The 55,535-nt window shown below is 67.3% G+C and carries 57 protein-coding genes (1 of these 57 running past the window's edge); 26 read left to right on the top strand and 31 right to left on the bottom strand.

Annotated features, from left to right (window positions below):
- Nucleotides 1-66: the end of an MFS transporter gene (locus ACYU7L_RS18865; RefSeq protein ID WP_460799978.1), read on the top strand. 1,362 nt of this gene lie to the left of the window's left edge; 66 of the gene's 1,428 nt are visible here — the last part of the coding sequence; the start codon falls outside the window, past its left edge; the stop codon is at nucleotides 64-66.
- 99 nt (nucleotides 67-165) lie between these two features.
- On the opposite strand, the gene ACYU7L_RS18860 is transcribed toward ACYU7L_RS18865, so the two are convergent.
- Nucleotides 166-1,401 carry an acyl-CoA dehydrogenase family protein gene (locus ACYU7L_RS18860; protein ID WP_460799976.1) on the bottom strand — a complete coding sequence of 412 codons (1,236 nt, stop codon included), beginning with the start codon at nucleotides 1,399-1,401 and terminating at the stop codon, nucleotides 166-168.
- Nucleotides 1,401-2,075, bottom strand: coding sequence for an NADPH-dependent F420 reductase (gene npdG / locus ACYU7L_RS18855; RefSeq protein WP_460799973.1), 675 nt, complete (start codon nucleotides 2,073-2,075; stop codon nucleotides 1,401-1,403). Before npdG ends, ACYU7L_RS18860 begins: the two co-directional genes overlap by 1 nt.
- Before the next feature lie 137 nt (nucleotides 2,076-2,212).
- Between npdG and ACYU7L_RS18850 the strand changes: the two genes are divergently transcribed.
- Complete coding sequence (locus tag ACYU7L_RS18850; protein ID WP_460799971.1) at nucleotides 2,213-2,869, top strand: TetR/AcrR family transcriptional regulator; 657 nt, start codon at nucleotides 2,213-2,215, stop codon at nucleotides 2,867-2,869.
- A 128-nt stretch (nucleotides 2,870-2,997) separates the two neighbouring features.
- Here ACYU7L_RS18850 and ACYU7L_RS18845 read toward each other — a convergent pair whose 3' ends face one another.
- The 4 genes from ACYU7L_RS18845 to ACYU7L_RS18830 all read right to left on the bottom strand — a co-directional run bounded on the left by ACYU7L_RS18845 (nucleotide 2,998) and on the right by ACYU7L_RS18830 (nucleotide 7,506).
- Nucleotides 2,998-3,924, bottom strand: coding sequence for an alpha/beta hydrolase (locus tag ACYU7L_RS18845; RefSeq protein ID WP_460799969.1), 927 nt, complete (start codon nucleotides 3,922-3,924; stop codon nucleotides 2,998-3,000).
- Between the two features lie 19 nt (nucleotides 3,925-3,943).
- A complete protein-coding gene (locus ACYU7L_RS18840) occupies nucleotides 3,944-4,693 on the bottom strand; it encodes a hypothetical protein (protein WP_460799966.1) in 750 nt (249 codons plus the stop codon).
- Entirely contained in the window at nucleotides 4,690-5,340 is a 651-nt protein-coding gene (locus ACYU7L_RS18835; RefSeq protein WP_460799964.1) for a SatD family protein, read from the bottom strand. The genes ACYU7L_RS18840 and ACYU7L_RS18835 overlap by 4 nt, the downstream gene beginning before the upstream one ends.
- A gap of 66 nt (nucleotides 5,341-5,406) precedes the next feature.
- Entirely contained in the window at nucleotides 5,407-7,506 is a 2,100-nt protein-coding gene (locus tag ACYU7L_RS18830; protein WP_460799962.1) for an acyltransferase family protein, read from the bottom strand.
- 67 nt (nucleotides 7,507-7,573) lie between these two features.
- Between ACYU7L_RS18830 and ACYU7L_RS18825 the strand changes: the two genes are divergently transcribed.
- Together ACYU7L_RS18825 and ACYU7L_RS18820 are read left to right on the top strand one after the other, a co-directional pair.
- Complete coding sequence (locus ACYU7L_RS18825; RefSeq protein ID WP_460799960.1) at nucleotides 7,574-9,370, top strand: thiamine pyrophosphate-requiring protein; 1,797 nt, start codon at nucleotides 7,574-7,576, stop codon at nucleotides 9,368-9,370.
- Nucleotides 9,363-9,983 carry a flavodoxin family protein gene (locus ACYU7L_RS18820; protein WP_460799958.1) on the top strand — a complete coding sequence of 207 codons (621 nt, stop codon included), beginning with the start codon at nucleotides 9,363-9,365 and terminating at the stop codon, nucleotides 9,981-9,983. The genes ACYU7L_RS18825 and ACYU7L_RS18820 overlap by 8 nt, the downstream gene beginning before the upstream one ends.
- A 216-nt stretch (nucleotides 9,984-10,199) precedes the next feature.
- On the opposite strand, the gene ACYU7L_RS18815 is transcribed toward ACYU7L_RS18820, so the two are convergent.
- On the bottom strand, nucleotides 10,200-11,009 hold the full coding sequence (locus ACYU7L_RS18815) for an N-acetylmuramoyl-L-alanine amidase (protein ID WP_460799956.1): 810 nt from the start codon (nucleotides 11,007-11,009) through the stop codon (nucleotides 10,200-10,202).
- A gap of 287 nt (nucleotides 11,010-11,296) precedes the next feature.
- Between ACYU7L_RS18815 and galE the strand changes: the two genes are divergently transcribed.
- Together galE and ACYU7L_RS18805 are read left to right on the top strand one after the other, a co-directional pair.
- Nucleotides 11,297-12,274, top strand: a complete 978-nt coding sequence (gene galE, locus ACYU7L_RS18810) for a UDP-glucose 4-epimerase GalE (RefSeq protein ID WP_460799954.1) — start codon at nucleotides 11,297-11,299, stop codon at nucleotides 12,272-12,274.
- A 74-nt stretch (nucleotides 12,275-12,348) separates the two neighbouring features.
- Nucleotides 12,349-12,567, top strand: a complete 219-nt coding sequence (locus tag ACYU7L_RS18805) for a hypothetical protein (RefSeq protein ID WP_460799951.1) — start codon at nucleotides 12,349-12,351, stop codon at nucleotides 12,565-12,567.
- A gap of 126 nt (nucleotides 12,568-12,693) precedes the next feature.
- On the opposite strand, the gene ACYU7L_RS18800 is transcribed toward ACYU7L_RS18805, so the two are convergent.
- Complete coding sequence (locus ACYU7L_RS18800; protein ID WP_460799949.1) at nucleotides 12,694-13,587, bottom strand: SDR family oxidoreductase; 894 nt, start codon at nucleotides 13,585-13,587, stop codon at nucleotides 12,694-12,696.
- Nucleotides 13,588-13,679: 92 nt separating this feature from the next.
- Here ACYU7L_RS18800 and gmd point away from each other — a divergent pair, with 92 nt between their 5' ends.
- The 3 genes from gmd to ACYU7L_RS18785 all read left to right on the top strand — a co-directional run bounded on the left by gmd (nucleotide 13,680) and on the right by ACYU7L_RS18785 (nucleotide 17,254).
- Nucleotides 13,680-14,666 carry a GDP-mannose 4,6-dehydratase gene (gene gmd, locus ACYU7L_RS18795; protein WP_460799948.1) on the top strand — a complete coding sequence of 329 codons (987 nt, stop codon included), beginning with the start codon at nucleotides 13,680-13,682 and terminating at the stop codon, nucleotides 14,664-14,666.
- Between the two features lies 1 nt (nucleotide 14,667).
- Nucleotides 14,668-15,657: a GDP-mannose 4,6-dehydratase gene (locus tag ACYU7L_RS18790; protein WP_460799946.1), complete on the top strand. Its 990-nt coding sequence runs from the start codon at nucleotides 14,668-14,670 to the stop codon at nucleotides 15,655-15,657.
- A 214-nt stretch (nucleotides 15,658-15,871) separates the two neighbouring features.
- Nucleotides 15,872-17,254, top strand: a complete 1,383-nt coding sequence (locus ACYU7L_RS18785; protein WP_460799944.1) for a sugar transferase — start codon at nucleotides 15,872-15,874, stop codon at nucleotides 17,252-17,254.
- Here the strand turns inward: ACYU7L_RS18785 and rfbA are convergent.
- Nucleotides 17,248-18,111, bottom strand: a complete 864-nt coding sequence (gene rfbA, locus ACYU7L_RS18780; protein WP_460799941.1) for a glucose-1-phosphate thymidylyltransferase RfbA — start codon at nucleotides 18,109-18,111, stop codon at nucleotides 17,248-17,250. The two genes, ACYU7L_RS18785 and rfbA, sit on opposite strands and share 7 nt — an antisense overlap.
- Before the next feature lie 68 nt (nucleotides 18,112-18,179).
- Between rfbA and rfbB the strand changes: the two genes are divergently transcribed.
- Together rfbB and ACYU7L_RS18770 are read left to right on the top strand one after the other, a co-directional pair.
- Complete coding sequence (gene rfbB, locus ACYU7L_RS18775; protein ID WP_460799939.1) at nucleotides 18,180-19,178, top strand: dTDP-glucose 4,6-dehydratase; 999 nt, start codon at nucleotides 18,180-18,182, stop codon at nucleotides 19,176-19,178.
- The gene (locus ACYU7L_RS18770) at nucleotides 19,178-20,548 is read left to right on the top strand and encodes a sugar nucleotide-binding protein (RefSeq protein ID WP_460799936.1); all 1,371 of its coding nucleotides are present in this window, start codon (nucleotides 19,178-19,180) and stop codon (nucleotides 20,546-20,548) included. The genes rfbB and ACYU7L_RS18770 overlap by 1 nt, the downstream gene beginning before the upstream one ends.
- On the opposite strand, the gene ACYU7L_RS18765 is transcribed toward ACYU7L_RS18770, so the two are convergent.
- The 5 genes from ACYU7L_RS18765 to ACYU7L_RS18745 form a co-directional block, all read right to left on the bottom strand.
- Nucleotides 20,545-20,937, bottom strand: coding sequence for a phosphomannose isomerase type II C-terminal cupin domain (locus ACYU7L_RS18765; protein WP_460799934.1), 393 nt, complete (start codon nucleotides 20,935-20,937; stop codon nucleotides 20,545-20,547). The two genes, ACYU7L_RS18770 and ACYU7L_RS18765, sit on opposite strands and share 4 nt — an antisense overlap.
- Before the next feature lie 88 nt (nucleotides 20,938-21,025).
- Nucleotides 21,026-21,310, bottom strand: a complete 285-nt coding sequence (locus ACYU7L_RS18760) for a DUF2516 family protein (RefSeq protein WP_460799932.1) — start codon at nucleotides 21,308-21,310, stop codon at nucleotides 21,026-21,028.
- A gap of 154 nt (nucleotides 21,311-21,464) precedes the next feature.
- A complete protein-coding gene (locus ACYU7L_RS18755; RefSeq protein ID WP_460799930.1) occupies nucleotides 21,465-22,106 on the bottom strand; it encodes a hypothetical protein in 642 nt (213 codons plus the stop codon).
- Nucleotides 22,107-22,148: 42 nt separating this feature from the next.
- Nucleotides 22,149-22,538, bottom strand: coding sequence for a helix-turn-helix domain-containing protein (locus ACYU7L_RS18750; RefSeq protein ID WP_460799928.1), 390 nt, complete (start codon nucleotides 22,536-22,538; stop codon nucleotides 22,149-22,151).
- A 104-nt stretch (nucleotides 22,539-22,642) separates the two neighbouring features.
- Nucleotides 22,643-23,653, bottom strand: a complete 1,011-nt coding sequence (locus ACYU7L_RS18745) for an asparaginase (protein ID WP_460799926.1) — start codon at nucleotides 23,651-23,653, stop codon at nucleotides 22,643-22,645.
- Nucleotides 23,654-23,694: 41 nt separating this feature from the next.
- Here ACYU7L_RS18745 and cysC point away from each other — a divergent pair, with 41 nt between their 5' ends.
- The 9 genes from cysC (at nucleotide 23,695) to ACYU7L_RS18700 (ending at nucleotide 32,852) form a co-directional block, all read left to right on the top strand.
- Nucleotides 23,695-24,972 carry an adenylyl-sulfate kinase gene (cysC, locus tag ACYU7L_RS18740; RefSeq protein ID WP_460799925.1) on the top strand — a complete coding sequence of 426 codons (1,278 nt, stop codon included), beginning with the start codon at nucleotides 23,695-23,697 and terminating at the stop codon, nucleotides 24,970-24,972.
- A complete protein-coding gene (locus tag ACYU7L_RS18735; protein ID WP_460799923.1) occupies nucleotides 24,969-25,502 on the top strand; it encodes an arsenate reductase/protein-tyrosine-phosphatase family protein in 534 nt (177 codons plus the stop codon). The genes cysC and ACYU7L_RS18735 overlap by 4 nt, the downstream gene beginning before the upstream one ends.
- Nucleotides 25,502-26,470, top strand: coding sequence for a sulfite exporter TauE/SafE family protein (locus tag ACYU7L_RS18730; protein ID WP_460799920.1), 969 nt, complete (start codon nucleotides 25,502-25,504; stop codon nucleotides 26,468-26,470). Before ACYU7L_RS18735 ends, ACYU7L_RS18730 begins: the two co-directional genes overlap by 1 nt.
- Nucleotides 26,471-26,563: 93 nt before the next feature.
- Nucleotides 26,564-27,478, top strand: coding sequence for a sulfate adenylyltransferase subunit CysD (cysD, locus tag ACYU7L_RS18725; RefSeq protein WP_460799918.1), 915 nt, complete (start codon nucleotides 26,564-26,566; stop codon nucleotides 27,476-27,478).
- 62 nt (nucleotides 27,479-27,540) lie between these two features.
- Nucleotides 27,541-28,791 (top strand): sulfate adenylyltransferase subunit 1, encoded by a 1,251-nt coding sequence (locus ACYU7L_RS18720; RefSeq protein WP_460801708.1) that lies wholly within the window; start codon nucleotides 27,541-27,543, stop codon nucleotides 28,789-28,791.
- A 201-nt stretch (nucleotides 28,792-28,992) separates the two neighbouring features.
- Entirely contained in the window at nucleotides 28,993-30,045 is a 1,053-nt protein-coding gene (locus ACYU7L_RS18715) for a glycosyltransferase family 4 protein (protein WP_460799916.1), read from the top strand.
- A gap of 1 nt (nucleotide 30,046) precedes the next feature.
- Nucleotides 30,047-30,910 carry a glycosyltransferase gene (locus tag ACYU7L_RS18710; protein WP_460799914.1) on the top strand — a complete coding sequence of 288 codons (864 nt, stop codon included), beginning with the start codon at nucleotides 30,047-30,049 and terminating at the stop codon, nucleotides 30,908-30,910.
- Complete coding sequence (locus ACYU7L_RS18705) at nucleotides 30,864-31,853, top strand: hypothetical protein (protein WP_460799911.1); 990 nt, start codon at nucleotides 30,864-30,866, stop codon at nucleotides 31,851-31,853. The genes ACYU7L_RS18710 and ACYU7L_RS18705 overlap by 47 nt, the downstream gene beginning before the upstream one ends.
- Before the next feature lie 42 nt (nucleotides 31,854-31,895).
- Entirely contained in the window at nucleotides 31,896-32,852 is a 957-nt protein-coding gene (locus tag ACYU7L_RS18700; RefSeq protein ID WP_460799908.1) for a glycosyltransferase, read from the top strand.
- 37 nt (nucleotides 32,853-32,889) lie between these two features.
- Here the strand turns inward: ACYU7L_RS18700 and ACYU7L_RS18695 are convergent, their stop codons facing one another.
- The 7 genes from ACYU7L_RS18695 to ACYU7L_RS18665 form a co-directional block, all read right to left on the bottom strand.
- Nucleotides 32,890-33,450, bottom strand: coding sequence for a hypothetical protein (locus tag ACYU7L_RS18695; protein ID WP_460799905.1), 561 nt, complete (start codon nucleotides 33,448-33,450; stop codon nucleotides 32,890-32,892).
- A 668-nt stretch (nucleotides 33,451-34,118) separates the two neighbouring features.
- Nucleotides 34,119-34,967, bottom strand: a complete 849-nt coding sequence (locus ACYU7L_RS18690; protein ID WP_460799903.1) for a glycosyltransferase family 2 protein — start codon at nucleotides 34,965-34,967, stop codon at nucleotides 34,119-34,121.
- Between the two features lie 236 nt (nucleotides 34,968-35,203).
- On the bottom strand, nucleotides 35,204-36,595 hold the full coding sequence (locus ACYU7L_RS18685; protein WP_460799900.1) for a tyrosine-protein kinase domain-containing protein: 1,392 nt from the start codon (nucleotides 36,593-36,595) through the stop codon (nucleotides 35,204-35,206).
- A 62-nt stretch (nucleotides 36,596-36,657) separates the two neighbouring features.
- Nucleotides 36,658-37,203 (bottom strand): heme-binding beta-barrel domain-containing protein, encoded by a 546-nt coding sequence (locus ACYU7L_RS18680; RefSeq protein ID WP_460799896.1) that lies wholly within the window; start codon nucleotides 37,201-37,203, stop codon nucleotides 36,658-36,660.
- A 389-nt stretch (nucleotides 37,204-37,592) separates the two neighbouring features.
- Nucleotides 37,593-39,326 carry a DUF4012 domain-containing protein gene (locus ACYU7L_RS18675; protein WP_460799894.1) on the bottom strand — a complete coding sequence of 578 codons (1,734 nt, stop codon included), beginning with the start codon at nucleotides 39,324-39,326 and terminating at the stop codon, nucleotides 37,593-37,595.
- A gap of 69 nt (nucleotides 39,327-39,395) precedes the next feature.
- Nucleotides 39,396-39,806: a hypothetical protein gene (locus ACYU7L_RS18670; RefSeq protein WP_460799891.1), complete on the bottom strand. Its 411-nt coding sequence runs from the start codon at nucleotides 39,804-39,806 to the stop codon at nucleotides 39,396-39,398.
- A gap of 138 nt (nucleotides 39,807-39,944) precedes the next feature.
- Nucleotides 39,945-40,901 carry a beta-keto acid cleavage family enzyme gene (locus tag ACYU7L_RS18665; RefSeq protein ID WP_460799888.1) on the bottom strand — a complete coding sequence of 319 codons (957 nt, stop codon included), beginning with the start codon at nucleotides 40,899-40,901 and terminating at the stop codon, nucleotides 39,945-39,947.
- Between ACYU7L_RS18665 and dtd the strand changes: the two genes are divergently transcribed.
- Nucleotides 40,861-41,298 (top strand): D-aminoacyl-tRNA deacylase, encoded by a 438-nt coding sequence (gene dtd, locus ACYU7L_RS18660; RefSeq protein WP_460799886.1) that lies wholly within the window; start codon nucleotides 40,861-40,863, stop codon nucleotides 41,296-41,298. The two genes, ACYU7L_RS18665 and dtd, sit on opposite strands and share 41 nt — an antisense overlap.
- Here dtd and ACYU7L_RS18655 read toward each other — a convergent pair.
- The 7 genes from ACYU7L_RS18655 to ACYU7L_RS18625 all read right to left on the bottom strand — a co-directional run bounded on the left by ACYU7L_RS18655 (nucleotide 41,288) and on the right by ACYU7L_RS18625 (nucleotide 46,445).
- The gene (locus ACYU7L_RS18655; RefSeq protein ID WP_460799884.1) at nucleotides 41,288-41,431 is read right to left on the bottom strand and encodes a hypothetical protein; all 144 of its coding nucleotides are present in this window, start codon (nucleotides 41,429-41,431) and stop codon (nucleotides 41,288-41,290) included. The two genes, dtd and ACYU7L_RS18655, sit on opposite strands and share 11 nt — an antisense overlap.
- A gap of 140 nt (nucleotides 41,432-41,571) precedes the next feature.
- Nucleotides 41,572-41,868 (bottom strand): DUF1416 domain-containing protein, encoded by a 297-nt coding sequence (locus ACYU7L_RS18650; protein ID WP_460799881.1) that lies wholly within the window; start codon nucleotides 41,866-41,868, stop codon nucleotides 41,572-41,574.
- Nucleotide 41,869: 1 nt separating this feature from the next.
- Complete coding sequence (locus ACYU7L_RS18645) at nucleotides 41,870-42,718, bottom strand: sulfurtransferase (protein WP_460799879.1); 849 nt, start codon at nucleotides 42,716-42,718, stop codon at nucleotides 41,870-41,872.
- A gap of 52 nt (nucleotides 42,719-42,770) precedes the next feature.
- Nucleotides 42,771-43,241: a DUF4395 domain-containing protein gene (locus ACYU7L_RS18640; protein WP_460799876.1), complete on the bottom strand. Its 471-nt coding sequence runs from the start codon at nucleotides 43,239-43,241 to the stop codon at nucleotides 42,771-42,773.
- 557 nt (nucleotides 43,242-43,798) lie between these two features.
- The gene (hutU, locus tag ACYU7L_RS18635) at nucleotides 43,799-45,454 is read right to left on the bottom strand and encodes a urocanate hydratase (RefSeq protein WP_460799874.1); all 1,656 of its coding nucleotides are present in this window, start codon (nucleotides 45,452-45,454) and stop codon (nucleotides 43,799-43,801) included.
- Nucleotides 45,455-45,542: 88 nt separating this feature from the next.
- Nucleotides 45,543-46,043 (bottom strand): TlpA family protein disulfide reductase, encoded by a 501-nt coding sequence (locus ACYU7L_RS18630; RefSeq protein WP_460799872.1) that lies wholly within the window; start codon nucleotides 46,041-46,043, stop codon nucleotides 45,543-45,545.
- A 99-nt stretch (nucleotides 46,044-46,142) separates the two neighbouring features.
- Nucleotides 46,143-46,445 (bottom strand): MoaD/ThiS family protein, encoded by a 303-nt coding sequence (locus ACYU7L_RS18625; RefSeq protein WP_460799870.1) that lies wholly within the window; start codon nucleotides 46,443-46,445, stop codon nucleotides 46,143-46,145.
- A gap of 75 nt (nucleotides 46,446-46,520) precedes the next feature.
- Between ACYU7L_RS18625 and ACYU7L_RS18620 the strand changes: the two genes are divergently transcribed.
- Nucleotides 46,521-47,309 carry a winged helix-turn-helix transcriptional regulator gene (locus ACYU7L_RS18620; RefSeq protein ID WP_460799867.1) on the top strand — a complete coding sequence of 263 codons (789 nt, stop codon included), beginning with the start codon at nucleotides 46,521-46,523 and terminating at the stop codon, nucleotides 47,307-47,309.
- A 47-nt stretch (nucleotides 47,310-47,356) separates the two neighbouring features.
- Entirely contained in the window at nucleotides 47,357-47,749 is a 393-nt protein-coding gene (locus tag ACYU7L_RS18615) for a VanZ family protein (RefSeq protein ID WP_460799865.1), read from the top strand.
- A 21-nt stretch (nucleotides 47,750-47,770) separates the two neighbouring features.
- On the opposite strand, the gene ACYU7L_RS18610 is transcribed toward ACYU7L_RS18615, so the two are convergent.
- Both ACYU7L_RS18610 and ygfZ read right to left on the bottom strand, forming a co-directional pair.
- Nucleotides 47,771-48,871, bottom strand: a complete 1,101-nt coding sequence (locus ACYU7L_RS18610) for a DUF1972 domain-containing protein (protein WP_460799863.1) — start codon at nucleotides 48,869-48,871, stop codon at nucleotides 47,771-47,773.
- Between the two features lie 120 nt (nucleotides 48,872-48,991).
- Nucleotides 48,992-49,975 (bottom strand): CAF17-like 4Fe-4S cluster assembly/insertion protein YgfZ, encoded by a 984-nt coding sequence (gene ygfZ / locus ACYU7L_RS18605; RefSeq protein ID WP_460799861.1) that lies wholly within the window; start codon nucleotides 49,973-49,975, stop codon nucleotides 48,992-48,994.
- Between the two features lie 49 nt (nucleotides 49,976-50,024).
- Between ygfZ and mshD the strand changes: the two genes are divergently transcribed.
- Together mshD and ACYU7L_RS18595 are read left to right on the top strand one after the other, a co-directional pair.
- Nucleotides 50,025-50,900, top strand: a complete 876-nt coding sequence (gene mshD, locus ACYU7L_RS18600) for a mycothiol synthase (protein ID WP_460799859.1) — start codon at nucleotides 50,025-50,027, stop codon at nucleotides 50,898-50,900.
- A gap of 1,131 nt (nucleotides 50,901-52,031) precedes the next feature.
- Nucleotides 52,032-53,264: a hypothetical protein gene (locus ACYU7L_RS18595; protein ID WP_460799857.1), complete on the top strand. Its 1,233-nt coding sequence runs from the start codon at nucleotides 52,032-52,034 to the stop codon at nucleotides 53,262-53,264.
- A gap of 72 nt (nucleotides 53,265-53,336) precedes the next feature.
- On the opposite strand, the gene ACYU7L_RS18590 is transcribed toward ACYU7L_RS18595, so the two are convergent.
- A complete protein-coding gene (locus ACYU7L_RS18590) occupies nucleotides 53,337-53,879 on the bottom strand; it encodes a hypothetical protein (RefSeq protein WP_460799855.1) in 543 nt (180 codons plus the stop codon).
- Between the two features lie 36 nt (nucleotides 53,880-53,915).
- On the opposite strand from ACYU7L_RS18590, the gene ACYU7L_RS18585 reads away from it, so the two are divergent.
- Entirely contained in the window at nucleotides 53,916-54,962 is a 1,047-nt protein-coding gene (locus ACYU7L_RS18585) for an acyltransferase family protein (RefSeq protein ID WP_460799853.1), read from the top strand.
- Nucleotides 54,963-55,535 lie beyond the last annotated feature (573 nt).

Genomic DNA, 55,535 nt, shown 5'->3' with positions numbered 1-55,535 from the left:
ATGGCCGCAGCCGCACTCACCGCCCTAGCGCTGACCCGTCAGAAGATCCCCGCGACCCGTCCCTAAATCCAGCCGACCCGGCGGAAGATATCCACAGGTGAGTATCTTCCGCCGGGTCAGCGAGATCTTCTGCCGGGTCAGCTGAAGTTTCTGACGGGTCGGCGGCTAGAGGTTGAAGAGGGGCTCGGCGCCCAGCTCGGCGCGGCCGAGCGTCACCAGGTGCACCTCGTCGGGGCCGTCGAAGATCCGCATCGCACGGATCCAGCCGTAGAGCCCCGCCAGCACGGTCTCGTCCGAGACGCCCGCGCCGCCGTGGACCTGGATCGCCCGATCGATCACCGACAGTACGGCGCGGGGCACGGCGACCTTGGCCGCCGAGATCAGGTGCCGGGCCGCCTTGTTGCCCTCGGAGTCGATGACGTACGCCGCCCGGTGGCAGATCGCGCGGGCCTGCTCGAGCTCGATGCGCGACTCCGCGATCCGCTCGCGCACCCCCGACTGGTCGGCCAGCGGCTTGCCGAACGCGACCCGCTCCTGGGTGCGCTTCACCATCAGCGCCAGCGCCCGCTCGCCGGCGCCGAGGGCGCGCATCACGTGGTGGATCCGGCCCGGGCCGAGCCGCATCTGCGCGGCCGCGAACCCGCCGCCCTCCTCGCCGAGGATGTTCGACACCGGCACCCGTACGTCGGTGAACTCCACGATGCAGTGCCCGTGCTGGTCCTGGTGGCCCATCACCGTCAGCGAGCGCTGGATGTCCACGCCGGGAGTGTCGACGGGGACGATCACCATCGACTGCTGGCGGTGCCGCGGGGCCTCGGGATCGGTCTTGCCCATCACGATCAGCACCTTGCAGCGCGGGTCGGCCGCACCGGAGGTCCACCACTTGCGCCCGTTGATGACGTACTCGTCGCCGTCGCGCTCGATCCGCGTCTCGATGTTGGTCGCATCCGACGACGCGACGCCGGGCTCGGTCATCGCGAACGCCGAGCGGATCTCGCCGTTCAGCAGCGGCGTGAGCCACTGCGCCTGCTGCTCGGGCGTGCCGATCAGGTGCAGCAGCTCCATGTTGCCGGTGTCGGGCGCCTGGCAGTTGATCGCCTCCGGCGCGATCTCGATCGACCAGCCGGACAGCTCCGCGATGGGGGCGTACTCCAGCTGCGTCAGCCCGGACTCCGAGGGCAGGAAGAGGTTCCACAGCCCCCGCTCGCGGGCCTTGGCCTTCAGCTCCTCCACCACCGGCGGGAGCGTGTGGTCGTCGTGGCCGACGTGGCGGCGATACTCGTCGTACGACGCCTCGGCGGGCAGCACCTCCTCGGCGACGAACCGGCGCATCTCCTCGAAGAGGCGTACGGCGTTGTCCGAGGGGGCGGGGTAGGCCGGGTACATCGCGGAGGTCAGCATCAGACGTCCGTGATGCGCACGCCGGCGTGCGACTTGTAGCGACGGTTGACCGAGATCAGGTTGCACGTCAGCGCCTCGACCTGGTGGGCGTTGCGCAGCCGGCCGCCGAAGATGCCGCGCATCCCGGGGATCACGTCGACCAGCGCCTGCACGGTGTCGGTGGCCTCGCGGTCGTCGCCGAGGACCAGCACGTCGGTGTCCATCGAGGTGACCTCGGGGTCCTCGAGCAGCACCGCGGACACGTGGTGGAAGGCCGCGGTCACGATCGAGTCGGGCAGCAGCGCGCGGGCCTGCATCGCAGCCGACCCCTCCTCGACGGGCAGCGCGAAGGCGCCCTGCTTGTCGAAGCCCATCGGGTTCACGCAGTCGACGACGATCTTGCCGGCCAGCGCCGACGCCAACTCCTTCAGCAGGTCGCCGTGGCCCTCCCACGGGACCGCGACGATCACGATGTCGCCCGCGGCGGCGGCTCCCGCGTTGTCCGCGCCGGTGACCGTGCCGCCGACGGCCTCGACCAGCGTCGCGGCCGTCTCGGAGGCGCGCTCGGCGCTGCGGCTGCCGATCACGACGGGCACGCCGGCGGCGGCGAAGCGGCGCGCGAGGCCGCGGCCCTGGGGTCCGGTGCCGCCGAGTACGGCGATCGTCTTGCCGGCCAGCTTGTCGTCGAGCGTCACGTGCGTACTCCTTGGATCGGGGCGGGAACGGCTCGACAGTACCCGCTTCCTAAGACATAGTCATTAGGAAGCCCGGCTGCCGGGAACCGCCGGCACCACGCCGACCACACACGCCGTACGACGAGAGGGGGCCGCCGATGACGCCCGGATCCCCCGCCCCCACCAAGCGCCGGCACGCGACCGGCGAGTCGACGCGGCTGCTGCTGATGGAGACCGCCGAGCGGCTCTTCGCGCTGCGCGGGATCGAGGGCGTGAGCGTGCGCGAGATCCAGCTCGAGGCGGGCCAGTCGAACTCGTCGGTGATCACCTATCACTTCGGCTCGAAGGACGGCCTGGTCCAGGCGCTGGTCCGGCACCGCCACGGCGGCCTCGACGAGCGCCGCGCGGCGGTCCTGGCGGAGATGCGCGCCGACGAGACCGCGGGCGACCTGCGCGCGATGGTCTGGCTGGTGGTGCGCCCGCTGATCGCGAGCATCCGGGCGGGCGAGATGTACGTGCCGTTCCTGGCCCGGCTGAGCGAGAACACGCGTGCCAACACGGCGTACTGGCCGGCCGACGTGCAGCCGTGGGGCGTCGCCGGGGTCGAGCAGGTGCTGGACGCCGCGCTCGCCGACCTGCCGCCGCGGATCCGTCGGGGGCGCACGTTCCAGCTTTACAACTCCGTGCTCAACCTGCTCGGCGAGGAGGCCCGCAGCGGCCGCGCGATCAGCGAGGCGCAGCTCAACAACTACGTCGACGGCTGGGTCGGCATGCTCACCGCCCCGGTCTCACAGCAAACCCGAGCCCTCCTCTAGCCGCCCGTCGGCAAATCCCCGCGACCCGGCGCCAACTTCGCGCAACCCGGCGCAACATATCCACAGCTGCGAGAGTTTCTGACGGGTCACCGAGATCTTCTGACGGGTCACGCGAAGTTTCTGACGGGTCAGCGGTGGAGCACCTTCTTGAACCGCCCGATGTAGTCCGCCACCGCATCGGCCGCGGCCGGGCTGAAGATCCCCATCTCGGCGAACCCGTGGATCATCCCGTCATAGCGGACCTGGTCGACGTGTACGCCGGCCTCGGCGAGCTTGGCGGCGTAGAGCTCGCCCTCGTCGCGCAGCGGGTCGAACTCGGCCGTGACCACGACGGCGGGCGGCAGACCGGCCAGCGACTTCGCGTGCAGCGGCGACAGGCGCGGGTCGAGCGGGTCGATGCCGGGGCTGGCGTACTGGATCCCGAACCACTGCATGGTCGCGGAGTCGAGGAAGTAGCCCTCGGCGTTCTCCACCCGGGAGGCGTGCTCGCCGAGCATGTCGGTGACGGGGTAGATCAGCAGCTGCGCGGTGACCCGATCGGGCAGCACCTGGGCGACGCCGGTCGCGAGGTTGCCGCCGGCGCTGTCGCCGGCGACGCCGAGGCGCTGGTCGCCGCCGAAGTCGGCGAGCCGGTCGGCCACCCAGGTGACCGCGGCGAGCGCGTCCTCGGGCGCGGCCGGGAACCTGTGCTCGGGAGCGAGCCGATAGTCGACGGCCACCACGACCGCGTCGGCGTCGCGCGCGATCCGGCGACAGCTGGGGTCGTGGCTCTCGAGGTCGCCGATGACGAACCCGCCGCCGTGCAGGTAGACGACCGTCGGGCGCGCCCCCTCGCCGGCGGGGCGATAGACGCGGGCCGGGATGTCGCCCGCAGGGCCGGGGATCGCGATGTCCTCGACGGAGGCCATCTCGATGACGCCCTCCTGCGCGGCGGTCATCGCCGACAGCGCACCGAACGCCGCACGCGCGTCCTCGGGGGTGCTCTCGTGCATCGCGGGGCGCTCAGCGGAGGCCATGAGTTCGAGGAGGGCACCAAGGCCCGGGTCCAGAGGCATGGCGACAACGTAACCGACCTCACAACGTCATGGAGCCCAAAGCCAAGCCGGCGAGCGCGATCAGCCAGCTGGCGAAGCTGCCGATGAGGAAGTACTCCGTCACGTCGCTGGGCCCCGGTGACTCCCGGCCCGCTCGCTCGGACTCCTTGAGCTCGGGGAAGCGCAACAACGCCTTCGCCGCGGCGACCAGGGCGGCGCCGGCGAGCTCGCCGGCGAGTCCGAGCCCGACGATCAGCAGCCGCTCCATCGGCCCGAGCACCCGTCCGCCGCGCAGCTTCTTCTCGTTGGGCCCGACGGGCACTCCGACCACGTCGAGGAGCAGGCGTACAGCGATGTTGGCCGTCGAGACTTGCACGAGCAATACGCCGCACACCAGCAGCAGCCGGTCGGGATCGACGCCGGCGAGCGCCGTCTGCTCGAGTGCGTCGCGCAGCCCGTCCGCGCTCCCGCCGCGCGACCCGGCGATGACGAGTCCGGCCAGTCCCGCCCCGAGCGAGAGGTACGACGCGGCGACCCAACCGCGGTGACCGGTCCCGCCACGCGTCGTCACCACTGAGGAGGCGACGATCCACCCGCACAGCGCCGCCGCCCCGACGAGCCAGCCGACCGCGCCACCCTGCTGCGGCCCCACGAGCACGGCTCCCCCACCCAACAACGCGAGCCCGATCAGGCACAGCAGCACCCGGCGCGAAGCGCTCGTCGCGTCGCCGGCGGCCCGCAGCAGGTCGCACAGCCCGACGACGACCAGCCACAGCGCGAGGGCGGTCACGTGACTCCTCCGAGCATCGTCTGCGCCTCCTTCACCGCCTGGATCCCGCGTGCGAACTGCTGGGAGACCGCGGACTTGCTGATCCCCTCCGCAGCCGCGATGTCGCGCTGCGTCGCACCCTCCAAGGAGAGCAGAAGCATCCGACATCCCCTCTCGCTGAGACGGTCGACGACCTGGTCGCGACACAGCAGGAACGCGTTGGCCAGCCCGGCGTCGGGCACCCCGGCCCCCTCGCCCTGCGGCGCCTGGCTCGCGTCATACCAGGTGCGGGCCGTACGTCGCCCGGGCCGGCCCAGCTCGTCGATCGCCTGCCGGGCGCTCCACCAGGCGGGCCCGTCCTGGAGCATCGGGCGCCGGTCGGCCTCGAGCACCTCGCGCTCGCCGACGCCCAGCCCGTAGCGCGAGTCGATGTGGGGCAGCAGGTGCAGCCGCAGCAGGAGCGCGGCCAGCGCCGCGTCGGCGAACGAGCCGAACGCCCCCTGGAACTCGTCGCCCACCGTGGGCTCGAGCCGGTCGAGCGGCGGGACCATCTCCGCGACCCGCGCGAGCGCCTCACCCACCGCGTCCTGGACCGACGCCCGCGAGGTAGCGGAGCGGGAGGCGACGAGGTCACCGATCAGAGTGAAGACGATGACTGAACTTGCCATGAGTTCAGATTATCGCTGAACATCTGGCAGGTAAAGGCTATAACTGAACCGAGCCGCTGGCGCTCGTCAATCACTGATGTTGTCGGCCGAAGCTTCGCCCGACAACGTCTGCGTTCCCCGGTCGACCGGGGAAACCACCACCCGCTCCAGCTCCCGCACCAGATAAGGCCCCAACGTCCGAGCGAACGTCCCCGTCAGATGCCCGACGGTGTCCTGATAGACGATCACGTTCCCGATCACGGCCGGGCAGAAGCCGTCGACGCACAGGAACTCCCGAAGGTCCACGACCCGCACTCCGTCCACCAAGGAAGCCGCCTGCACCGGCAGGTCCGGCCGCGCGAACCCAGCGGACTCGGCCGTCCCACACCCAGACTGCGACGCCCGGAACCCCACCCGCCGCACGCAGCTCAGCGACTCCGCGCTCGGCTCGGCGACGTCCGCGACGACGACCACCTGCGTCCCGCGCGCCACCACCGGCCGCCAGGCCTCCGCATAGTCCGACGGGGTCGCCGCGACCGACGAGCCCCGGTTGCTGGTCGTGATCACCAGGTCATACGGCTCACCCGTCTCCAAGGCCGAGCGGATCTCAGGAAGGGCGGTGCACTTCGGGGTCGCGATCGTCCACCACTGACACATCACCCCGGCGTAGGAGTCGACCCGCCAGTTCAGCTGCTCCAGGGACGGCGTCAGCGCGGGCATCAGCAGCGCCGCGTGGCTGTCCCCGACCACGGCGACCCGCAGCGCGTCCGCCCGCTCGCTCCCCTGCGAACACACCTCGAACGACCCCCGCGTCCCGATCCAGCACGCGAACGCGCCCCCGGAGTCGCGCTCCATCTCCGCCACCGGCGGCGAGAGCGAGTCCCCGTCGTTCAACGGACACCCGTTCGCGGCATCCATCGCCCCGGCGCCGACGCACCGATAAGGGTCGTCGCCAGCCTTGATCCGGTCCCCCGCCAGCGCCGCGGCCGGCACCAGCGGCACCTCGGTCTGCGTGCCGACGAGCCGCCCACCGACCACAGCCAGTACGACGAGCGCGGCCGCCACCGACGCCACGCGCACCCACCCGACCACCGGCCGCACCCGCCGTACCCCCGAGACACGGACCCACTCCGCCCGCCGCGCCGGCCCCTCCACCCACCGATACGACGCCCACGCCAACACCACGGTCAGCCCCAGCGCCACCACAAAGAACCCAACCCCCGTGGACACCATCACCGCCGGCAGCAGCACGATCACCGGGAAGTGCCACAGATACAGCGAATACGAGATCTCCCCCAGCCCCACGCTCACCCGGTTCGTCAGCACCCCGAGGTACGACGAGGCGCCGGCGCCGATGACGAGCGCGGTGGACAGCACCGGCAGCAGCGCCCACGGCGCGGGGAACCCGCCCTCGGCCGGCACCACGAGCACCGACAGCACGATCCCGCCGAGCCCGGCCCAGGCCAGCACCACCCGCACCCAGGCCGCATCGGGACCGGCCCCGCCGAGCCGGGCCAGCCACGGCGCCAGCACCGCGACGAGCGCCCCCACCCCGAGCTCCCACACCCGCGTCAGCGTGGAGAAGTAGGCCACCTCAGCCGCAGACGAGCTCTGCACCAACGCCCACCCCAGCGACGCGACGACGACCGCCCCGACCGCCACGCCGACCAGCGCACGCCCCGAGGACCGACCCCGGCGGCCGACCACCAGCACCCCGACGAGCAGCCACGGCCACACCAGGTAGAACTGCTCCTCCACCGCCAGCGACCAGTAGTGCTGCAGCGGCGACGGCGCCGCCCCCTCCTGGAAGTAGTCCGCTCCCTGCGCCGCGAAGCGCCAGTTCGCCACGAACCCCAGGCTCGCCAGCGCATCCCACCCGACGTCACGCCAACGAGACTCGAGCAGCGCGTACGACGCGGCGAGCGTCGCCGCGATCACCAACGTCGCGGCCGGCACGATCCGCTTGACCCGCCGCCGATAGAACCCCCCGAGCGAGAGAGCCCCGTGCGCCTCCCACTCGCGCAGCAGCAGCCCGGTGATCAGGAACCCGGAGATCACGAAGAACACGTCGACCCCGACGAAGCCACCCCGGGGCCAGCCCGTGAGGTGGTCCAGGATCACGGCGACGACCGCCACGGCCCGCAGGCCCTGGATGTCAAGCCGCTTGGCTCCCGTCTCCGACCCCACCCGCGGCAGTCTAGGGATGCCGCGACCGTGCAAGCGTGCACAGGCACCAGTCGGGTACCGACCCACCATGCCGACCCACCAGCCCCTCGTGGCCGACCTGATCGTCGAGCGCCTGCGCCGCTGGGGCGTGACCCGCCTCTTCGGCTATTCCGGCGACGGCATCAACTCGTTCATGGGCGCCCTGCGCCGCGCGAACGGCGACCCGCACCTGGTCCAGGCCCGCCACGAGGAGAACGCCGCGCTGATGGCGGTCGGCCACGCGAAGTACACCGGCGAGGTCGGCGTCGTCACCAGCACCCAGGGCCCGGGGGCGGTCCACCTGCTCAACGGCCTGTACGACGCGAAGCTCGACCACGTGCCGCTCGTCGCGATCGTCGGCCAGCAGCAGACGACGACGATGGGCTCGGAATACCAGCAGGAGATCGACCTGCAGTCGGTCTTCAAGGACGTCGCCGCGCAGTTCCTGCAAACGATCCTGTCCGCCGAGCAGGCGCCGATGGTCCTCGACCGCGCCTTCCGCACGGCGCTCGCGACCCGCTCCCCCTGCGTCGTGCTCGTGCCCCACGACGTGCAGAAGATGGAGGCCCCCGAGGAGCTCCCCCAGGAGCACGGCGTGATGGTCACCTCTCCCGGGTGGCGCCGCCCCCGCGTCACGCCGTACGACGACGCGCTGCGCGAGGCGGCCGACGTCCTCAACTCCGGCGAGCGCGTGGCGCTGCTGGTCGGACAGGGCGTGCGCGAGGCCGGGGAGCAGGTGCGCGCTGTCGCGGAGCGGCTGGGCGCGGGCGTGACGACGAGCCTGCTCGGCAAGCCGTGGTGGGACGAGTCGCTGCCCTACAGCTGCGGCGTCATGGGCCACCTCGGCACGACGGCGTCGGCGCGGCTGATGGAGGAGTGCGACACGCTCCTGATGATCGGCACCAACGACCCGTGGACGGAGTACTACCCGCCGCCCGGCCAGGCCCGCGCCGTCCAGATCGACCTCGACGGACGCCATCTGGGCAACCGCTACCCGATCGAGGTGGGCCTCACCGGCGACGCCGCGGACACCCTCGACCTGCTGCTGCCGATGCTCGAGGAGCGCACCGACACCGCGTGGCGCGAGCGCGTCGAGCGAGCGGTCACCGACTGGCACGCGCTGGCCGAGGAGCGCGCCGCGATGCCGGCCGAGCCGCTCAGCCCGGAGCCGGTGGTCCGCGCGCTCAGCGACCACCTCCCCTCCGACGCGCAGGTCAGCGTCGACGTCGGCTCGATCACCTATTGGTATGCCCGCCACCTTCGACTCCCGCCCGGAGTCCAGGCCCACCTGTCCTCGACGCTGGCCACCCTCGGCTCCGCGCTGCCGTACGGCGTGGCCGCCAAGCTCGCCGCCCCCGGCCGACCCGTGATCGCGATGCTCGGCGACGGCGCGATGCAGATGAACGGCGTCGCGGAGCTGATCACCGTCTCCCACCTGTGGCACGAGTGGCGCGACCCGCGCTTCGTCGTACTCGTCCTCAACAACCGCGAGCTCGCCGAGGTCACCTGGGAGCAGCGCGAGATGGAGGGCGACCCGCGCTTCGACGACAGCCAGTCGCTGCCGGACTTCCCCTATGCGGGCTATGCCGAGCTGCTCGGCCTGCGCGGGATCCGCATCGACTCCCCCGACCAGATCCACAGCGCCTGGCAGACCGCGCTGTCCGCCGACCGCCCGACGCTGATCGAGGCGATCGTCGACCCGGACGTGCCGCTGCTGCCCCCGTTCCCCGCCGGCGAGCAGAAGCTCGAGATGTTCCGCCGCGGTCTCGACCAGGAGGGCGCCGCCGGCGCCCATGCCCGTCAGATGCTCGATGTCCAGGCCGAACAGGAGAAAAACGATGGTTGAGCCTGTCGAAACCAAAGCCCTGATCCTCAACTGCACCCTCAAGCCCTCCCCCGCCCCCTCCAGCACCCAGCAGCTCGCCGAGGAGCTGATCGGCGAGCTCACCCATCAGGGCGTCACCTGCGAGATGGAGCGGGTCGTCGACCACGACGTCCGCTTCGGCGTCAGCCCCGACGAGGGCGACGGCGACGCCTGGCCGGCGCTGCGCGCCAAGATGCTGGCGGCCGACATCCTGATCATCGCGACCCCGATCTGGATGGGCCAGCCGTCGTCGGTGTGCAAGATGGCGCTCGAGCGCCTGGACGCCGAGCTGAGCGAGACCGACGACGAGGGCCGGATGTCGACCTACGGCAAGGTCGCGGGCGTCGCCGTGGTCGGCAACGAGGACGGCGCCCACCACGTGAGCGCCGAGGTCTACCAGGCGCTCAGCGACGTCGGCTTCACGATCCCCGCCAACGGCGTGACCTACTGGGTGGGCGAGGCGATGCAGGGCACGGACTACAACGAGGTCAGCCCCCGCCCGGAGAAGACCGCCTCCACCACCCGCACCCTCGCGGTCAACGCGGCCCACCTGGCGAAGCTCCTCAAGGAGAGCAACTACCCGGCCGCCAACTGAGCCAAAGTAAAATCGGTTTCAATCTCTCCCATTGCCGGGCGAGATGCCGTAACTTTGTCTTCGAAGTCGCCTGCGGACCCGAGACCGCGGGCGACTTCGCTATTTACGACAAGTTCGTTGGTCGAGCAGGTTGCGCAGCCGAGTTCGTTGGTCGAGCAGGTTGCGCAGCCGAGTTCGTTGGTCGAGCAGGTTGCGCTAGCAACCGACGTCGAGACCTCACCCGAGATAGGCCACAGCAGCCTTCCGCAGCGCCGAGGCGAACACCCCAGGCCGCCGCACCATCAACCGCGCATCCCGCGCGTTCCGCATGTTCCCCAGCTCCGCCATCACCACCGGCACGTCGGACAGGTTGAGCGTCCCCAGGTCCCCGCGGAAGTCCAGCCCGTCCCCGCCGGCGATGTACGTCGCACGCGGCAGCCCCGCCTCCCCCAGCGCCCGGCGTACGGCGAGCGCGAGCCGCCGCGACGGCCGGTAGATGTCGTTCGTCCAGCCCCGTCGCGACGTGGGCGCGATGACGTGGAAGCCGCGCCCGCCACTGGTGGAGCCGTCGCCGTGGATGCTGAGCTTGAGGTCGGCGCCGATCCGGTTGCCGGCCCGCCCGCGCTCGTCGACGCACGGCCCCCACCGGTCCGCCCGGTTCGAGGTCCGCGTCATCAACACCCGGGCCCCACGAGCGACGAGCTGACGCCGCAGCCGCTGTGCGACCCGCCAGGCGAACGTCGCCTCGGGGTAGCCCGCGTTGGTCGCCGTCCCCGTCGTGTTGCAGGCCTTGTGGAACCCGCCCGCCGGCACCTGCCGGTTGATCCGGCGCGGGTAGTTGCTGTTGCCGACCTGGTGACCGGGGTCGAGCACGATCGTCCGCCCGACCAGAGGCCCCTCCGCACGCGGTACGACGCGCCCGGGCGCCGCGGCCTCGGCAGCCACCCCGGCACCGCCCACCCGGGCACCGTCCACCGACCCAGCAGAAGCCGGCGCGCCCCCGACCCCCACGACGACAGCGAGCATCAGGGCGAGGAGAGTGCGCATGCGCACCAGTCAACTACGCCCGACACCCCACGTCACGATCCCAGCTGGTTCAGACCACTCGGCACGTTTCGACCGCTCCATCAAGACCCGACGAGTCCCGACCGAAAGACGCCCCATGCGAGAGTCGACCCGTGGGCTGATCTTCGGGCTGCTGTTCAGCGCCCCTTTCTGGGCCGCCGTGGGCGCGGCCGGCTTCGTGCTCGCTCGCTGACCAGCCCTCGCCGGCCCAGGCGCCCCCACGCGCTCGCCCTATCCTCGTCCTGACGGACGACAACGAGGAGCGCACGATGACGTGGTTGGTGACAGGCGGAGCGGGCTACATCGGCTCCCACGTGGTGCAGGCGCTGCTGGAGGCTGGCCTGGAGCCCGTGGTCATCGACGATCTCTCGACCGGCTTCGAATCGTTCGTGCCCGAGGGCGTGCCGCTGGTCCGGGCGACGCTGCTCGACGAGAAGGCGATCGCCGCCACGCTGGTCGAGCACGACGTCGAGGGCGTCATCCACGTGGCGGGCTACAAGTACGCCGGCGTCTCGGTGCAGCGGCCGCTGCACACCTATGAGCAGAACGTCACCGCCACCGTCCTGCTGCTGCGCGCGATGCAGGAGGCCGGGGTCGACAAGATCGTCTTCTCCTCGAGCGCGGCCACCTACGGCGCGACCGACACCGACCTGGTCACCGAGCAGACCCCGACGCGCCCCGCCTCTCCCTACGGCGAGACCAAGCTCATCGGAGAGTGGCTCCTCAAGGACGCGGAGACCGCCCACGGTCTGCGCCACACGTCGCTGCGTTACTTCAACGTGGTCGGCTCCGCCTCCGACGCGCTCTTCGACGCGAGCCCCCACAACCTCTTCCCGCTGGTCTTCGACGCGCTCTACCGCGGGGACACCCCGCGCATCAACGGCGACGACTACGACACCCCCGACGGCACCTGCGTGCGCGACTACATCCACGTCGCCGACCTCGCACTCTCCCACGTGGCCGCCGCCCGCCGGCTCTCGGCCGGCGAGCCGCTGGAGCCGGTCTACAACCTCGGCAGCGGCGACGGCAGCTCGGTGCGCCAGATCATGGACACCATCCGCGACGTCACCGGCATCGACTTCACCCCCGAGGTCCACCCGCGTCGTCCCGGAGACCCGGACCGGATCGTGGCCAGCGGCGAGCTCGCCGCCCGCGACCTGGACTGGGAGATGCGCCACGACCTGCGCGCGATGGTCGCCAGTGCCTGGTCGGCGCGTCAGGCCGCCGGGGACGCCTACCCGCGCTGACGCACTACCCCATCTTGGTGAAGTCCGCCCCAACGCCAGGTGTCGACCCAGGTTCGGTGGGGTAGGAACTCGCCATGACGTGGCAACCGCTTCCGCCCTCCATCGCCGAGTGGATGGGCATGGACGACGCACCCGACTCCCCGGCCACGACGGTCGCGAGCGACCACGTCACCCAGGCCCCTGCCGCGGCGCGCAACGTCCCCCAGCCCCGCCGCCCCCTCGTCGACCTGACGCCCCTCATCGAAGCTCTCGAGGCCCACCTGGCCGCCTACCGCGCCACCCACCCGCGCTGACCCGCCACCGGCCGACCCACCCGAGCCAGCGCCCGCGGCTTGACCGCCCCAGAGCCGGTGGGCGCCAGACCCCATGCTGGCGCCCACCGTCCACCCCCACCCGCCGGCCGTGACCACAGGCCTGGCTCAGACGTCGCGCCGCACGTTCCGCGCACTCGTCGATCGCCCCAGCGCAGCCACAGCAGCATCCATCCGCGGCAGCAGCTCCGGCACCAGCTGCAGCGTCCGTGCCTCACCGAGCCGCGAGGTGACGACGGGCTTGAGCCACCCGATGATCCGCACGAACCCGGGCACATAGACCCGCCGCGAGCGCCGCTCGATCGCCCGCACGAAGCCGGCGACGCACTCCTCGACGGGGATCGTCCGCTTCAGCGGCCCGGGCAGCCGCGAGATGAGCTCGGCGAAGGCACTCAGGTCGGCCTTGGCGTCCTGCACCAGCGGCGTGTCGACCCACGACATGTGCGCGATCCCGACCTCGACCCCCTGGTGGGCGACCTCGAGGCGCAGCGCGCACGCGAAGTGCTCGACCCCCGCCTTCGAGGCGTTGTACGCCGCGAGCCCCGGCGCCGGCGCGAACGCGGCCAGCGACGACACGACCAGGACATAGCCGCGCCGCGAGATCAGCGACGGCAGCGCCGCCCGCACGGTGTGGAAGACGCCGAGCACGTTGATGTCCATCAGTCGGCGGAACGTCGCCGGGTCGGTCGCCTGCACCGAGCCGTACGACGCGATCCCGGCGTTGGCGAGCACGACGTCGATGCCGCCGAACGCCTCCACTCCGACGGCGACGGCCGCCTCGACCGAGGGGAGGTCGACCACGTCGCACACCGCGAAGACCGCGGCGTCGCCGAGCTCGGCGGCCAGCGCCCGCAGCGGGGCCTCGTCGACGTCGGCCAGCACCACCCGGGCGCCGCGGCGCACCAGCTCCCGCGAGGTCGCCTCGCCGATCCCACGGGCGGCGCCGGTCACGAAGACCACCTGCCCGGCCAGCCCGTTCCCGCTGTTCGTGTCGCGTGCCATCTGGAGCCTCCGCTGTCGTGGTTCTGGGGTTGTCGCACTGTCTCACGCGCGCGCTCACCTCGCTGACGGGCGCGGACTGACACAATCCCCCTATGCCCAGCGCGCTCATCACCGGAATCACCGGCCAGGACGGCCTCTACCTCGCCGAGTTTCTGCTCGACAAGGGCTACGAGGTGCACGGGGTGATCCGCGGTCAGAACAACCCGAAGCGCCAGCTGGTCCGGGACCTGCTGCCCGACGTACAGCTCCACAACGGCGACCTCACCGACATGTCCAGCCTGATGCGGGCGCTGCGCGAGTCCCAGCCCGACGAGGTCTACAACCTGGGCGCGGTCTCGTTCGTCGCCTACTCGTGGGAGAACGCCGCCGTCACCACCGACGTCACCGCCAAGGGCGTGCTGACGATGCTCGAGGCGGTCCGGCTGCAGGCCGGGGACGACCCGGCGTCGATCCGCTTCTACCAGGCCTCGAGCTCGGAGATGTTCGGCAAGGTGCAGCAGGTGCCGCAGGACGAGTCGACGCTGCTGTGGCCGCGCTCGCCCTACGGCGTGAGCAAGGTCTACGGCCACTACATGACCATCAACTACCGCGAGTCCTACGGCATGCACGCCTCGTCGGGGATCCTCTTCAACCACGAGTCGCCGCGGCGCGGGCCGGAGTTCGTGACCCGCAAGGTCACCCGCGCGGTCGCCCGGATCAAGCTGGGGCTGCAGTCGGAGCTGGTGCTCGGCAACCTGGACGCCAAGCGCGACTGGGGCTTCGCGGGCGACTACGTCGAGGCGATGTGGCTGATGCTGCAGCAGCCGTACGGCGACGACTTCGTGATCGCCACCGGGGAGACCCACTCGATCCGCGAGCTCGTCGACGTCGCGTTCCGCCATGTCGGGCTCGACGACTGGGAGAGCTACGTCCGCCAGGACGACCGGTTCATGCGCCCCGCGGAGGTCGACATGCTGGTCGGCGACGCCAGCAAGGCCCGCGAGCTGCTGGGCTGGAAGCCGAAGGTCGGGTTCGAGGAGCTGGTGCAGATGATGGTCGACTCCGACCTGGCCGAGCAGCACCGGCTCGCCGGTCTCTGAGATGACGGGCTCGGGCACGCGGGACGCGGGCGTGCTGCGCGCGTTCGTCACCGGCGTCGGCGGCCAGGACGGCGGCTACCTCGCCGAGCGGCTGCTCGCCGACGGCGCCGAGGTGCACGCCCTCGCGCTGCACACCGACCAGGCCGACGTCCCGGAGGGCGTCACGCTGCACCGCGGCGACATCGGCGACATCGAGGCGACCCGGGCCCTGCTGCTCGAGCTCGCCCCCGACGAGGTCTACAACCTGGCCGCGATCAGCTCGGTGGCGCAGTCGTGGTCCGAGCCCGACCTGACCGCCCGCATCAACGGCCTCGCCGCCGTCGGACTGCTGGAGTCCGCCCGCCAGGTCCAGGAGCGAGAGGACCGCCCCGTCCGCTTCGTCCAGGCCTCCTCCGCCGAGATCTTCGGCCAGCCCGAGCACAGCCCGCAGGACGAGCGGACGCCGGTCCGCCCGGTCAACCCGTACGGCGCGGCGAAGGCCTACGCCCACCTCGCCGTCGACGTCTATCGCCAGCGGGGCCTGCACGCAGTGAGCGCGGTCCTCTACAACCACGAGTCGCCGCGCCGCCCGGAGCGCTTCGTGACCCGCAAGATCACCTCGACGGTGGCTGCCATCGCCCGCGGCGACGCCGAGACCCTCACCCTCGGCAACCTCGAGGCCCGCCGCGACTGGGGCTGGGCGCCCGACTACGTCGACGCGATGGTCCGCGCCGCGCGCGCCGACGAGCCCGCCGACTATGTCGTAGCGACGGGAAAGGCCCACTCCGTGCGGGACTTCGCCGCCACCGCCTTCGCCCACGCTGGCATCGACGACTGGCCCGAGCGCCTGCGCACCGACCCCGAGTTCACCCGTCCCGCCGATGCCACCGAGCTCGCCGGCGACTCCACCCGTGCGCGCCAGCGGCTCGGCTGGTCCCCCAGTGTCGACTTCACCGGTCTCGTGGCCCGGATGGTCGACGCCGATCTCAGCAACGAACGCCCTGTGAGGTGACCCTGTGTCAAGAGTCACCCAGGTAGCAGCGTCAAAAAAACCCCTTCGACTCGCGGATGTAACGAACTCCAGCGAAGATGGGCCTCCTGATTGGCGCGAGCGCTGAGCCGCCGCGCATGATGTAGCGAAACCGCCGGGGGGGCACATGACGTTGGTAGCGTCGTCGCAGCGACAGGAGGCCATCGTCCGTCACCGAAATTTGCGGCTCCTGCCATTGATCGCATTCGTCCTCGATCTCGCTGTGATTGTTACGGTCGTGATCATGGCGGGGCTGGGTCGCGAACGCCTGGATGGCTTCGCCCCCGGCGATATCACAAGTTCGCTGTCAGTCGCGGGGCCGCTGATGGTTGCTCTGTGGGTCCTCACCATTGCAGGCTTCGGGGGTTACGCCAACGCGGTCTTTGGCGAGGGCACGGACGAGTTCCGGCGAGTAGCCAACGCGTCACTGTCCACGGCCGCCGGGGTCGGCATCGGCTGCTACCTACTGAAGTTCGATCTGTCCCGGGGCTTCTATGTCCTCGCCTTCGTCCTCGGTCCACCAGCCCTCCTCCTGACCCGAAGGACGCTGCGCTACCTGCTACACCAGACTCGTAGGACCGGGGCGTTGCAGCGACGAGTCCTGATCGCGGGTACCCCCGGACACATCGATGAGGTCGCCCACGTCCTCAACCGCGAGAGTTGGCTTGGCTACCACGTCGTAGGGGCTCTGACTCCGCCCCACGATCTGAGCGAGGAGACGCCTGCTGGTGTGCCCGTCCTCGGCAACGCCGACGATGTCCATTCGATAGCCGTAGACACTGAGGCGGATGTCCTCTTCATCGCGGGCGGGGCTCTTAGCTCCGCTACCCAGATGCGCCGCGTGGTCTGGGATCTCGAGCCCCTCAACGTTCAGGTCGTGATGGCTCCCAGCGTCACCGACGTCTCTCGAGAGCGAATGAGTATGCGCCCCGCAGGGGGGCTGCCACTGATCCACATCGAAGGGCCGCGCGCTGTCAATGCATCAAGATGGGCCAAGAGGTCCTTCGACGTAATCAGTTCCGCTGCGCTCCTCATCCTCGTGGCGCCCCTCCTGACCGCCGCTGCCCTGTGGATCCGGATCAACGATCGAGGGCCGGTCCTCTTCCGTCAAACGCGTATCGGCAGGGAGGGACGGGAATTCGTCTGCCTCAAGTTCAGGACCATGGTCACCAACGCAGAAGAACTTCTCGAGTCCCTGCACGCGGAGCAAGGACATGAGGAGGGCCTCTTCAAAATGAAGGATGACCCCCGGATCACCAAGCCGGGCAAGTGGTTGCGCCGCTTCTCGATCGACGAGCTACCACAGCTATACAACGTCCTCCGTGGAGACATGAGCTTGGTCGGGCCGCGGCCCCCGCTTGCTCTGGAGGTGGCAAGCTACGACAGCGCGATGCACCGCCGTCTGCGCGTACGTCCCGGGCTGACTGGCCTCTGGCAGGTCTCCGGCCGCTCGGACCTGTCCTGGCAGGAAGCGATCCGTTTGGACTTGTACTACGTCGACAACTGGTCGATGGTCCAAGACCTGTCGATTCTTGCGCGCACCGTCGGTGCGGTCCTTCGCTCCCGCGGCGCCTACTGATCCAGCAGCCCCAGCAGGTACGCCCCATACCCGCTCTTCACCAGTCCCTGCGCGCGCTCAGCGAGCTCCCCGTCGCTTAGGAAGCCCATCCGCCAGGCGACCTCCTCCGGCGAGCCGATCTTGGTTCCTTGGCGCCCCTCGATCGTGCGCACGAAGTTGGAGGCGTCGTTCAGCGAGTCAAAGGTGCCAGTGTCCAGCCAGGCGGTGCCACGGGGAAGGACCTGCACCTGGAGCCGGCCGGCCTCGAGGTAGATCCGGTTGAGGTCAGTGATCTCGAGCTCCCCGCGCGCCGATGGCTGAAGGTCGCGGGCGTATCCGATGACGTCGTTGGCATAGAAATAGAGTCCCGGAACCGCATAGTTGCTGCGGGGTTCCGAGGGCTTCTCCTCCAGGGAGAGCGCGACACCTTCCTCGTCGAAGTCCACGACTCCATAGGACGTCGGGTCCGCGACCTGATAGCCAAAGATCGCCGCGCCCTCCACATGAGCGAAGCGCCGCAACTGATGCCCCAACCCGGGTCCATAGAAGATGTTGTCGCCGAGGACCAGCGCGACCTTGTCCGAGCCGATGTGCTCCTCACCGATCAGGAACGCCTGCGCGAGCCCGTCCGGGCTCGGCTGCACTGCGTAGCTGATCGAGATGCCGAATCGGGACCCGTCCCCGAGAAGCCGAACGAAGCCCTCGGCCTCGTGCGGGGTGGTGATGACGAGAACGTCTCGGATCCCCGCCAGCATCAGCGTCGAGAGCGGGTAGTAGATCATCGGCTTGTCATACACGGGGACCAGCTGCTTGCTGATGCCCTGGGTGATCGGGTGCAGTCGTGAGCCCGTGCCGCCGGCCAAGATTATTCCGCGCATGGCGTCACCTTAAGGGGCCTAACCGGGCGGTTGAGTGCTGCTGAGCCACACATCACTAGGATCGCCCCATGGATCACCTCCTTGTGACCGGCGGCGCCGGCTTCATCGGCTCCAACTTCGTCCACCACCTCATCGCGCACACCGACGCGCGGGTGACCGTGCTCGACAAGCTGACCTACGCCGCGAGCCGCGAGGCCCTGGCGGGCCTGCCCGAGGACCGCGTCGAGCTGGTCGTCGGCGACATCGCCGACGCGTCCGTGGTCGACCCGCTGGTCGCGAGCCACGACGCGGTGGTCCACTACGCAGCCGAGTCGCACAACGACAACTCGCTGCACGACCCGAGCCCGTTCGTGCAGACCAACCTGATCGGCACGTTCACGATCCTGGAGGCGGTCCGCAAGACCGGCACCCGGCTGCACCACATCTCCACCGACGAGGTGTACGGCGACCTCGAGCTCGACGACCCGGAGCGCTTTACCGAGGCGACTCCCTACAACCCCAGCAGCCCCTACTCCGCCACCAAGGCCGGCTCCGACCTGTTGGTGCGCGCCTGGGTGCGCAGCTTCGGCGTGCGGGCGACGATCTCCAACTGCTCCAACAACTACGGCCCCTGGCAGCACATCGAGAAGTTCATCCCCCGCCAGATCACCAACGTCATCGACGGCGGCCGCCCCAAGCTCTACGGCGCCGGGCTCAACGTGCGCGACTGGATCCACGCCGACGACCACTCCTCGGCCGTCTGGACGATCCTCAACGAGGGCCGGATCGGCGAGACCTACCTCATCGGCGCCGACGGCGAGGAGAACAACCTCGACGTCGTGAAGATGATCCTGCGCCACTTCGGTCGCGCGGAAGACGACTTCGACCACGTCACCGACCGCGCCGGCCACGACATGCGCTATGCCATCGACTCCACCAAGCTCCGCACCGAGCTCGGCTGGACCCCGCAGTTCGCCGACTTCGAGACCGGCCTCGCCCGCACCATCGAGTGGTATCAAGCCCACAAGGACTGGTGGCGCCCCCACAAGACCGCCGTCGAAGCCTCCTACGCCTCGAAGGGCCAGTGATGAAGCTCGAGCACACCCCCATCCCCGGCCTCCTCGTCCTCCACCTCCCCGTCCACGCCGACTCCCGCGGCTGGTTCAAGGAGAACTGGCAGCGCGAGAAGATGGTCGCCCTCGGCCTCCCCGACTTCGGCCCGGTCCAGAACAACATCTCCTTCAACTCCCACCGCGGCGCCACCCGCGGCATCCACACCGAGCCCTGGGACAAGTTTGTCTCGGTGGCCACCGGCCGCGTCTTCGCCGCCTGGGTCGACATGCGCGAGGGCGAATCCTTCGGCGCCACCTTCCACGTCGAGATCGATCCCAGCGTGGCGGTCTTCGTCCCGCGCGGTGTCGGCAACTCCTACCAGGCGCTCGAGGACGGCACGGCCTACACCTACCTCGTCAACGAGCACTGGCGTCCGGCCACGGCCTACCCCGCCCTCCACCTCGGCGACCCCACCGCGGCGATCCCCTGGCCCATCCCGCTCGAGGAGTCCGACCTCTCCGAGAAGGACCAGCACAACCCCACCCTGGACGCCGTCACTCCGATGGCCCCGAAGCGGACGCTCATCCTGGGCGCCTACGGCCAGCTCGGCCGCGCCCTCATCGAGGCCTTCCCCGACGCACACGCGGTCGACCGGGACGAGCTCGACATCGCCGACACCGCCGCGCTTCAAGCCTGGCCCTGGCACGAGTACGCCCTCGTGCTCAACGCCGCCGCCTACACCGCCGTCGACGCCGCCGAGACCCCGGAGGGCCGGCGTGATGCCTGGGCCACCAATGTGCAGGGCCCGGCCATGCTGGCCCGGCTCGCCCGCGAGCACCAGCTCACCGTGGTCCACTACTCCACCGATTACGTCTTCGACGGCACCGCCACCGAGCACACCGAGGACGAGCCGCTGAGCCCGCTCGGCGTCTACGGCCAGACCAAGGCCGCCGGCGACGTAGCCGTCACACAGGCGCCGCGTCACTACATCCTGCGCACATCCTGGGTGGTCGGCGACGGCGGCAACTTCGTGCGCACCATGCAGTCCCTGGCGGCCAAGGGCGTCTCGCCCTCGGTCGTCGACGACCAGATCGGCCGGCTGACCTTCACGACCGAACTGGTCCGCGCCACCCGTCACCTGCTCGACGCGAGAGTTGCCTACGGCGTCTACAACCTCAGCAACGCCGGCGAGCCCACGTCGTGGGCAGCTCTTGCCAAGGCCGTCTTCGAGCTGTCGGGGCGCAGCGCCGACGACGTCACCCCGATCAGCACCGAGGAGTACGCCGCAGGCAAGCTGCTCGCCCCGCGTCCCCAGCACAGCGCCCTGTCGTTGGAACGGATCCGTGCCACCGGCTTCGAGCCGGAGGACGCTCTGCAGGCGCTGGCGCGCTACTGCAGGTCTTAGGCAGGCTGCTCGATGCCGGTCGCGGGACCCTCAGCCCGAGCATCCTCGCGACCGTAGTCGTCGTTGAGCCGGCAGATGTCATCCTCGCCGGTGTAGCCACCGTGCTGGACCTCGATGATGATGAGTTCTTCGGAGTGCTCGTTGCAGATCCGGTGTGGCGCCCCGGTAGGGACGTCCACGGACTCGCCGGGCCCGGCCACGACCGTCTCCCCGTCGACGACGCACGTCGCGATCCCGAAGATCACGACCCAGTGCTCGGAACGGTGCTGGTGGGTCTGGTAGGAGAGCCGTTGCCCGGGCGTGACATGGATCCGCTTGACCTTGTATCCCTGGCCGTCGTCGATGACGTGCCACGAACCCCATGGGCGCTCGGCCGACTTCTCAACCATGTTGCGTCCTCTCCTAGACCCATAAAAAGCTACGCAGAAGGCTACCGCTGGCAGCCGGACCTTGGGACCCAAAGCACCAGAGGTTCACCTAACGCCGGCGCAGACCAGCCAGGGCGGGTCGGACATCGGCGAGGTAGACCAACGCCGCAATCGTGAACGCGATCCCGATCAACCCGATCGGCTGGAACATCAGCAGCTCGAAGGCCAGCCCGAGCCCAAGGATGATCAGCCACGCCGGCTTGGTCAACTTGCCCGCCGCGGCATACGCCTCCGCCGGAAACGTCATCGCATTGATGAAGGCAAACCCCTTCACCACGAGCAGCAATAGGAGCACCACGAGCATCACGGCGCTCTCAAAGGCAAAGATGTTCACCCCACCACCCTACGTGCCCCCTCGCCGGCGCCCCCCGTCGTTGGTCGAGCAGGTTGCGCAGCAACCGACGTCGAGACCAATCACCAAAGGCCCCCAGAGCAACGCTCCAGGGGCCTTCGGCAATTCAGAACAGCATCAGCTGTCCCTCAGACCTTCAGTCGCCAACCTTCTTGGCAGCCTCAGTCGTAGCCTCAGCAGCACTGCTCACCGTCTTCTTCGCAGCAGTAGCAGTCGCCTTGGCGCTAGCCGGCGCCGAGGACTTCTTAGCCGTCCGCTTAGCAGCAGTCGTCGACTTCTTGGCAGCCGTCTTCGACGTCTTCTTGGCCTGCGTCGTGGTCGTCTTGGCCTTGGCAGTCGTCGTCTTCGCCGACGAAGCAGTCGCCTTCGAAGCCTCCTGCTTCCGGATGCGCCCGACCAGCGTCTCGCCACGCTTCACAAGGCCGGAGTACGTGTCAGTGACCGCAGCAACGTTCTCGTCCACGATCGTCTGCACACGAGTCGGCAGGCTCTTCGCCTCGTCCTGCAGCTCAGCAACCCGCGCCTCGATAGCAGCCTGACGCGCCTTGGCCTCCTTGGAGACGGCCTCGATCCGAGCGTTGACGGCCGTAGCAGCCTGCTCGCGCAGCACCTTGGGCTCGAGGTCCAGGGTGGTCACGTTCTTCTGGACACCGGCAATGCGAGCCTGCGCCTCGGCCACGTAGCCGCGCACGAACTCGACGGCGATGTCGGTGACGCCCACGCCCGCATAGAACGGACGAGTCGCCTCGGTCTTGATGTCGAACTTGGCCTTGGCCATGTCGATCTCTCCTTCGGGTTGGTCCCGACCTAGGGTCAGGGCCTAGTGGTTGGTGGCGTCGTCCTCGGAGGTCGTTCCTGCGTTCATCGCAAGGAACGACGAGTAGACGTCGAGAAGTGACTGCTTCTGGCGCTCGGTCAGTCCGGGGTCCGCGAGGACCGCGAGCTCGACCGACCCGGCCACACCTTCGTCGGGACTGACGATCCCGGCGCGGATATAGAGCTGCTCCGCCGAGATCCTCAGCGCCTTGGCGATCTGCTGCAGCACATCGGCCGAGGGCTTGCGCAGACCGCGTTCGATCTGGCTCAGATAGGGGTTGGAGACGCCGGCGAGGTCAGCGAGCTGCCGCAGGGAGTACTCAGCGGACATCCGCTGCTCCTTGAGGTACTCGCCGAGCGACTCGGCGGTCTTCCCTACCTTGCTCTTGGCCACGACTCCCATAGTGCTTGCTCTTGCTAGCAAAATCAAGTCACACAGCAAGCACCCGGTCAGTCGCAACCGAGAATCGCCTTACTAGACAGGTGTTTGGCGACCGATCAAGGCGCTAGCAACCCACTCGGACGAATCTCACCCACCGCGCGTCCCCCACCTAGGAGCACGTGCTCACCGGTACGACGCACAGCGGCGCCGTCGACGCCCGGCTCCGTGTCGACACCGGCCCGCACAAGGGCCGCCGCCATCACCACCGGACGCGCCCGCGGGGCACCGTCATCGACCTTCAGCGCGAAGGCACGCCCGTCCGGCAGCGCCACGGCATAGCAGGACTCCGCTCCAGCCTTACCGATCGCGCCAGGGATGGCGTCCAGCAGCCGGCGCTCGTCGCGCTCCGTCCCGGACACCCACTCCGGATGCCGACGGATCGCGTCTCCGACTCCCCACCCTCGCTGGTCAGCCCCATTTCGTCGTTCAGCCCCATTTCGTTGGTCGAGCTTGTCGAGACTTATCGTCCGAAACGCTCGCGCCAGCCCCACCAACGAAGTCGACAGCAGTGGCGCCCCACACCCGTCCACCGCCACGGTGTCAATCGGCTCCCCAGTCAGTTCCGCGAACGTCGCAGTGACGTGCCGCTGCAGGGGATGCTCCGGATTCAAGTACGTCGCGGTGTCCCACCCGTTGACCACGCAGGTAGCCAGCATCGCCGCGTGCTTCCCCGAGCAGTTCATCAGGATCGACGAACGCCCTCCGCCCGCCCGCACCACCTGATCGCGCAACCGATCCTCCAGCGGGTAGTCCTCCGGCGTCTGCAGCGCAGCCTCATCCAGTCCGACCGACGAAAGGATCCGACGCACGCCCTCGACGTGGAAGTCCTCCCCGGAGTGCGAGGCCGATGCGAGCGCCAACAGCTCAGGCGGCAGATCAAGCCCCGCGCGCACCATTGCCACCGCCTGCAACGGCTTGTTGCACGAGCGCGGAAGCACCGGCACATCGACGGCCCCGACCGCCCAGTCCACCTCCCCGTCCCGGCCCAGCGCCACCACGGATCCGTAGTGCCGTCCTTCTACGAACCCAGAACGCACGATCTCAGCCACAACCACGGGAACAGACATGGTGCGCAGGTTAGTGGGACCTCTCTGGGAGGATGCTTTTCGTGTCGACTCCTCCCGTGCCCCAGCACTGCCCCACGCCGACCGAACTCGACGACCTCGAGCTCCTCGTCCACGGCGCCTTCGCGCCGCTGACAGCCTTCAATGAACCGGGTTCGCCGGTCACCCTGACGCTGCCAGACGACGTGGCCGCAGCCGCCCGCGAAGCAGGAGCCGTAGAGCTGGTCGACCCCGAGGGCCTCCCCCTGGCCCTGGTCGCCCCCACCTCAGGCCACATCACCCCCCTGACGCACGCCCAGTTCGGCCCCTACCGCCGCCTCTACCTCACCCCGGAGCAGAGTCGGACCGAGCACGCCGGCGCCACCTTCGTCCCCGTGGCCGACGCCCTGACCACTCACCAGATCGACGCCCTCCGCACCCTGAGCGGCCGCATCGTCCTCCTGGCCCTGGTCGGCACCAACACCCCAGATCTCTCCCCCACCGCCCTGATCCGCGCAACGCTCGCCGCCGCCGAGCATCTTGAAGACGCCCACGTCGTAGCAATCCCCCTGGCCTCCCACGGAGACCCAGAAACCGACCACGCCCTAGGCGTCCAGGTAGTAGGCAATTACGCCGGCAACAACAAGATCCAAGCCCCCATCGAACCCCCTTCGCTGGTCGAGCAGGTTGCGCAGCAACCGCGTCGCGACCAATACCCGGACGACATCGCAGCGATCATCGCCAAGGACAGCCCCGCCGCAGACAAACAAGGCCTAGTCCTCTTCTTCACAGGCCTCTCCGGCTCCGGCAAGTCCACCCTCGCCCGAGCCCTCATGGACCGCCTCCTAGAACAAGGCACCAGAACAGTCACCACGCTCGACGGCGACGTAGTCCGCCGAAACCTCTCAGCCGGCCTCACCTTCACCAAAGCAGACAGAGAAACGAACATCCGCCGCATCGGCTGGGTGGCCGCCGAGATCTCCCGCCACGGCGGAGTAGCCATCTGCAGCCCCATCGCCCCCTTCGACGAGACTCGCCAACAGGTCCGCGACATGGTCGAAGAAGCCGGCGGCGCCTTCTCCCTGATCCACGTAGCCACCCCTCTCGAGGAGTGCGAACGCCGCGACCGCAAGGGCCTCTACGCCAAGGCCCGCAGAGGCGAGATCCCCGAGTTCACCGGCATCTCCTCGCCCTACGAGGAGCCCGAGGACGCGGCCGTCCGGGTCGACACCACTGGCCGGAGCATCGAGGCCGCCCTCGACGACGTGCTGGTCGCGCTGCGCGAGGCCGGCTACCTGGACCTCGCAGCTTCGTCGGTCGAGCCTGTCGAGACCATCCGATGATCTCGATCCTCTTCGTCTGCACCGCGAACATCTGCCGCTCCCCCTTCATGGAGCTCTACGCCCGTCACGCCCTCGGCGCTGACAGCCAGGTCAAGGTCTCCAGCGCAGGCACCCACGGCTTCGTCGACCACCCCATGGACGACGTAATGGCGGCGGAGCTTTCGACCCGTCAGATCGCGTACGAGGCCTTCCGCAGCCGCCGCCTCACCGGCGCCCTGATCCGTGAGGCCGACCTGGTGCTGACTGCGGAGCAGAGCCACCGCACTTTCATCCTCGACGACCACGTCGCTGCCTTCCGCAAGGTCCTCACCCTCGGCCAGTTCGCCGAGACCATCGCCAAGCTGGACCCGGCCCTGAAGGGCCGCGCCCTCCTGGACGAGGCCGGCCGACACCGTGGACCTGCGGACGTCTCCCTCGACGTGCAGGACCCTTACCGCCGTGGCCAGGAGGCCGCCGCCGCGAGCGCCGTCCTCCTGACAGGTCTGCTGGAAACCGTCCTGCCACGCCTCACCGAGGCCACGGAGCGTTGATGGGCGAGCTCCTTACCACCGCTGCCCTGGCGGTGCTCGTGGTCAGTTTCGGGGTGGGGATCGTCGTTGGCCTGACCGGCATGGGCGGTGGCGCTCTGATGACGCCGGCCCTGATCTTCCTCGGGGTCTCGCCTACGGCCGCGGTTGCCAACGACCTCGTCTCAGCCTCGATCACAAAGTCGGTCGGCGCTGCCGTGCACTGGCGCGCCGGCTCACCGGACCTCAAGCTCGCCGGGCTCTTGATCACGGGCTCGGTCCCCTTCGCCTTCGCAGGCGCGTTCATCATCGACTTCTTCGGCGCCGGCGAGGAACAGGAAGCGTTCGTCCAGAACGCCATCGGCGTTGCGCTCCTCTTCACGGCGGCGACCTACACGCTTCGGATGTATCTCCAGCTTCGATTGGTCACCTCAGGCAACGAGGCGCCCGCCGAGGTGGCCGACATCCGGGTGGTCCCCACCCTTCTGGTGGGGGCCGTTGGCGGTCTCCTCGTCGGCGTCACCTCGGTGGGCTCCGGCTCCCTGATCATGGTGGCTCTGCTGCTCCTCTATCCGACTCTCTCCGCCCTCCGCCTGGTCGGGACCGACCTGGTCCAGGCGGTGCCACTAGTCCTCGCCGCCGCCATCGGTCACGTGATCGTCAGCGGAGTCGACTGGGAGATCCTCCTCCCCCTGGTCATCGGCGGCATCCCCGGCACCTTCCTCGGTGCCCGGATCGCCAACTGGGTGAGCCAGTCCGTGATCCGGCGCGGCATCGTGATCGTGCTCAGCCTCACCGGACTCAAACTGCTCGGGATCAGCCCGGAGGTCGTCGGCATCATCGGCGCAGCATTCCTGCTCTTGGGCCCCCTCGCCTGGGGATTTGTTCGTCAGACCCGCGGGCTTCCGGCCTTCGATCACAACTCCGGGGCCTGGCGTCACCCCGAGCGCGAGCGCGCTGCTGAGCGTCCTGACCAGAAGCGCTCGAAGTGACCCACGTCCCGTCGCGCGAGCGCAGTTCGCCGGTCGCGCCGCCTGCTGGCTACGATGACGGTTGCTGTCCCGACGAGAGGTCACCATTCAGTCATGACTGAAACCCACGCCGACTACCGGCTGAGTCAGCTCGACCAGCTGGAAGCGGAGTCGATCCACATCTTCCGTGAGGTCGCTTCAGAGTTCGAGAAGCCGGTCCTGATGTTCTCGGGCGGCAAAGACTCGATCGTGATGCTCCGCCTGGCCGAGAAGGCCTTCTACCCGGCGAAGATCCCGTTCCCGATGCTGCAGGTCGACACCGGCTACGACTTCCCCGAGGTCCTCGCCTGCCGCGACTCCTGGGTCAACCGCCTCGGCGTCCGGATGATCGTGGCCTCGGTGGAGGAGGCGATCGCCAACGGCATCGTCGTCGACGACGGCAAGACCAGCCGCAACCGGATGCAGATCGGCACCCTTCTCAATGCCATCGAGGAGGAGGGCTTCACTGCTGCCTTCGGTGGTGGCCGCCGCGACGAGGAGAAGGCCCGCGCCAAGGAGCGCGTCTACTCCCACCGCGACGAGTTCGGCCAGTGGGACCCCAAGATGCAGCGCCCCGAACTGTGGAGCCTCTACAACGGCCGCATCCACGCCGGCGAGCACATGCGCATCTTCCCGCTGTCGAACTGGACCGAGCTCGACATCTGGGCCTACATCGACCGCGAGAAGATCGAGATCCCCACGATCTACTTCTCCCACCAGCGCAGCGTCTTCGAGCGCGACGGCATGCTGCTCACCGAGAGCGAGTTCAACCCGCTCCGCGCCGGCGAGACCGCCGCCGAGCGCACTGTCCGCTTCCGCACCGTGGGCGACCTGACCCTCACGGGCTGCGTCGAGAGCACCGCCTCCACGACCGCGGAGATCATCGACGAGATCGCCATCGCCCGCGTCACCGAGCGCGGCGCCACGCGTGGCGACGACCGCTTCTCCGAGGCAGCCATGGAAGACCGCAAGAAGGAAGGCTACTTCTGATGACCGGCCCCGCTCCCGAGACCGTCGCCCACGCAACCGCAGCCGCCGCGCTCAACGAGAACATGGACTTGCTGCGCTTCGCGACGGCCGGCTCCGTCGACGACGGCAAGTCCACCCTGATCGGGCGGCTGCTGCTCGACTCCAAGTCGATTTTCGAGGACCAGCTCGAGGCCGTCGAGGCCACCAGCCAGTCCAAAGGCTACGACTACACCGACCTCGCGCTGCTGACCGACGGTCTGCGCTCCGAGCGCGAGCAGGGCATCACCATCGACGTGGCCTACCGCTACTTCGCTACGCCCAATCGCAAGTTCATCATCGCCGACACCCCCGGGCACGTGCAGTACACCCGCAACATGGTCACCGGCGCGTCCACCGCCGACCTGGGACTGGTGCTCGTCGACGCGCGTCAGGGCCTCACCGAACAGTCGCGTCGCCACGCGGTGATCCTCTCGCTCCTCCGGGTCCCCCACCTCGTGCTGGCCGTGAACAAGATGGACCTCGTCGACTTCTCCGAAGAGGTCTACGAGAAGATCCATGCCGAGTTCACGACGTTCGCCACCAAGCTCAATATCCCCGACCTGGTGGTCATCCCGATCTCGGCTCTGCAGGGCGACAACGTCGTGAACCGCTCCGAGAAGATGGCCTGGTATTCCGGCCCCACCCTCATGCACCACCTCGAGAACGTGCACGTCGCCTCCGACCGCGACTTGGTCGACGTCCGCTTCCCGGTGCAGTACGTCGTGCGTCCCAAGTCGGATGAGCACCACGACTACCGCGGTTACGGCGGCATGGTCGCCGGCGGGGTCCTCAAGCCCGGCGACGAAGTCGTCGTGCTGCCCAGCGGCATGACGTCGAGCATCGCCGGCATCGACCTCTTCAACAAGGAGATCACCGAGGCGTTCCCGCCCATGAGCGTGACCGTCCGGCTCGCGGACGACGTCGACGTATCCCGCGGCGACATGATCGCCCGTCCGGCCAACGCTCCGAAGCCGTCACAGGACATTGACGCGATGGTCTGCTGGATGACCAACGAGCCGCTTCGGCCGCGCCAGAAACTCGCCATCAAGCACACCACCCGCACGGCGCGTGCCCTGGTCAAGGACGTTCAGTACCGCCTCGACGTCAACTCGCTACACCGCGACCAGGACACCAAGGAGCTCGGCCTCAACGAGATCGGACGTGTCCAATTGCGCACCACGGTGCCGCTGCTCTGCGACGCCTATGCCAAGAACCGAACCACCGGGTCGTTCATCCTCATCGATGAGGCCACGGGAGTCACGGTCGGCGCCGGCATGATCAACAGCGCGTCCTAGTCCCGGCAACCACCAAGGGGACCGAGCTCAGGACTCACCTCTCGCTCATCCGAGTCGACCGCATGAGAGGGCAACATGTCTAAGTGGGCGAACTGGCGGACGGCCTATGCAACGAGAGGGGTCACTCCTCTGCTGAGGATCAGGCGTCCAGAGTCACGGCCCGAGCCCGGTGAGGGCGTGACAGCCCATGCTCGCGACGTCATGGTGTTTCCCGAGCTGCGGAGCGAGCAGGTCAATCTGCTACTCGCCAGCCCGGCGGTCGATGCCCTCTGTCTGGGGCGGAAGTGGGACCTCGGTGACACCCCCTTGCCGAGGAACGCTATCGAGTGCACCACGCGTGGTGCGATCATGTGGCTCTTCCGTCGCCGTCCAGCGGTCGTGGAGATCCCGGAGCCGCTCTTCCTGCGCGAGCTCCCACGATCCGTGCTTCTGGCCGCGTCGGCCCGAATCGTTTGCCTGCTGACACGGCGCCCAGTGCGAGTCGTGACCTACGCCATCGAGAACAATGACCTCCACTCCCTTGTGGGCCTCAAAGGGCTTCTCGGCCGGGTCGTGGTCAGCGCTGTCAGGCCGACCCTGGCCACGGTCATGGCCCTCCTCTATGACCAAGTCATCTTCGGCAGCGATAGCGCGTTCCAGGCGTACAACCGAATCGCGCCGCGTTTTGCGGCGAAGGGCTCGATCCTCCTCGAGCTCCCCAAGGCTCGCGCCGAAGAGCCCTCACAGCCTGACGAGCCGACGGTGATATTCGTTGGGGAGCTGGCTCGACGGAAAGGTCTGCCCCTCCTCATAGAGGCATGGCCACTGGTTGAAGAAGCGGTCGAGGGGGCCCGGCTGCACATCGTCGGGGCTGGGCCTCTCGAGTCCGAGGTCAACGAGTGGTGCCGCTCAAGTCCTAGCCGAGCGTTCCTGGGCCTGATTCCCCACCACACGGTCGCATCGGTCCTACAGACAGGACGGATACTGGTTGCTCCCTCGATTCGAGACGGGCGGTGGCGCGAACAGATCGGTCGGCCGATATCGGAAGGGCTGGCAAGCGGTCTCACAATCGTCACGACCACGGAGACCGGACTCGCGGACTGGCTCAGCCGGCAGGGTCACTATGTGCTGCCGGCCGCGATCGACGCGCACCAGCTCGCGGCCGCGATCGTCGCAGCGCTCGGGGACCCCCTTGGCGTCGCCGAGGTCCAACGGTCGCTGCCTCCGACAGACGGGCGTTTCCTCTCACACACACGCCTTCACCCGAGAACCTGACATGACAGGCCTAGGACTGATAGAACCTGCAGCGGCAATCGTGGTGCACCACAGGAGTTTAGGCACACTTCGACCGACGTTGGAGAACCTCATCGCCAACGGGATAGCCGCTCGTCGAATTGTGGTGGTTGACAACAGCGAAGACGCTGTGAGCGATCATGACCTGAGTGCCGCCCTCCCCCACCGAGTCACAGTCCGCCGAATTCCGAATCGCGGCTACGCAAATGCCGTGAACCATGGAATGGAAATTGCCAGATCCAGCTTTGGGCCATCTGATGCCGACGCGGTCTTGGTCGTGACTCACGAGGTACAGCTTGCCGAGGGGAGCGTGCGCGCCATGCTCAACGGTTTGGAAAGCCATCAGGACCTCGCCGCGGTAGGTCCGGTCCTGCGGGGACATCTTCACGAACACGCACCGCTGTGGTCGGCGGGTGGACGCCTGACTCGAGTGCTGCGCCTACCTCGACACCTCGATTCCGTGCCCCGCAGCTTGCGACGTTGCGACTGGCTCGATGGCGCAGCTGTCATGTACCGCTGGGCCGCCGTCAAGAGCGCTCCCCTCAGCGAGTCGTACTTCCTTTACATGGAGGAGGTGGACTACCACCGCGCGCTATCGCGAGCTTTCGGCCCTGTTGCGATCGAGCCAGCGGCGCTGGCCAGTCAGACATCTTCGGGGATGCCGGCATACTGGGCATGCCGCAACATACAGATATTCGCTGAGCGGTGGGGTCGGCCTGGATTTCGCAACTGGGCGATCGCTGTCACCTGCGGGAAAGTCGCCTTGCGGGCAGCACTGAAAGGCGATCTGACAACCTTGCGTGAAGCCGGTCGCGGTTATCGCGCCGGAAGGAGCAGCCATCACTAACCTTAGCGTCATCAATCCGCTCGGCGTGACCCTGCGGCACTATCAGCGAGAACTCGAGGACGTGCTGGCCGATGGCGATCTGACGACAACTGTCAAAGCCTTCAACGAACCAAGTGTTGCAGGCACATCCAGAGTCAGGTGGGTGCTCACCTACATCAGGATGATCCACGAGTCACGACATGCCGATCGCGCCGTGGTCTTATGGCCGGTCCTGGGTTACTTCGACTTGCTGATTCTCAAAGTCCTCGGACCACGCAGTTCCCTACTCGTGATGCATGACCCGGAGCCCCTTGTTCGTGCGATCGGATATGGGCGACTGGCTAAGCGCTTGGGAACTCTCCTGCGCGGAACAGTGCTGATCACTCACTCCCGCGCGGCCACGGCTGCGGCCGAGGCCGATGGCTTCTCTACATCTCTTGTGCCGCACCCGGTGTTGCGCCCCGATGACGACAAGAGGCCGTCGCGTCGAGAGGGCGGCAGCAACGTCCGGGTGTTAGGTCAGTTCAAGCGCGATCGGGACCTGGGCCTGCTGCAGGGCATTGCCACCGAGCTGCAGGGCGAGAAGCCGCTGTCGGTGCACGGAAGGGGCTGGCCGCGGATCCCGGGGTGGGCGGTTCAAGACGAGTTTGTGGCGGAAGACGTGATGGATGAACTCATCCGAACCAGCCTGGTGATTCTCATTCCCTACCGGCGATTTTTCCAGAGCGGTATTGCCGTAAGGGCCTTGGAATGCGGAACTCCCGTGGTCGGCCCTCGAGACTCGTGGCTCGCCGAGTTGACGCCTGACTTGGCGCCCGCCCTCCCCACTGTCATGAGTGGTTCAGCCTGGGCCCACGCGATCCGTCGCTCGACAGAGACTACTAGTGACCTAGGACAGGCCCACGTGCGCGCCTTTGTGGAGGCCAGGGCTGGTTGGCACGGTCTCCTAACTTCGAAGTCGTGATTGGTCATCACTATCCGCATACGGAAGAACTAGGGAGCTCTGATGATTCTTGTCACGCTGGGCCACGACTCCAAGTCGGCCGCTGAGGTTTGGGCGGCTGCGGGCTTGGTCAAGCGCATCATCAACTTCAGGCATGCATCCCCCAGTGGGTACAGACTCCGAAACCGAATCCTCGGGATCGGCCTGGATTCGTTCATCGTCGCGCTCAAGGCAACGATCACCTCTCAGGGATCGACTTTTCTCGCCGCTAATCCATGGCCTGGCGTGGCACTCCGGCTCCTTGGTCAGCGGGTGTACGTTACGGGCCTGTACGCAATGCCTGGCAGTCGCTCATGGGAGGTTCTGCGGCGAGGTCTTAGGGATTCGCCAGTCATTACGCTGTCAGAGCCGGAGATCGTTGCCTGGCGCGCGTCAGGTGGCACGGGGAGAGCCGTCAGGTACGGAAACACCTTCGAGTATCCACTCCGGAAGCCAGCTTTCGACCGAGAGATCCGAGTCTTCGTCGGAGGGACGTCAGATCGTGACATGCGGACTCTGGCCGCCACCATCGAGAACGCTCACTCGGCCGGGTTACCCATCACGTTCGTCTTGGCGATGGGGCGAGAGCCCGCGAGGTTCCTCCGACCAAACTGGGCATCCCGAGTGGAGACGCACCCCTCCCTCAGCCAGCAGGAGTTCGGAAGAGTCTTGGCCGCATGCGACGTCGTGTATCTCCCGCTGACCGAGAGATCACGCGCCGCTGGCCATATGGTCGCGGTAGGTGCGATCGAGTCGGGCGTACCAGTCGTGGCGACTGATGTGTCAGGGATGCATGACTATCTCGATGGGACGTATCTAAGGAGCGCCCTCAGCGGACAGGAACTGCTCGCGCAGTTGATGGAAGTTGCCCAATGGGGTCGAACCGAAGTACAAAGCGTGCACGATTACTGGCAGCGTCACTTCAGCCAAGAGTCCTACATCTCGCGCGTCAGTTCGGCTCTTGCGGAGATGTCCAGGTAGGGGTCCATGCCCTGATGAGGTGCCGCGGTTGATGCGGCTAGGCCGCGAGGCTGCCGAACCAAATGGTCAGAAGACCTGCCAGCAGAGTCCCGCTGATCAACGCCATGAGCCGAAGTCGCAAGGCGATGAGGATGAGGAAACTGGTGGCGGCGTCGACCGCCGCATAGGCGCACAAGAGCGCCGTGAGCCCGAAGTTCTCGGCTCTGGAGGAAATGGCCACCCCCAACACGAGCAAGGGAACGACAACGATGGTAATGCGCGACGCCCGAGGCAAGAGCAATCTGAACGCAAGTCGCTGGGCAATGGCAGCAGCCGCGGAAGCTGGCAGCCAAAGCGCGACGACCGTACTCATCACAAAGTAGTCGGGCAGGAGGAAGTGGCAGATCACGACCCCGGCCAAACCAATCGATGCTAGAAGAGCCACCATGGTTCTCATGAACCGGGCGCCTTCGTCGGCTGAGTGTGTGCCCTGATGGACAAGTCGAGGCATCACCGTGTTTACAAACGTCGCAGCGACCGACCCGACGATCTTCATGGGCACCGCCAGCAGGGTGAGCGTTGACGCGGGCAACACCAGTGACAAAGACTGGATGACCATCAGCCCTCCATAACTGGTCCCGGACTTAGCCAAGAACCACCACGGAGCACGATGACGCCGTGCTGGGACAGCGGGTAGTCCGGCGATGACATCGACGCCAACCCTCCGAACGATGCTGGTGATCAAGAATGCTCCATTTCCGAGCACCAAGCCCACCAGCATTGCAACAACTGTGGCGTTGGATGACGGCCATGGGAGCAACAGGAGAGCTAGCGCACCCAGATTTGCAGGGAGCGCGATGCTTGCCACCCACATAGCACTACCACCAGCCTCAGCCGCGACTGCGCGACACCACAGTGAGGCCTGAAAGACCGCATTAACACCACTTAGGGCAAGAATCAGTGTCACGGATGGAGACGTGCGTTCCGTGACCCCCAGCCAGAGTCCGCCTGCCGCAACCGCCAACAACCCTGCAACAGGCATCCAGGTCTGAAAACGACGAGCGCCCTGCCGAGTGATCCGATCTTCGTTCAGGAGCATTGGATAGAAGACACCCACCACCAAGATCTGAATCGGCAGGTTGCCTAGGTTGAATAGGTAGAGGTAGGCATCTGTTGCGTTCGTTGGCCCAAATCGCCAGAGAAGTCCGATCAGTTGTAGAACTCCGACCGCCTGAGAGGCGGTGGACAAGAAGGGCGCGGATGTCCACCGTCGCCAACTGGTGCTATTCACCGGCTCCGCCCACCATGCCACGCGGCGAGGCTCCCTTTGACGAGGGCTCTGACCTTGGCCCACCGGTTGGTCTCAAACGCCGCAATGATTAAGCACTTGCGAAAAAGAACCAGATACGTTCCAAAAACCCCCCTTCCGTTCACGCGGAGTTCCTCTGGTGCCGATCGGTGTTTTTTCGCATACAGGAGCATGTCTTGCGCCATATGGTAGTTGCGGAATGGCGAATGGTTCCATGCCGTGAAACGTCCGAAACGCGCGGCGTGACCGATCTCGTGGAGGATCTCGGCACGGCTGGCCCGCACGATTCGAAAGCCCCACTGCCTCAACCGCAGACAGAAATCGAAGTCCACGTAGTCGATGAACAGATCTTCGTCGTACCCGCCCACGGCAGACCAAGCATCGACGTCAACGAGTGACCCCGATGTGATGCAGTAGTCGAGGTCTTGATCGACGAAGGTCGGCTGATCGCGCCCGAGATTTCGGTCCACTACCGTCGGGGCGACGATAGCAATCCCCGCTGCATGCTTCGCCATAAGGTTTTCGACCATGTCTGACCCACTGACGGAGTCTTGGTCGAGTAGGACAACGAGGTCTGTTTCGGCGTGACGCGCCCAGCGCATTATCTGATTGAGCGCAACCGCAATGCCCCTGTTTTGATGATTTTCAAGAATGGTCACCCCCGGAAGCCGCGCTTGCACGACAGAGACCCACGACATATCGGTCGAGGCATTATCGACCAGAATTACTCGTGGGACCTGTCGAGAAATGGCGAGCACGTTCTCCAAGAGACGGGTGACATCAGGATTGAAGGTGACGATCCCGGCGACAACTGAGGGGCAAATCATCAAGAAAAGACAGACCTGGGAGTGGCCGATCGGCGCTGCGAAACAAGCCCAAGGCAAGCCAGGGGCAACCGGGAGTCGGTGTATCCGGGCCAGGTCATTACGCGCATACCGTCACTCTAAGCCAAGCGAACAGGAGTCGAGCGTGAGTCGTCCGCGGGAGCACGGCGGGCAACACATCGATGATTCTTCGGGTTGGCAAACCGCCCACTTGTAGGAGTATCAGTCACGATTCGAACTCAGTCGGCTCTTGTTGACTGGTCGAGGACCGGAACAGAACTGGGCGCGTACCCATAGCCGTACCCATAGCCGTACCTTCCGCCTCGATTAACCGGAACCATGTTAAGCACTACTCCCAGCACTCGGCCGTCCACCTGCTGCAGTCGATCGAGTGCGTGCGCCAGCTGGTCTTTCGTGGTCTTCCCATGACGAAGCACCATCAGCGCACCGTCAGCCTTGGCCGTGAGCAAGGCTGCGTCAGTAACCGGGAGCAACGGAGGAGCATCGATGAGGACCACGTCGTACTCCTCCCGCAGACTGTCGAGAAGTTCAGCCATCGCCTTTGACTGCAACAACTCGGCCGGATTGGGAGGGATAGCACCGCTGGCGAGCACAAAGAGCCCAGACCCATCGTGGCGTTGGGTTGCATCCTGCAACGAGACCTTACCTACAAGGACAGTGGTCACCCCGATGGAGTTGTCGAGGCCGAGCGCCGCGGCGGCCCGCGGACGACGCAGGTCACACTCCACGAGCATCACTCGCTGCTCCGACTGGGCTAGCGCGATCGCCAAGTTGATCGCCGTGGTGGTCTTCCCCTCGGCCGGTAGTGCGGAGGTGATCACCACGACTTTGTCTGAACGGTCCACTTCGAGGAACTGGAGATTCGTACGGAGCACCCTGAAGGACTCCACCCGTGGCGCATGCGAGTCGAGGGAGCTGATAAGCGGCCTTGAGCGAGTCGACGAGTCATAGGCGATCGTCCCCATGAGGGGGATATCGACGATGGACTCGACATCCTTTGACGACTTGATCGTGGTGTCCATGAGTTCACGCAGAACTGCTAGGCCGAACCCCAGGAGCAGGCCAAGGACCAAACCGAGCGCGAGATTCCGGACGGGCCGAGGAGCCACAGGGAAATCCGAGTAGGAGGCTGGGTCCACGATCGATGCCCGGATTGGCGGTTCCGTGCGACCGGCAGGTGTTTCGATCTCACGGACCATGGCGACAAGCGCCTCAGCAACCGCCTCAGCAAGTCTCTGCGCCTCAGCCGGGTCTTCGTCTAGAACGGCCACCTCAAGGATCACTGTCTCAGGAACGACGGAAGCCGATATTCGGGCGGTGAGCTCCTCGGCGCTCAGCGACAAACCGAGATCGTCAATGACTGATTGCGCTAGCTCCCTACTAGTGGCCAAGTCGGCATACGAAGTGACTCGCTGAGCAGAGAAGAGTCCCCCCTGGTAGGCCTCCGCCGTGTCTGCCTGAGTGGTGGACACAAACAACCGAGCAGACGAGGAGTATTGGGGGGTCGAGATGAAGGTCAGTACCGCCGAAACTGCGACCAGCAGGGACGTGACGGTAAGGACCAAGACCCATTGGCGGCGGAGAGTCCCCAGGTACTCACGCAGTTCCACTCAAGTCTCCGATCGCACGGTTGGCCAGCGAGTCGCTACTGTAGAGGGTCCGGCTCGCGACACTACTGCTGGCCTTCGCTGCCGGGGGCCTGTTGCGTCTCGGGCCGGGAGGATGGCTGACGCCTCAGGCGGGCCCACAGGTGGGGCTGCAGCGGTTGCCCCATGGCCGCCATATCGTAGGCGTAGAGGAGATCGCCCTCAACATTGCCGTAGAGGCGATGCCCCCCAGTGACCTCCTTCGCCGACTCTGTGCGCATTACCGCATCGGTTGAGATCTCGAGTTTCCCATCGTCAGCATCCCCGTACCAGAGCTCAGCGAAGCCAGTGTGGTGTGCGAGAACCAGCTCGATCTTGCCCTGGGGTCGTGCCCGGAGGAAGCCCGTCTCGATGGCGGCGTCGCGAACCTTCTGCCCGTTCTCAGCAACGATCCACGAGCGCGCCATGTAATGGAAGAAGGGCCTGCCGTCGTGGGCGAAGATGAGCTCCTGACCGAACTGGAACGAATCGATGGTCGGATAGTCCCCGTGGCCGTTGCCCCGCCATGTGCCTAGCATCCACGCGACAGCGGCGCAGTCGGGGTGGAGGTTGTCCGAAAGTTCAAAGGGCATGCGCGCCAGTCTAGTGTGGGCCCGTGTCTCGAACGCTCGTCCTCAAGTGACCTGCGGCAGCACAGGATCCCGAACGCTGCAAACAGGCCTTCACCGTCCCTGAGTCGGCTGTCGCAGCGGGCGCCGAGGTCAACATATGGCTGACGGGCGACGCTGCGTGGTTCGAGGTGCCCAGCAGGGCGGACTTATTCAACCTCCCGTTCACAGCCCCACTCGCTGACCCTGCACGTGCTCGTGGGGTCGGCTCGAGTGACGGTCTGCAGCCAGTACGCCGAGCGCCGCTCGATCACCCTCGACTTGTGACGCCCGGCCTGCGGATCGCTGGTGCGGCTGTGTTCGTCGAGGAAGACCTTGCTGATGGCGTCCAGGGCCCTGGTCTATGGATCTGATCAACAGCTACTGCGGGCCGAGGTGACTTTGTCGCCGGAGACGAGGCCGGGAGACATGGTCACTTTCGCATCGGCGGCCTGGTCGGGGCCGCTGGTCATCTGCCAGGTTACCTTCAGGTCTTCAACGCTGGAGAGCAGAGCGACAAAGCGGATGGCAGGTCTGCCATCCATGTTGACCACCGATGAGTCGAGTTCCTCCCCCTCCAATGTTGCTCCGTCGACTGAGCCACCATAGGGCCCAAATATCCTGACCTGAACGAGCTGACTTCCGGGGTCCGTGCCGAAGACACCTCCACCGGTGATCGAGTCCGGCAGTTTCCTGGCTTCGGTCGAGTTGATGGTGGAGCCGAGCCGCATGGTGGCCGACAATGCTTGACGGCGCCCACTGCAGGCGACAGAACGAACCGTCACGCTCGATCGCAAGTAGTAGGACATTTTGGCCCCGGTCGCGTCGTTGAGCGTGACGTCTACATGAGGTACGGACCCGTCATCCCCCGAGAGCTCACCAAGCACAACGGAGCCCTTCAGTGCTTCCTTCTCGGCCTCCCCGAACGGTGCCACCAGCAACCGGCCCTCGACGGCGGAGCGTTGAAGGGCCTTCAAGAGTTCGAGCGGCGACGACACCTCCCCCGTGATCGCGTCGAAGACCTTTCGCGCCGTTTGAGCAAAGAAGCGGTCCTGCGCTTCGGGGGCGAGAGTCAGGTAAGGCTCGTTCAGCAGTCCATCGACCAGGTTGTCGCTTGTGAACGTCCGTCCCCCAACATCCACAGGCCCTGTTCCATTGAGCATGTACGAAAGGGCCACGGGGTCGAGAGCAATGACTCCATCAAGCTCGACCCGGTTGACCTCCTCCCAGCGAGCCCCCATCAGTTCTGCCGCCCGCGGAAAATCTGAGGTGAAATTGGCGTCGAGAAAGTAGGTGCCCAACTGCTCACCATAGAAGTGGCGCTCGGCGTCACTTAGGGGCAGGACGGGCGTCTCTCGCTGACCGAGATCGGTGCCAGTGCCCTGCCGGCCCATAGAGAGTCGACCGTTGTCGGCAATGACTTCCGCGAAGGCTCCAGGCAGGCCACCAGTCGCTCTGATCTCGGCATTGTTCTGAAAGACCAGGAGATAGCGTCGTTGTTCCTCGCCACCCGCCATCGTGGGCAGCAGTTGCACAGCGCTATCGGCGGAGGCCAACCCCGATCGCAGGGACTCCAGTCGCGCTACATAGTCATCGAAGCGCCCCCGAAGCCGGCCCACGTAGCTCGAGCTGTCAAGCTCTGCCACCATGCCAACGGCCGTCTCAGCAGCGATGAGACTCTTCTTCACCGGCCGCGCCAGGCTAGAGGCCACGTCCAGGTCGATACGTCCGTCCACGACAAGCTCGTCCACGCTCTCAGAGCCGTCCAGCAAGGGATCGACGCCCTCGCTCGCGAGCAGATCCAACGAGTGACTCAGTGCGCGAACACCGACCACATCGTCGCCTAACTCAGGCATGTGGCTGAGCAGCGACCACCAGGGGCCGTCCACCCCCTCCCGAGCGGCGGCTGCCGCCTCCTGCAGCGCGTCAGCGGCCGAAGCGGCCCCGGGCTCGTCACCTGCGCTCACCGCGTCCTGCAACTTGATGACGGCACTCTCGGCCGCGCGCAGGTCCTGCTCAACTGCGCGTGCCGACCACGCGGTGTAGCCGATCCCACCCAATACGAAGATCAGGAGGGCGAACGGGATCAACCTTCGTCGTGTGAGCACGCAATCATCCTTTCAGACGCAGAACACCCCCACCCAGAGACCCGGGTGGGGGTGTCCGTGCAACCTCAATTAGCGGTTGGGAACCCACAGGTTGAAGGAGTTGCTGCTCGGGGCGTAGGAGGACATCGTGTTAGGCACGAAGGTCACGGTCACCACGTAACGGCCCGCCTTCTTCACCTTGGGGAACACGAAGGTCTTCGAGTCACCCGTGGTAAAGCGCTTGAAGGAGTACGTGAACTTGCCATCGCGACGAACGAACGTGATGAACACGTGGCCCCGGGGCGCGCCCTGACCCGCAACAGGGTCGACGTTGACAGTGATGCGCGGCTTCTGGCCGGGCGACGGCGGAGCCGGCTTGACTTCGGTCTCGGTGGGCGTGCCATCCGGGTACGGCTCAGCCGAAGCCGGAGCACCCGAGAAGGCGACGAGGCCGAACGTCATCAGGAACGCCGAGAGGATCCCGGCGATCAGCTTCTTCATAGTGTCTCCCCATGTGGCCCTGCGGCCTGGTATAGAACGTGGTTGAGGGTTCAGCGTAAAGGGTTCGAGCAAGTTCTGCACGTTCAGTACGAAACTTCTCGCCCTGTCACCAGTTGTTAACTCAGCGAAGCTCCTAGGTCACATGGCGTTGACCGGCGCGTCGAGCCCGAGCAGGACTCTTGCCTCGCCCCCGCACAAGGGGCGGCGCTGAGCGAGTGCCCCCAGGGCTACAGCCCTGTCCACCAGTTCACGATTTACTGACACCGGCACACCCCGAGACAGCGTCAGCACGTCCTCCATCCCCACTCGCAGATGTCCGCCCTTCGACAGTGCGGCCAGCGCGACGGGGAGGGTGGAGCGCCCAACACCGGTGGCCGACCAGCTGGTCACGGCTCCCGACAGGGACGCGACAGCCGCGACGAGCGCGTCCGCTGTCCCAGGCATTCCTCCAGGGACGCCCATCACCAGGTCGCAATGGACCTTGCCGCCGTAAGGGAGGCCATGCGTGTCGAGCAGGCGCCCCAGCGCGTGGACGTGACCGAGATCGAACAACTCGAACTCGGGAACAATCTGGCGCTCCTGGCTGAGCTGGTACAGCTCGCAGATGAACGGCCACGGATTGGAGAAGACGTCGTCGCCGAAGTTGGTCGTCCCCATCGTGAGGCTGCACGAGTCGGGGGCGGCTTCGAGCACGCGCAGACGCTTCTCGAGGGGGTCGTGGACCGACCCCCCGGTGGAGAGCTGCACCACGAGCGTCGTCGCCTCCCGCAGGGCGGCCACAGTCTCGGTCAGCCGCCCCAGGTCCAACGTCGGACGGTGTTCGTCGTCCCGGATGTGCACATGGATCATGCCGGCCCCCGCGGCCTCGCACTCCCGTGCGGTCGCAACGAGCTCCTCAAGGGTGGTGGGGAGTTGGGGGCAGTCGGCCTTGCTGGTCTCGGCACCCGTGGGGGCGACGGTGATCAACAGACGGTCGTCAGGGACAGCAGCCATGGCCGCATCGTGGCAGACTGCGCGCGTCCATGTCGACCAGTGGCGCAGGAGGTTCTTCGCTTTGAGGGCCGTTGTGCAACGAGTCTTGAGCGCATCCGTCACGGTTGACGGGAAGATCGTCGGCGAACTCGCCCAGCCTGGGCTACTGACCTATCTCGGCGTCACCCACGCCGACACCCAGGCTGACGTCGCGTGGATGGCACGCAAGCTCTGGGGACTACGACTGCTGCAGGGCGAGCAGTCCGCCTCCGAGGCGGGTGCGCCGATCCTGGTGGTCAGCCAATTCACCCTCTATGGCGACGCTCGCAAGGGACGGCGCCCCACTTGGCAGGCAGCAGCGCCGCGCGAGGTCAGCGAGCCCATGTATGAGGCGGTATGTGCGGAGCTCGAGCGCCTCGGAGCACACGTCGAGCGCGGGGTCTTCGGCGCCGACATGCAGGTCACGGCCGTCAACGACGGGCCGATCACGCTGCCCCTGGAGAGCCCCGTCAGCCGTTGACCGTGAGGGCCTTGAAGACGAGGAACGCGGTGATGACGATCAGGATCGTGAGCCCTACCCCCTGCAGCAGCATCGTGCGCCGCTTGCGCTCCACCGGGTGCGCCTTGCGGCGCCGCTTCGTGCCCGCTGCCATCCTGCTCTCCTCCGCCGCGCCACTGAGACCTGAGCCCTTCCGGCAAGAAGCCTGCGGGACAACGGCGTCCTCACGCTCACGAGTGAGCAAGATTTCACCGTCGTCCCGCAGTGGTCTAGCTAGGTGGTGCATGCAAGAGATCAGATCGCGACGGTGACCTCCGCGACGGCCCCGATCTGGGCGATGACCTTCTTATCGACGGTGTCGGCCTTGGGGGCGAGGGTCCGTAGGGTCCACTCGCCGTCCTTGGCGAAAAAGCGGAAGTGGCCGGTGGCCGAGGTGGGGACCTCGGCGGTGAACTCGCCGGTGCGGTCGAGCAGGCGCACGTAGGCGTTGCCCACCGGCTCCCCCTCGCGCAGCACCTGGCCCTGGATCACGGCCTCCTTGGCGACGTTGACGCCGTCGAGCGACAGGCCGCCTTCAGTCGCGCCGCACATCTCAGGCCTCGCCGGCGTCGTCGCCGAGGACCACGGGGACGCCGATGAGCGAGCCGTACTCGGTCCACGAGCCGTCGTAGTTCTTGGTGGACTTGTCGCCGAGCAGCTCGTGGAGGACGAACCAGGTGTGGCTCGAGCGCTCACCGATGCGGCAGTAGGCGATGGTCTCCTTGTCCCAGTCGACGCCGGCGTCGGTGTAGAGCTTGCGCAGGTCGTCGTCGGACTTGAACGTCCCGTCGTCGTTGGCGGCCTTGCTCCACGGGACGTTGGCGGCCGTCGGGATGTGGCCGGCGCGCTGGGCCTGCTCCTGCGGGAGGTGCGCGGGCGCCATCAGGCGGCCGGCGTACTCGTCGGGACTGCGGACGTCGACGAGGTTCTTCACGCCGATGGCCTCGACGACCTCGTCGCGGAAGGCGCGAATCGAGCGGTCCTGCTCCTGCGCCGTATAGGTGGTCGCCTCGCGCGTGGGGACGGCGTCGACCAGCTCGCGACTGTCGAGCTCCCACTTCTTGCGGCCGCCGTCGAGCAGGCGGACGTCCTGGTGGCCGTAGAGCTTGAAGTACCAGTAGGCGTAGGCCGCGAACCAGTTGTTGTTGCCGCCGTAGAGGACGACCGTGTGGTCGTTGCTCACGCCGTTCTTGCTCAGCAGAGCCTCGAACTGCTCCTTGTTGACGGCGTCACGGCGGACCTGGTCCTGCAGGTCGGTGGTCCAGTCGAACTTGATGGCGCCACGGATGTGTCCCTTGTCGTAGGACGTGGTGTCCTCGTCGACCTCGATCAGGACGACGTCGGGGTTGTCGAGGTTGTCCTCGACCCACTGGGCGGTGACGAGAGCGGTCTCGCGGCTCATGAGGGTTGCCTTTCGGTTGGTGGTGCGATGTCGGGGCTGATCCGTGGAGGGATCAGTGGATGGAGGAGTCGATCAGGACGCGACGAGCGGCCTCGGTGCGCGGCAGCACACGGCGTACCAGCAGGAAGAGCTCGCAGCCGAGGCAGAACGCGAAGACCGCATTGAGCAGAGCGGCGGCCAGGGCGAACCCGGTGGCGACGGCGCCGAGCAGCTCGAGGCCGCTGAGGTAGCCGAGCAGCGCGACCAGCGCGAAGGTGAGGCCGACCGCCTGGGCGAAGCGCGGCGGTGCGGCGTCCTCAAGCTCGGCAGGAGGGCTGAGCCGAGGGCGCACAGCGGTGCGGAAGACCCAGGCGAGAGGGGTGCGCTGCACGCCGAGGCCGGCACCCACGGCGAAGAGGGCCGCCTGCACGCCGAGCAGCGTGAGCCCGAAGGTGGAGGGCGCCGTGAGCAGCACGACGGCGAGGACCACCGCGGTCACGGCGGCGTTGAACTGGGGACCGCGGGGGTCGATCTGCGAGGGCACGGGTACTCCTGGGATGTCTCGATGTCCGGGGGCCACAAAGGGGCACAGCATCGGGACGCCGCAAGCGCTCCGCACAGACCGTCGGTCTGTGGGTCACGCGAAATGGGAAGGGCGTCCCGTCAGGACATTCGACACAGCGACGAGCGCACGAGGCAGTGATCCACTGCGCGGCGCTTGGTCAGCATGGTCGAGGACATGACCAGAACATTAGGGGGTGCCACCGAGGCAGGGAAAACGTCGTCTCATCATGTGAGTACTACGTCCAAAGAGTGAGACTTCGCGATTGTGGGCTCGAAGCCTCAAGAACCGGCCGGACGGCGCCGACAGCGGGGTCGAACGCAGCGGCCCGACATCCCGACTTGTTGGCACTCGACTACGAGTGTCGACGGTCGGCCTGCCTGAAGGACGCACGAAATGACACCGCACTCCACTGGAGTGGAGCGTCGCGCTGAGCCGCTCCCCTATGACGTCGCCGAATGGATGGGCATGGACCAAGCCATGGTCCCGGCCCTGTTCGCGCTCACCACGTCGACACCCGACGACGAGAACGCCACATCTCAGCCTTCGCGCATGGGGATCCTCAGGCTGCGACGCTCGGCCACCGCCAGGGCCTCCAGATAGCCCGCGTCCACGTGGCGCAGCACCCCGGTGCCGGGGTCGTTGGACAGCACCCGAGCGATCTTCTGCGCTGCCAGCGGGGTCCCGTCGGCGACGGTGACCTGACCCGCGTGGATCGAACGGCCCATCCCGACGCCACCGCCGTGGTGGATCGAGACCCAGGTCGCGCCTGAGGCGGTGTTGAGCATGGCGTTGAGCAGCGGCCAGTCCGCGATCGCGTCGGAACCGTCGAGCATCGACTCCGTCTCCCGGTAGGGCGAGGCCACCGACCCGGAGTCGAGGTGGTCGCGCCCGATCACGACGGGGGCGGAGAGCTCCCCGGAGGCCACCATCTCGTTGAAGCGCTGGCCGGCCCGGTCGCGCTCGCCGTACCCGAGCCAGCAGATGCGCGCGGGAAGGCCCTGGAAGGCGATCTTGTCGCGGGCGCCGCGCATCCACTTCTGCAGCTTGTCGTCGTCGCCGAAGAGCTCAAGCACCGCCCGGTCGGTGGCGTGGATGTCAGCCGGATCGCCGGAGAGCGCCGCCCACCGGAAGGGGCCCTTGCCCTCGCAGAAGAGCGGACGGATGTAGGCGGGCACGAAGCCGGGGAAGTCGAAGGCGCGCTCGAAGCCGCCGAGCTGAGCTTCACTGCGAATGGAGTTGCCGTAGTCGAAGACCTCCGCGCCGGCGTCGAGGAAGCCGACCATCGCCTCGACGTGGCGAGCCATGGACTCCCTGGCACGCAGGGTGAAGTCGTCAGGATCCTTGGCGGCACGCTCGTGCCACTCCTCGACGCTGATGTGCAGCGGCAGGTAGGAGAGCGGGTCGTGGGCGGAGGTCTGATCGGTGACGATGTCGATCTCGACGCCGCGTCGCAGCAGCTCAGGGAAGACCTCGGCACAGTTGCCAACGAGGCCGATGGAGTGGGGACGGCGGTCCTGCTTGGCGCCCAGCGACTTCGTGACCGCGTCGTCGAGGTCGTCGGCGATCTCGTCGAGATAGCGGTCCTTGACTCGTCGGGCGAGCCGGGTGCGGTCGACGTCGACGACCAGACAGACGCCGTCGTTCATCGTGACCGCCAACGGCTGAGCGCCGCCCATGCCACCACAGCCGCCGGTCAGCGTGAGGGTGCCGGCCAGAGTGCCGCCGAAGCGCTTCTCGGCGACCGCGGCGAAGGTCTCGTAGGTGCCCTGCACGATCCCCTGAGTGCCGATGTAGATCCAGGAACCGGCTGTCATCTGGCCATACATGGTCAGGCCGAGGTGCTCGAGACGGCGGAACTCCGGCCAAGTGGCCCAGTCGCCGACGAGGTTGGAGTTGGCGATGATCACGCGCGGCGCCCACTCGTGGGTCCGCATCACGCCGACAGGACGGCCCGACTGGACGAGCATGGTCTCGTCGGCCTCGAGCGTGGTGAGCGTGCGGACCAGTGCGTCGAAGCACTGCCAGTCGCGGGCGGCGCGGCCCGTGCCGCCGTACACGACCAAGTCGTCGGGGCGCTCGGCCACCTCGGGGTCGAGGTTGTTCATCAGCATCCGCAGTGGCGCCTCGGTCTGCCAGCTCTTGGCCGTCAGCGCGGTGCCTCGCGGGGCGCGGACCGGACGGGCTCCCTGCATCGCGACCTCCTGGCGGCGGCCGCGGCGGTCGCGGACGCCACCCCCATCTCACCGCTGCGTGACGCTCAGCGCCAGGGGTCCGTGGGTGTCAGTCCTGGGTGAGGGTGTTGCTCAGGGTGGAGAGGACTGCCTCCTTGCGGGGCGCTCCGGCGGCGCGGGTGATCTCCTGGCCGTGCTCGTCGAGGATCAGCGTCGTCGGGGTGCGCAGGATCCCGAGGCGGCGGACCATCTCGAGGTGGTGCTCGGCGTCGACCTCGATGTGGGTGACGCCGGGGACGAGCTCGGCCACCTCGGTCAGGGTGCGGCGAGTGGCGCGGCAGGGGGCGCAGAAGGCGGAGGAGAACTGGAGGAGGGTGGCTCGCTCGCCCAGCTCGTGGGCGATGTCGGTGTTGGCGAGGACGTTGAGGTCCTTGTCGGGGTCGGGGATCGCTAGAGGCTCGTTCGCCGGCAGGCGCTCGGTCGGCTGGGACTCGTCGACGGCGCGGACGCGGTGGGTGCCGCGAAAGCGGCCGTCGGTGGCTGCGCGGTAGAGGCCGAAGGCGACGGCCAAAAGGACGGCGATGATGAGGACCCAGGCTCCGGTGTTCACAGGCTTATCAACGCTTGGGGGTGTGTTGGCATTCCGACGAGGATGCGGTGGGCTGGTCTCGACGTCGGTTGCTGCGCAACCTGCTCGACCAGCGAAACGTCAGCCGCCGGCGAAGGGGGGGAGGAACTCGACGGTGGCCCCGGGGTGGACCAGGACGTCGTTGGGATCTTCGGCGCCCGCCGGGCGCTCACCGATGAGGACGGAGCAGATCTGGACGACGTCGCCGAGGCGGGTGTTGGGGTGCAGTTTCACCGCTCGAGCCATTAGGTCCGTGAGCGTCACGGGGCCGTTGACCGGGATGTCGTCGTGGTCTACACCGGCGGCGGCCTTGGCGCCTGCCCAGTAGCGGACCACGATGACGTCTGTCTCACTTCGGTGTGACTGGCCCGTTTCGTCGCTCATATCGGTATTCTCTCCCAATCCCCGAGGGACGATGCAATGGCGCACACCGGTCCTCGTTAACCGGGAGGAGTCAGCTTGAGCAATCTGCTGTTACTCACCAGCGCCCTGCAGCCCTCAGCCGAGGTCCTGCCCGGGCTGGCTTTGCTTGCCCACAGCGTCAAGGTCCTGCCCGCGGAGGGCAGCGCCCTGCTCGAGGCACCCGACGCAGACCTGCTGCTGGTCGACGGACGCCAGGAGCTGGCTCACGCCCGCGACTTGTGCCGACTGATCCGCACGACCGGCAGCGACGCGCCCGTCATCCTGATCCTCACCGAGGGCGGCCTCTCCGTGGCCACCGCCGACTGGGGCATGGACGACGTCGTCCTCGGCACCTGTGGTCCGGCGGAGCTCGAGGCGCGGATCAAGCTCGCCATCGGCCGGCTGGCCGCGCAGCGCACCGCCGACGACCCGGACTCCCACGTCATCCGCACCGGCGAGGTCGTTGTCGACGACGCGACGTACACCGCGAAGCTCGGCGGGCGGCCGCTGGACCTGACCTTCAAGGAGTTCGAGCTCCTCAAGTTCCTCGCCCAGCACCCCGGCCGCGTCTTCAGCCGCCAGCAGCTGCTGCAGGAAGTGTGGGGCTATGACTACTTCGGTGGCACCCGCACCGTCGACGTCCACGTCCGGCGGCTGCGCGCCAAGCTCGGCCCTGAGCACGAGACGCTGATCGGCACCGTGCGCAACGTCGGCTATCGCTTCGTGCTGCCCAGCAAGAAGGAGACCGCGGCCGCGGAGCAGGCGCGGACTTCGGAGCGGGCCGCGATTCAGACGGCGGAGGGGGACGCCGAGGTCTCCGCTGCGGCTGAGACAGTCGACAACTGAGCATCGTGCTATCGCAGCGGCTCGGCCGCGGGGTCCTGTGGGCGGCCATGGGCGCCTACTGCCTGGGCTTGGCGTTGGTGCTGTTCAATCCGTCCAATGACGTCCCTACCCAGTCCATCCGATGGTTCTCGGACCTCGGCCGCGCCCTCGGAATGCCGGAGCAGCTGAGCCACACCTCGCGCGTCGAGTTCGGGCTCAACGTGCTGATCCTGGTGCCATTCTCGGTGCTCGGCGCGCTCATCACAAGGAAGGCCGACTGGCGGATCTGGGTTGCCTACGGCTTCGTGTTCTCGGGGCTCGTCGAGCTCACCCAGGGTCTGGCCCTCGGCGCGCGGTCCGCCACCTTCAGCGACGTCGTGGCCAACACCCTCGGGGCGGGGCTGGGTGCAGCCGGCGTGGCTGTCCTTATCGCCGTTCGCCCCGGTCACAGATCCACCTAAGTCCCGATACCCGACCTGGCGTCAGACAGTGGCGAGGCGTCGCGCGACGGACATAACCAGCGCCTCATAGCCGTCCGCGATGTCGTCCCATCGATACAGCTTCTCGACGCGCCGCTGGCCCTGCTGAGCGCGCGCCTCGGCTGCCTCCAGGCCCGCATCGTGCTGACCGATCGCGGCTGCGGCACTCTCGGGAGACGAGAAGTACAAGGCGCAGTCGCCCGCCACCTCACGGTTGAAGACCACGTCGAAGGCGATCACGGGCGCGCTAGCGCCGAGCGCGCGCAGGAGAGAGGGATTGGTCCCTCCTACCGAGTGACCGTGGATGTAGGAGCGGGTGTGGGCGTAGAGCTGGTTGAGCAGGTCTTGGTCCCACACGCCTCCCACGAAGCGGACGTCCGCGTCCCCGGCAGCCGCCCGCACCTCGGCGACGTACTCGTCCGCATAGGGGGCCGAGCCCACGACCACGAGGGGATGCGGCGAGCCGCTCAGGCGGTAGCCGGCCACCGCCACATCGACGTGGTTCTCCGGCTCCATCCGAGCCACCACCAGGTGGTACTGCCTGGGTTGGACGTCCATCTGCTGGAGCAGGTCGGTGCCAGGACTCAGGATGGGGGCTCCGTAGGCAAGGATGTGGCTGTCTCGGCCATGCTCCTCGCGCAGGTGATCCGCGATGCCCTGGGCGTCGGCGATCAGAGGGAGGCCCGAGCCGGCGGCGCTGCGCTCCGCCCACGTGTAGTACTTGGCGCCGAAGCCGGCCCACTTCGCACGTCGGGACTCGATGCCGTCCATGTGGATCACCGTCGGGATCCGGCGCGCCCGGAGCGCCGGCACGAAGGGGGCGTTTCCCGCGTTGAAGAGAATCGCGGCGTCGGCGCCGTGCCGCATCAAGTGAGCCACCGACAGGCCCGTGTGGCTCAGCGTTTCCACGCTTCGCTTCTTCACGGCGGGAAGGTTGACCAGCTCCATCCCCTTGTACGAGGTGAGCTCCTGCCCGCTGTTGCGGCAGTAGACGACGACCTCATGGCCTTTGTCGACGAGCCGAGAGCCGACTTCCTCGACGCATGTCTCGAAACCGCCGTATTGGGCCGGCACCCCTCGCGTTCCAAGCATGGCGATGCGCATGGGCGCAGACGCTACCGGAGCACGGGCCCCCCGTTATAGGGAGGTGACCAACCGCACTGCACGCTGCCCGGCGCGGCAAGGCGCGGCCTAGGGCTCTGCGCTACGTCTGGATCGCCCTGCTCAGCCCAGTTTGGGTCGCACGTGCAGGCCCACCTCCGGGTCGACCAAGACCTCCTGGTTCGCCACGACGCCGTCGGCGACCAGGGTCTCGTCGAGCGGCACGTTGCGCTTGACCATCGCCAGCGCGATCGGGCCGAGCTCGTGGTGGCGCGCCGAGGAGCCGACGAAGCCGACGACCTTCTCCCCGAGCTTGAGCTCCGCGCCCGCGGCGGGCAAGCGGTTTTCGGTGCCGTCGAGGTGGAGCAGGGTCAAGCGGCGGGGCGGGCGACCGAGGGTGTGGACGCGGGCGACCGTCTCCTGGCCGCGGTAGCAGCCCTTGTCGAGGTGGACGGCACTGTCGATCCAGCCGGCCTCGTTGGGGATCGTGCGGTGGTCGGTGTCGATGCCGAAGCGGGGCTCGCCGTGCTCGATGCGGAGAGCCTCGAAGGCCCAGAGGCCGCAGGACGGGGAGGCTGCCTTGGCGTAGGGCTCGAGGTCGGCTCTGGGGATGAGGTTGTAGTTGGCGTAGAAGGGTCTCGACGTCGGGTGCTGTGCAACCTGCTTATCCGGCGAAGGCGGGCGCCAGGTGACTGCCAGCTCCTCGGTGAGGTTGGTGATCGCGACGCGGGTCATGAATTTCATGCGCTCGAGGAAGTCGATGAGAGGCTGTGCCTGGCCCGGCTCGGTGTGGGCGGTGAAGGCCTCGCCGTCGTCGACGCCATAGAAGGCGTGCTCGACGTGACCGTTGGGGCTCAGGATCAGGGCCGCGGTCCACACGCCGGGCGGCAGGTCGGTGAAGAACTGCGTCGTCAGCGAGTGCAGCCACGTCAGGCGGTCCAGGCCCTCGAGGCGGAACACGTCACGGTGGGAGAGGTCGACGAAGCCCTCGCCGGACGCCAGGGTGCGCTGCTCGGTGTTGAACGAGCCGTAGTGCGCCGCCACCGGAGCGTCGATGCCGTCGCCGGCGACCGCGCCGGGAAGGGACAGGAGTGGAGAGGTACTCACCCCTCCAGTCCACCACGGCGCTCCAACGAGTGCCTTCTAGGGTTGCCGCATGGAGTCCGACACCCCCCACCTCGACACCCTTGAGTCCGACGTCCTGATCCGGATCGGTTCGATCGCCGCCGACGCCACCCGCGCCGACGGCGCCCCGCCGCTCGACGAGGGCACCTGGCTGGCGCTGCACCACCGGCCCGCCCACGAGATCGGGTGGTGGCTCGCCGATGACGGGTTCGCGCTGCTCATCGACGGCGACCTGAGCCTCGTCGTCCGCCCCACGGTGCGCGATCACGGACTCGGGCGCGCGCTGATCGAAGAGGTGCTCGCCGTATCCGAGGGCGAGCCCCTACGCGCCTGGTCGCACGCCGATCACCCCGGCGCGCACGCCCTCGCCGCGACGTACGGCTTCGAGCGGGTACGAGACCTGTGGGTCATGCGGCGCCCCGAAGCGCTCGCGCTGCCCGAGATCGTCGTGCCCGACGGGCTCGTCGTACGGGCGTTCGAGGCCGGCGACGAGGCCGAGCTGCTGCGGGTCAACGCGGCGGCGTTCGCGGCGCATCCCGAGCAGGGAGCGATGGGCCCGGCCAACCTCGCCGCGCGCATGGGCGAGGACTGGTGGGACCCCGCCGGGCTGCTGGTCGCTGTCGACAGGTCCGGGGCGATGCTCGGCTTCCACTGGACCAAGCTCCACCCGCGGGTGGGCGAGGAGCCGCTGGTCGGCGAGGTGTACGTCGTGGGGATCGCCCCGGGCACCCAGGGGCGTGGCCTCGGCAAGCTGCTCACGTTGGCGGGGCTGCACCACCTCGCATCGAAGGGCGTGGCGGAAGTGATCCTCTACGTCGAGTCCGACAACGCGCCGGCAATCGCGGTCTACGAGCGGCTCGGCTTCGCTCACGCGGCCGCCGACACGCACGTGATGTATCGGCGCTAATGAGGACGCCGCGCCTCATCGACCCGAGTGCGCCGCCGAAGGGCAACCGCACCGGACGTCTGCCCACGCTGGGGTGGTATCGATGACGTGGGTGCAGGAACGAGGCGGAAGGACCGATCGAGCCAGGCGGGCCAGGCCGCCGGTGGTCCCGGCGGCTGCGTGACCACAGTCGGGGCATGTCTGCGCCCGGGTTGAGGTGGTGTGGTGAAGCGTCGTGGAGCCCCCGAGGGTGGTTTTGAGGGTCAGCATCACCTACACCTATCCCCGGAGATCAGATGACGGTGTCATCGGCATGTCCGCTACCCAAGACGGGGTAGCCCGCGCCATGGAAGGGACGGCTCCCACTCGGCACCGTCACACCTGTGGCGTATGAGCAGGTGGTGGACACGACTTCGCCCCGGGATATCCACAAGACTCGTTGGGGAGGTCTACGTCGTGGGGATCGACCCGGGCACCACCCAGGGCGCGGGCTCGGCAAGCTGCTCACGTTGACAGGGCTGCACCTCGCATTGAAGGCGTGGCGGAAGTGGTCCGCCACGTCGAGTCCGGCAATGCGCCAGCGATCGCGGTCCATCAACGGCTCGGATTCGGGCATGCCGACGCCGATGCGCACGTGATGCCTTAGCGTTGATTGCGGTATGGCCCGCCTCGGGCCACCAGCCATCCTGAGTTGCCCCCACGTGACCAGGGCCGTCCAGGTACCAGCCGGTGGAGAGACCGGCCTCTGCTGCGGCCCGAGACCCAACGGGCTCCTGCTCCCTCGGCGCAGATCCCCATGCCCGCCAAATGCTCATCGGGGGCCGTGTCGCGATGGCTGAGCGTGGCTTGGCGACTGCGGCAACCCGAGCACTTCCGGTCAGGCGGCGCGTAGCCTGACCTGTCGTTGTCGACAGTCGTAAACGATGGGGACCGTCAGATGTCGAACCACGGCATAGTTGCGGCCGTCATCGCCGCTCTCTTTGTCCTGGCCGGGATCGGTTCGCAGGCACTCCACAACCTTCGTGACGGCCAGACGCTCGGGGCATGGGAATGGCTTGGCGTGCTCGGTGCGACGCCGTTCGACATTATCGCTCTAATGGAGGACTCCCAGGCGCGCCGACGATAGGCGAAGGACTCGCGTAGCCTGCGGGCATGGTGGAGTTGGCGATCCTGATTGGTGCGACGGTCCTGGCGCTGGTTGTCGGCACCATGCGCCGGGATCGTGTCGTCGCCCTAGTGCTCGTCCTACTCGTGTTCGTCGTCGTGGCGCGACCGGTAGCCACAATGACGCCGCTCGCAGCGATGATCGCGCTGACTGCGCTCGCCGCCATGAGGCGGCCGGAAGTCCTGAGGGCGAGAGGATTGGGCAGGGTTTACGCGCCGCTCACGCTGCTTCTCGTCACCCTCGGCTACGCAACGTGGGCGCATGCTCCGGCGAAGGGGTGGAACTTCTTCGCCCTGCTCGCCGTGTCGTTGCTGTCGTCGTTGCTCCTAATGCAAGCCGCTACGGACGCAGAGCGCGCCGTCGTGAGCAAGTGGCTGGTCCGTCTCGGCGTCGTCGTCGGACTGTACGCCGTGCTCGAAGTGATTGGCGTCGCCCCGGCTATCTGGGGTGCGGGCACCCCGTCCACGAACCAGATATTCACTGGTCTCTCTCGTGCCCAGGCGACGATGGGGCATCCGCTCCCTCTGGCCTTCTTCCTTCTAGTAGCACTGCTAGTCGCCGCGCGAGACCTCGATCAACGTGCCGGTTCGCGGACACTAGTCCTGATGGCGCTTTCCGCCGGTTTGCTCGCTACGGGAAGCCGCTCAGCAGTCGTCCTGGCGATGCTGTTCGGTGTTGTCGTGATCTCGAGGCGGGTCAACTTCCCACTCGCCGCATGGATCGCCACGCTCGGCCTCACACTCGGGATCGCGTTTGGCATCTTCCGTGGCGACGCCGCCCAGCGATTCCTATCCAGCGACTCGCTGAGTCACCGGATCGGAGCCTTCGAGTCAGTGCCCCGACTATTGCAGTGGCAGGACGGACGCGAGGTGTGGCTGGGCAACGGCGTGTTCAGCGCGCCGAGCTTGTTTGCTCGGGGGCTCTTGCAGCGCGGTGAGTTTTACGCAGTGGACAACCAGTTCGTCTCGACATTGGTCGAAGGTGGAATTGTCGGCTTGGCTGCTCTGGTCTGGCTGCTGGTCGCTGGAGTGCGCACCGCCGACACCACGGGACGGCTTCTCATCCTGGTGTCCGCGGCCATGTTCCTGTCGTTCGACCTGCTCTTCTACGCGAGCGCGACCGTTATGCTCGGGTTGGCGCTGGGCCGCCAGTCGCACCCTGCTCCAGCCCCTCGCGAAGCTGCCCGTTCTCGTCGGACAGCCGCTGCAACCCGACGCTGAGCAAGCGCTCGCGCACAACGGCTTCGCCGAGCGCATGACATGCCTCTCGGCAAGCGTCTTCGGGGGTCACGTTCACGTCAGGGCCACCGATCCGGTCCGAAGAGTTCCGCCCGCGTCGCGGGCCTTGATCATCAGCTTCATGGCTCCGCTGGTCGCGTCCACGTAGATGGACAGCTCGCCGTTGGCGAGATCTGCGTCCATGGGTGCGACTGTTTTGGCCTGGATGAATCGTCCGCGCATGTCGAACCGTGTGCCTACTGCCGCGTCGCGACCCATGCGGAGGAGCTCGCCGGCTTGCGTGCCGCGCCCCTTGAGGTGCGCCACCACGTCAGAATCGGGGTTGGACTGGACGGTCAGCATCGCGACGTCTCCAGCGACATTAATACCGCCCTGCGTGACGACAGCGACTCCACCGACCGAGACCTTGCGCGAGCGAACCTCTCCCGCGTAGGCGTGGAGCAACTGCGTGGTTGCGAGCGACATACGGGTATTTCCGCCGAACAGCAGCTTGGCCGTTCCTGTCTTGCGTAGCGCGTATCTGTCCGTGCCCTGCGTGGGCGAGGAGATATCGAGCGGTTCGGGGACGGGGTGGCCGGCGTCTATGACGAACTCCACTACGGACTGACGGCCCGTTAGGCAAGGATGTGCGGCATGCCGACCCCCCAGTCGCTCTCTGCAGCCTTCGACCCCCGCCGCAATAGCCTGAACGCCCTGCGCCTGGCGCTCGCGACGGCGGTGATCGTGTCCCACTCCTGGGCGATCGGTGACTTCGGTCCTGAGCCCTCGGCCGGCGGGGCACATCTCGGCACGTGGGCGGTTCTGGGGTTCTTCGCGCTGTCAGGCTTTCTGATCACACGCAGTCGTCTGCGGCTGGATGCGGCGAGATACTATGAGGCCCGCGCGCTCCGCATCCTGCCTGCCTTCCTGGTCTGCCTTCTGGTGACGGCTGTCGTGTTCGCGCCGCTCTCGGCGCTCAAGGCCGGTTCGTGGGACGCTGCCAGTGCCATAACGTACGTGCTCCGCAACCTGGCGCTCTATCCACCCTCGATCGCCCAGGACGGTATCGCGTGCACGCTCGCCGGTGTCCCTTTTGCGGGCATGTGGAACGGCTCCCTGTGGACGCTGTTCTGGGAGGCGGGCTGCTACCTACTGGTCGGAGGCGTGGTGAGTGCCGTGCCCGCGAAATATGTTCGGGGATGGCTTGCGGCGGGGTTCATCCTGGCCTCGGTAGGGTCGCTCGTCGCTGAGCTTGGAGTGGTGACGGCGCCGGGCATCACGGCGAGGGCGATGCCAATGGTCGCCGCTTTCCTGGCCGGGTCCATCGTGTTCCTCTGGTCCGACCGGCTCTCGATGCGCCCGGCAACCCTGGTCGTGGCAGGCGGCATGCTGGCAGCAGCGACGGGTCTCGGGCTTGTGCAGTCCCTCGGCGCCCTCCCGATCGCGATCCTGCTGCTCTGGCTGGGCGCGTTCCCTGACCTAGCGAGCGTAGGGAGCGTGTACGACATCTCCTATGGCGTCTACATCTATGCCTGGCCCGTTCAGCAGATGGTTGTCCTGACCCTGGGTGACCGTCTGAACGTGGGGGTGATGATCGCGCTGAGCGTGGCGGGCACGGTCCCGTTGGCATACCTCAGCTGTAGGGCAGTTGAGAAGCCGGCATTGCGGTTCAAAGCTCGGTCATCAGTCCCGGTCGGGTAGTCGGCAGGCTGGTCGCAGTTGGCCGGTGTTACTCATTGGCGGAACGGTGTCCTTGGTCGCCGCACATGTGTCGCGCCGATTCGTGGAGCGGGACGCTCTGGCCTGGTACGCCCAGCGCACACAGGACGGGGCGTCGGATGACACCACCGATGGCGAAGCGAGTGCTTGGGCTGTGAACGCGATAGCCTGGTTGAATGATCTGTTCAGGGTGAGGCCACGCAAGCGAAGGCTTCGCGCGAGTGGGCGCCACTGGCTTGGTTCAACCGGCTGGTCTGGTGAATCACCTGTAAGTGTTCGTGGTGGCTGGCCTGGGCTGACGTCGGGCAGAACGAGTCAGGCTGGCCCGGCGAGTGCGCCTGCACGGATGTCTTCCACGCAGCCAGCACCTGACCTAGCTGCGCGTTGACCCGAGCAGTACGTCCGCGATCGCCTGCGCGATTGAGTGTGCATGGCGTCGTTCGGGTGGAGGTGGGACTGCTGCACGATCAGGTGACAGGTTGGGTCACGCAGCCTGAGTGGCTGGCGCGGTCATGATGGTCTCGTACTCGATGGGAGTCAATCGCCCGAGAGCGG

It is taken from the genome of Nocardioides pacificus (assembly GCF_054775955.1).
This window is presented reverse-complemented; position numbering and strand designations above follow the sequence as displayed.

Bases quoted from the DNA above. Each gene is read 5' to 3' on its own strand.
- ACYU7L_RS18805 (WP_460799951.1), top strand. From the start codon at position 12,349: ATGACGTGGCAACCGCTTCCGCCCTCCATCGCCGAGTGGATGGGCATG.
- ACYU7L_RS18650 (WP_460799881.1), bottom strand. From the start codon at position 41,868: ATGTGCGGCGCGACTGAAGGCGGCCTGTCGCTCGACGGCGTCAACGTC.
- ACYU7L_RS18715 (WP_460799916.1), top strand. From the start codon at position 28,993: ATGGTGTTTCCCGAGCTGCGGAGCGAGCAGGTCAATCTGCTACTCGCC.
- ACYU7L_RS18710 (WP_460799914.1), top strand. From the start codon at position 30,047: ATGACAGGCCTAGGACTGATAGAACCTGCAGCGGCAATCGTGGTGCAC.
- ACYU7L_RS18820 (WP_460799958.1), top strand. From the start codon at position 9,363: ATGGTTGAGCCTGTCGAAACCAAAGCCCTGATCCTCAACTGCACCCTC.
- ACYU7L_RS18845 (WP_460799969.1), bottom strand. From the start codon at position 3,924: ATGCCTCTGGACCCGGGCCTTGGTGCCCTCCTCGAACTCATGGCCTCC.
- ACYU7L_RS18755 (WP_460799930.1), bottom strand. From the start codon at position 22,106: ATGGCCAAGGCCAAGTTCGACATCAAGACCGAGGCGACTCGTCCGTTC.
- hutU (WP_460799874.1), bottom strand. From the start codon at position 45,454: ATGCAGGGAGCCCGTCCGGTCCGCGCCCCGCGAGGCACCGCGCTGACG.
- ACYU7L_RS18835 (WP_460799964.1), bottom strand. From the start codon at position 5,340: ATGGCAAGTTCAGTCATCGTCTTCACTCTGATCGGTGACCTCGTCGCC.
- ACYU7L_RS18860 (WP_460799976.1), bottom strand. From the start codon at position 1,401: ATGCTGACCTCCGCGATGTACCCGGCCTACCCCGCCCCCTCGGACAAC.
- ACYU7L_RS18850 (WP_460799971.1), top strand. From the start codon at position 2,213: ATGACGCCCGGATCCCCCGCCCCCACCAAGCGCCGGCACGCGACCGGC.
- mshD (WP_460799859.1), top strand. From the start codon at position 50,025: ATGGAGTCCGACACCCCCCACCTCGACACCCTTGAGTCCGACGTCCTG.
- galE (WP_460799954.1), top strand. From the start codon at position 11,297: ATGACGTGGTTGGTGACAGGCGGAGCGGGCTACATCGGCTCCCACGTG.
- ACYU7L_RS18720 (WP_460801708.1), top strand. From the start codon at position 27,541: ATGGACTTGCTGCGCTTCGCGACGGCCGGCTCCGTCGACGACGGCAAG.
- ACYU7L_RS18615 (WP_460799865.1), top strand. From the start codon at position 47,357: ATGGGCGCCTACTGCCTGGGCTTGGCGTTGGTGCTGTTCAATCCGTCC.
- ACYU7L_RS18645 (WP_460799879.1), bottom strand. From the start codon at position 42,718: ATGAGCCGCGAGACCGCTCTCGTCACCGCCCAGTGGGTCGAGGACAAC.
- ACYU7L_RS18690 (WP_460799903.1), bottom strand. From the start codon at position 34,967: ATGATTTGCCCCTCAGTTGTCGCCGGGATCGTCACCTTCAATCCTGAT.
- rfbA (WP_460799941.1), bottom strand. From the start codon at position 18,111: ATGCGCGGAATAATCTTGGCCGGCGGCACGGGCTCACGACTGCACCCG.
- ACYU7L_RS18825 (WP_460799960.1), top strand. From the start codon at position 7,574: ATGCCGACCCACCAGCCCCTCGTGGCCGACCTGATCGTCGAGCGCCTG.
- cysD (WP_460799918.1), top strand. From the start codon at position 26,564: ATGACTGAAACCCACGCCGACTACCGGCTGAGTCAGCTCGACCAGCTG.
- ACYU7L_RS18700 (WP_460799908.1), top strand. From the start codon at position 31,896: ATGATTCTTGTCACGCTGGGCCACGACTCCAAGTCGGCCGCTGAGGTT.
- ACYU7L_RS18800 (WP_460799949.1), bottom strand. From the start codon at position 13,587: ATGGCACGCGACACGAACAGCGGGAACGGGCTGGCCGGGCAGGTGGTC.
- ACYU7L_RS18670 (WP_460799891.1), bottom strand. From the start codon at position 39,806: ATGAAGAAGCTGATCGCCGGGATCCTCTCGGCGTTCCTGATGACGTTC.
- ACYU7L_RS18815 (WP_460799956.1), bottom strand. From the start codon at position 11,009: ATGCGCACTCTCCTCGCCCTGATGCTCGCTGTCGTCGTGGGGGTCGGG.
- ACYU7L_RS18655 (WP_460799884.1), bottom strand. From the start codon at position 41,431: ATGGCAGCGGGCACGAAGCGGCGCCGCAAGGCGCACCCGGTGGAGCGC.
- ACYU7L_RS18745 (WP_460799926.1), bottom strand. From the start codon at position 23,653: ATGTCTGTTCCCGTGGTTGTGGCTGAGATCGTGCGTTCTGGGTTCGTA.
- ACYU7L_RS18770 (WP_460799936.1), top strand. From the start codon at position 19,178: ATGAAGCTCGAGCACACCCCCATCCCCGGCCTCCTCGTCCTCCACCTC.
- ACYU7L_RS18625 (WP_460799870.1), bottom strand. From the start codon at position 46,445: ATGAGCGACGAAACGGGCCAGTCACACCGAAGTGAGACAGACGTCATC.
- rfbB (WP_460799939.1), top strand. From the start codon at position 18,180: ATGGATCACCTCCTTGTGACCGGCGGCGCCGGCTTCATCGGCTCCAAC.
- ACYU7L_RS18765 (WP_460799934.1), bottom strand. From the start codon at position 20,937: ATGGTTGAGAAGTCGGCCGAGCGCCCATGGGGTTCGTGGCACGTCATC.
- ACYU7L_RS18790 (WP_460799946.1), top strand. From the start codon at position 14,668: ATGACGGGCTCGGGCACGCGGGACGCGGGCGTGCTGCGCGCGTTCGTC.
- ACYU7L_RS18735 (WP_460799923.1), top strand. From the start codon at position 24,969: ATGATCTCGATCCTCTTCGTCTGCACCGCGAACATCTGCCGCTCCCCC.
- gmd (WP_460799948.1), top strand. From the start codon at position 13,680: ATGCCCAGCGCGCTCATCACCGGAATCACCGGCCAGGACGGCCTCTAC.
- ACYU7L_RS18585 (WP_460799853.1), top strand. From the start codon at position 53,916: ATGCCGACCCCCCAGTCGCTCTCTGCAGCCTTCGACCCCCGCCGCAAT.
- ACYU7L_RS18610 (WP_460799863.1), bottom strand. From the start codon at position 48,871: ATGCGCATCGCCATGCTTGGAACGCGAGGGGTGCCGGCCCAATACGGC.
- ACYU7L_RS18695 (WP_460799905.1), bottom strand. From the start codon at position 33,450: ATGGTCATCCAGTCTTTGTCACTGGTGTTGCCCGCGTCAACGCTCACC.
- ACYU7L_RS18595 (WP_460799857.1), top strand. From the start codon at position 52,032: ATGGTGGAGTTGGCGATCCTGATTGGTGCGACGGTCCTGGCGCTGGTT.
- ACYU7L_RS18730 (WP_460799920.1), top strand. From the start codon at position 25,502: ATGGGCGAGCTCCTTACCACCGCTGCCCTGGCGGTGCTCGTGGTCAGT.
- ACYU7L_RS18680 (WP_460799896.1), bottom strand. From the start codon at position 37,203: ATGCCCTTTGAACTTTCGGACAACCTCCACCCCGACTGCGCCGCTGTC.